A 57,671-nucleotide genomic window follows, 5' to 3' on the forward strand; every position below is an offset into this window, starting at 1 on the left:
TCCGAGGAGCAGTGCCGATGCCCCGATCCCCCGAATCCCCCGACCCCGCTCCGTCCCGCCGCTCGGTGCTCGGCCACGGCGCCGCGGTGCTCGGGGGCACCGCCTTCGGCGGGGCGCTGCTCGGCGCCCCCGCCTACGCCCAGGGCCGCAACCGCCCGCGGCTGACCCACGGCATCCAGCTGGGCGACCCGCGCCCGGACGGCGCCGTGGTCTGGGCCCGCTCCGACCGGCCCGCCCGGATGATGGTGGAGGTGGCGCGCCGGCCCGACTTCTCCGACGCCGAGCTGGTGCGCGGGCCGATGCTCACCCCGGCCACGGACGGCACCGGGCGGGTGCGCATCGACGGGCTGGAGCCCGGCGGCGAGGTGCACGTGCGGGTGCGGGCCGAGCGCGGCAAGTACGGCAGCGAACCGGTGACCGGGTCGTTCCGCACACCGGGCGGGGAGCGCCCGATGCGCCTGCTGTGGGGCGGCGACGTCGCCGGGCAGGGCTACGGCATCAACCCCGACATCGGGGGCATGCCGATCTTCGCGGCGATGGCCGACCGCGACCCGGACGTCTTCATCCACAGCGGCGACGTCTGCTACTCCGACGGGCCCCTGACCGAGCGGGTGGAACTGCCCGGCGGGCGCGTCTGGCGCAACGTCACCACCGAGGCCAAGGCCAAGGTCGCCGAGACCCTGGAGGAGTTCCGGGGCCAGTTCGCCTACAACCTGCTCGACGACAACCTGCGGGCGTTCGCCGCGCGGGTGCCGCAGATCGTGCAGTGGGACGACCACGAGGTCACCAACAACTGGTACCCGGGGGAGGTCCTGGAGGACGACCGCTACACGGTGACCTCCGTCGACCGGCTGGCGGCCCGCGCCCACCGCGCGTTCCACGAGTGGCAGCCCGTCATGCGCCGGGAGGCGGTGGACGGGCGGATCTACCGCCGCCTCTCGCTCGGACCGGACGTGGACGTGTTCGTCATCGACATGCGCGTCTACCGCGATGCGAACTCGCCGGGGACCGCCCGGCACGAGGAGATCCTGGGGCGGGCCCAGGCCGACTGGCTGGTGCGGGAGGTGTGCCGGTCCACGGCGGTGTGGAAGGTGATCGCCGCGGACATGCCGCTGGGGCTGGTGGTGCCCGACGGCGAGGACATCGAGGCGGTCGCCAACGGGCGCCCGGGGGCGCCGGCCGGGCGCGAGTCCGAGATCGACCGTGTGCTGCACCGCCTGCACCGCGCGGGGGTGACGGGAACGGTCTGGCTCACCGCCGACGTGCACTACACCGCCGCCCACCACTACTCGCCCGACCGGGGGAGCTCCTCGGACTTCACCCCCTTCTGGGAGTTCGTCTCCGGGCCGCTGCACGCCGGGGGGTTCGGGCCCAACGAGCTCGACCCGACCTTCGGGCCCGAGGCGGTGTTCGTGAACGCGCCGCCGGAGCCGAACACCTCGCCGCTGGACGGCTTCCAGCACTTCGGCGAGGTCGAGGTCGACCCGCGGAGCAAGGAGCTGTCGGTGCACCTGCGCGACGCCAACGGCGACGCCCTGTGGTCGACCGTGCTCGACCCCCAGGCGGCCTGACCCGGGGTTCCGGACATGCCCGTCGCCCGCCTCCGGCCCGCCCCGATGAGGGGTGCGCCGACGGCGGGCGGCGGGGCGCGCAGGGCCCGCACGGGACCGCCGGGTCTCACGCAGTGAGACGTTGCCCAGGTGGCGCCCGGGTCAATCGTTACCCGTTGTAGTGTGACGGAGATCATGCTGGAACCGGTGTCCGGGGTTCGCGGGATACGGCAGGGTTAGGGACGGATCGTAATCAGGAGCCCCCGGGCGCGCGCCCGACGGAGGAGGCCCGGCCTCCCCGCACCCTTTCCTTTTCGGGGCGCGCGCATTTCTGACGGAAGGCCCACTCGTGCTTCTCAACCGCATCTCCCCCCGCCTTGCCGCAGGGATCGGCGCCGCGGGCCTGACCGCGGGCGCCGTGTTCGCCGCCACCGTGTACTTCGGCGGCGCCGACGCCGGCGACGTCACCGGTGCCGCCGTGGAGCAGCCGCCGCAGGCCGGCGGCGAGGACTTCTTCGCCGGTGTCGACGGCCTCTCCGAGGACGAGCGCGACCAGCGCCGCGAGGAGGCCCGGAAGCGCGCCGAGGAGGCCCAGGGGGCCGCCGGGGCGGCGGGCACCGCCCGCCCGGCGGAGAAGGAGGAGGAGCCCGAGGAAGAGGAGGAGTCCTCCGACGAGGGGGCGTCCGGCTCCGCCTCCGGCGGCGACACCAGCGCCGACGCCGACTCCCTCAACTGGCCGGCCCTGGCCCAGTGCGAGTCCGGCGGCGACCCCACCGCGGTCAACTCGGCCGGCGGCTACTACGGGCTGTACCAGTTCTCCATGACGACCTGGGAGTCCGTGGGCGGCAGCGGGAGCCCGGCCGAGGCGCCCGCCAGCGAGCAGACCATGCGCGCCAAGATGCTCTACGACGCGGTCGGCGGGAACTGGCAGAGCCAGTGGCCCGAGTGCGGCCGCCACCTGCACGACTGACCGGTCGGCCGCCCGTCCGCGGCGCCGGGAGGTGCCGGTGCGAACGGGGGTGGACATGTCGGGATTTGCTGTTATTGTTCCGTGACGATGCGGGCGGTCCGTCCGGACCCCCGCCCGACAATGAGCCCCCGGAGCCCTGCGCGGCACCGCACCGGCAGATCCGGTGCCCCCCGAGAGGACCGCCGCGCGGACCCCAGAGGCGAGGGCGGACGGCGAAGAACCCCTCCACGCCGCCCTCTCCGATCCGTACCTGATCCCGGGGCACGAGTCGCTCGCGCGCGATCGCCGGCGCGCGACTGGCGGAAGGGCGATTCTTGCTGACGAACCGGATTTCGCTGCGCGTGGCCGCCGCGGTCGGATGCGCCACCGTGGTGGCGGGAGCCGCCTTCGGTGTCTCCGCGTTCGCCGACAGCGGCGCCGACCCCGAGCAGGCGGCGAGCGCGGCCCTGCCCGACAGCCCCGAGGAGCAGTCCCAGGACGGGGACTTCTTCGGGCACATCGAGGAGGTCTCCGACGACCAGCGCGCCGCGGCGCGCGAGGAGACCAGGAAGCGGATCGAGGAGGCCGCCTCCGGGGCGGGCGCCACCGGCACCGCCCAGCAGGAGAAGGAGGAGAAGGAGGAGCCCGAGGACGACGGGTCCGACGGCGACTCCGACTCGGGCGGCTCCCCGCCCTCCGGCGGAGACCCCAAGGCCACCGCCCAGGCCATGATGGGCGACTTCGGGTGGGGCCAGGACCAGTTCAGCGGCTGCCTGGAGCCCCTCTGGGAGAAGGAGAGCAACTGGAACCCGTCGGCGCAGAACCCGAGCTCGGGCGCGTACGGCATCCCGCAGGCGCTCCCCGGCTCCAAGATGGCCAGCGCCGGATCTGACTGGCAGACCAACCCCGCCACCCAGATCAAGTGGGGCCTGGGCTACATCGAGGACCGCTACGGCTCGCCGTGCGAGGCGTGGTCGCACTCCCAGGCCAACGGCTGGTACTGATCCCGGTTCCTGGCCGAGACCTTGAGAGGCCCCTCCGAGCATCCGCTCGGAGGGGCCTCTTCGTCTTTGAGTCTTCTTCCTCTTCGCCGCTCCGGGGGCCGGCCCCTCAGATCGCCAAGAAGAACCAGCTGTCGAACGAGTCCTGCATGACCTGCTCGTACTCCTCGGCGTCCTCTTCGGGGACATTGAGGGAGAGCGTGAAGCCCTTGCCCTCGTGCTGGACCGTGTACTCGGTCAGGTAGCGCTCGGGGACGCCCCAGTCATTGCCGGTGTAGCGGTTGACCACCATAGCCGCGTCGTACTCGGAGTCCCACAGGAAGGGGTACTCGTCGGGCTCCAGCTCGCGGATCTCGTCGGTGCGGTAGTCCTCGTAGTCGCCGGAGGCCTTGAAGGACTCGTCGTTGGCCTGGAGCCGCTCCAGGCTGCCGGCGTCGTCCTCCAGGTCCCAGGCGACCATCATGAAGCGCCGCTCGCCGGTGCCGTCGGTCATGGTGACCGAGCCGGTGCCGTCGGAGCTCATCTCGCTGTCGTCGAGGGTCCAGCCCGAGGGGTAGTCGACGCTGAAGCGGCTGCCGTAGTAGGTCTCGTAGTCCGTGGGAGGGCCGTCCTCCTCCTCGGCCTCCCCTCCCTCGGCGTCACCCGAGTCCGGGGCATCGCCCCGTGCGTCGCCGTCCGCGCCATCGGCGTCACCGGGCCCGGCCTCGTAGCCCCCGGACGGCTGCTCCGATGTCCCGCTGTTGTTCGCGAGGACGATGAACGCGCCGCAGCCGCCCAGAAGGAGCAGGACAAGGCACACGCAGCCGAGGCCCAGGATGAGCGGGGTCTTGCTGGTCTTCTTCGCCGCCTGCGGCGGGGGAGGGGCCGCCGCGAACGCGGCCTGCCCCGGGGCAGGCCCACCCGGCGAATACCCGTACGGCCCCTGCGGAGGCTGCTGCGGTCCCGGCGGCGGCCCTTGCTGCGATCCTGGAGGCGGCCCACCGGGACCACCCATGGGCGCGGGCCATCCCCCTGAGGGCCCCTGGGGCCCGCCGGGTCCACCCGCATGTGCAGGCCACCCCCCAGAAGGCCCCTGAGGCTGGGCCCCCTGCGGCGGCTGCTGAGGCCCCGAAGGCGCCCCGGGCCCGGGAGTCGAGTAGGAGGCAGAGGGGATCGCCCCCGAGGGGCCCCCGTGCGCCGGCATCCCCCCGGACGGCGTTCCAGCGGCCGGCATCCCCCCGCTCGGAGTTCCATCGGCGGGCATCCCCCCGGACGGAGTTCCAGACCCCATCGCCACTCCGGGCCCGGTCCCGCCCGCTCCGGACGCGGGCTCCCCGCTACCGGACCCTCCAGGGGCGGAACGCAGCAGTTCCAGCGCACTCTCGGCGCCCAGGCGCTGCGCCGGATCGCGCTCCATCAGCCCGGAGATGACGGGCTCCAGCGACCCGGCCCGTGCCATCGGCGGCAGCGGGTCGGAGACCACCGCCGAGATCGCGGCGGTGACCGTGCCCCGTCGGAACGGCGACGTACCCTCCACCGCCTGGTAGAGGGTCACACCGGCGCTCCACAGGTCGCCGGCGGGGGTGGCGGCCTCGCCCATCAGGCGCTCGGGCGGCATGTACTCGGGCGAGCCGATCAGGGCGCCGGTCGCGGTGATTGAGGCGCCGCCCTCCATGGTGGCGATGCCGAAGTCGGTGATGACGACGCGCCCGCTGTTGCACACCATCACGTTGCCGGGCTTGATGTCGCGGTGGACGACGCCGGACTCGTGAGCCGACTGGAGCCCTTCGAGCAGCGCCGCGGCCAACGCGGACGCTCGCGTGGGCGGAAGGGGGCCGTTCTCTTCGAGCTCCTGGTCCAGAGAGTGCCCCGGGATGAGCTCCATGACGACCCACGGGTTGTCCTCGAAGTCGAAGACGTCGTGGACGGTGACGATGGAAGGATGCGGCACCCGGGCGGCACTCTGCGCCTCCCGGAGCACACGCGCGCGAGCCTCGGCGCGCTCGTCGTCGGACAGATGAGCGGGAAGGAGGATCTCCTTGACGGCGACGGCGCGCTGGAGCTGGGTGTCCCAAGCCTTCCAGACGATGCCCATGCCGCCGCGGCCCAGCTCCTTGTCCAACCGGTAACGCCCGAGCACGACACGGGCGCCCTCATCCGTGGACATAGTGCGGCCTCTCAAGGGGGAGGAACGTATGCGATCGTGTGCAAGCAGGCTACTAAGCACACACCCTCCCCGAGCCCACAGGCCCACATCCCACATGTCCGGATCGGGCCTTGTGGGCATGAGACCCCGCAGGCCCGCATCAGCCCCGGAGCCGCTCCGCCCGACGAACCAGGACGTCGGTGACGCGCGGATCGTTCATCCCAGCACGTCACACCTCTCCGAGCCAGGCCAGCGACATCGGAGGTGGCCTTCAGCGGCTCCTCGTGCTCCCAGAAGCGGACGAAGCTCCTCTACCGTGTCACTTCGCAGAGCTCGAGGCAGACCATCGGTCTTGCGCTCACCAGCAACATCTCTGACTAGGGGTGTTGCTGCGGCGCTGTGGTACCACCAGACTGTTAGGCACTGACCCTTGCCAGTTTGGAAGACTCCTCCTCGGTAGTCGGACTTTAATCGGCCCTGATTAATTAGAGATTCGTCAGTGCCGAGCCAGTCTGGCCAGAGTATGCGTAGCTATGGGTACGTCACTATCGTGGTGTTGGGCGCCTTATTTATTAGGTAGACATTGCTAGTCGAAAGGAATGTCTGTGACTGGTTTCGATCCGAACAAAAGTCCGGTTGAAGGCCTGTATGAGCAACTCATTACGTCGAAGTTGCAGAGTGAACTAGCGAGGATCGACGGTACAGAATGGGGCATCCAAAGCGAGACTCTCGATGAAGTGATGGCGTCCCATGTCCTCGCTGATCACTTGTTTCAGCGTGTGCGGAGCCTCCTGACTGAAGTTCCAAAAGAGCGGCAAGTTGAGGTAGCGAACCGCTTGTTGGCTGCTATCGACGACCAGGACGCACCGGAAGACCCAGTTGAAGTTGTCAGGGTTGGCCATGACGACAATGGGCGCCCAGCTCGATTGCTCGCCCTGCACCCGGGGGACGATCCTGGCGTATATAAGATTCGACCTTCGACTCCGATTACGGAGTCCGCCTTGTTGACTAATCTTCCCGAGGAGCCCGGGATTGGGCACGAGATCCGCCAGGAATTGGTCACGGCGGATAGAGTCGATTTGTTGTGTGCATTCGTCAAGTGGTCGGGAATGCGCACCTTGCGTGATGCGCTTAAGGTTGCGCACGAGCGAGGTATTCCGATCCGGGTTCTGACAACCACATACATGGGTGCGACTGAGCAAAGGGCCCTCGATGCATTGGTGCGGGATTACGGTGCCCAGGTTAAGGTTTCGTATGAAGTAAAGAGTACGAGGCTACATGCCAAGGCGTGGCTGTTTCGTCGTAATACTGGATATGACACCGCGTACGTCGGGAGCTCTAATCTGTCTCGGCCAGCACTCGTTGATGGCCTAGAGTGGAACGTGCGGCTATCTTCTCACTCCACTCCTCATATTATTGAAAAATTTGAGGTGACTTTCGAAAGTTATTGGGGAAGTGGCACCTTTGAGCCCTACGATCCAGATCGGGATGCAGAGCGGTTTCAGCAAGCGATCGCCGAGGCCGGTGGAGCCTCGGAGCGTGGGGGAACTGTCACGCTCTCGAACCTTGAAGTTCGGCCACTACCGTTCCAAAAGGACATGCTCGAACGTCTAAATGCGGCACGACATGAGAAAGGCATTCACAGAAACCTGCTCGTTTCAGCCACGGGAACGGGAAAGACTGTCATGGCTGCCCTTGACTATCGCCAACTGTGTGAGAGTAGTCGACGCCGGCCAAATCTACTTTTTATCGCTCATAGAGAAGAGATTCTCGATCAGTCTCTTCGCTGCTACCGAGAAGTTCTCGGCGACGCCAACTTCGGAGACAAACTCAACGGAAAAGAACGGCCATATAATTCAGATTATGTGTTCGCGAGCGTGCAGACACTGAGTAAAGATCGTCATCTCGATCAGTATACTCCTGACGCTTATGACGTGATCGTAATTGATGAATTTCATCACAGTGCGGCCAAAACGTATCGGAAGGTTATCGACCACTTTCGCCCCAAAGAACTGTTGGGTCTGACGGCCACCCCTGAGCGAGGGGACGGAGTCAGGATCCAGGATCTATATTTCAATGGTGAAATTACAGCTGAACTGAGGCTTTGGGAAGCTCTGGAGAATGAGCTACTTAGTCCATTTCACTATTTCGGAATTAGTGATAACACAGATCTTCGCGCGGTTTCCTGGCGTCGCGGAGGGTATGACCATACGGAACTGAAGAACCTTCTATCGGCGGACCATGCACGTGCGCGAACGGTGATCAGGGCAGTTCGTGACACCGTAACCGATCCTCACCTCATGAAGGCGCTTGGTTTTTGCGTATCTGTCGCGCATGCGGAGTTCATGAAGGAACGATTCAATGACGTAGGGATCCGTGCCGAGTATTTGCATGGCGACGTGGATGATGCTCGGCGCGTTCAAGTTCTGCAGGATCTTAAGGCCGGGATGGTCAACATTGTATTTTCTGTTGACCTATTGAATGAGGGGGTTGATATCCCGGATGTCGATACACTGCTGTTGTTGAGGCCGACGGAGAGTGCCACCGTGTTTCTTCAGCAACTTGGTCGAGGTCTCCGCCGGACGCCGAGCAAGGACGTCTTGACTGTCCTTGATTTTATCGGTCTGCATAGAAAAGAATTCCGGTTTGAGGAGACCCTTGGGGTTCTGGCTAACGCCAAACGCAGAACTCTGGAGAGTGCTGTCGAACAAGATTTTCCGAAGCTCCCATCTGGCTGCCAGGTTATCCTGGAGCGGAAGGCCAAGGAGCGAGTTCTCTCGAACATTCGGACGCAATTGCAGGTGAATGTTAATGTACTTGCGAATGAAGTTCGTGATTACGGAACAACAGACCTTGTGAAATACCTTCATGAGAGCAACCGTACAGCGGATGAGGTGTATCGAAAAGGGTCTTGGACTAGTCTTCTTCGGCGTGCATCGTTACTTCCCACAAGGGGTCCTGACGGAGAAGACAAGATCCTGACCAGGGTTCGCGGTTTGCGTTATGTTGATGATGCCCAGCGCTATCACTATTACAAGATGATGTTGGGGAATGATGCGCCGCGATACCAAGATCTGGATGCTCAAGGGAAAGCCTATGCGCGCATGTTGTTCTTCTCGATCTGGGATGGCAAGTGGGCAGGGTTCAAGGATTACCAGGAGGGCTTCGAAGCACTCCGGCGTTATCCTGACGTAGTCAATGAGATGCGTCAGGTCCTTGATTATGGAATTGGTTGCGCTGAGCATACTGCCATTCCACTCGTGAATGGCCTGTCTGCCCTGCCTCTGCAGGTGCATGCGAAGTACAGTCGATCTGAGTACTTGGCCGCTCTAGGGTGGGCGAATCTATCCAGTGGGGACTACCCTCTGACCTTCAATGAAGGAGTCTTGTGGCGAGAGGAAATCAAGACAGACGCCTTCTTTGTCACTCTAAGGAAAGATAGCAGGGGCTTCTCTCCGAAAACAATGTACAAGGATGCTGCTCTCAATGAACACGAGATTCGTTGGCAGACGCAGCACAAGATGTCCAGCGAGAGTCCTAGCGTTCAACGCTACAGGGACCATGTGCGCGAGGGAAGTCAAATTCTACTTTTTATTCGCTCGCACACCACGGATGATGCTGGGGGTGCCGTTCCGATGACATTCTTGGGGCCGGCTACGTATGTGGCGGACGAAGGAAGCAATCCGGTCAGTTTCACCTGGCGCCTTAAGTACCCAATGCCCGTAGATGTGCTCAACTATGCGGAAGTTGCGCACGTTGGCTAGCTAGTGTATGTGACGAACTGCCGGACTACTAGCCAAATGAGGTTTGTCTCCAACCCCGGATACAGTGTTTTAGTGGCGGCTGCCCGGTGAGCAGAGAATTCTCGGTAATAGGGCGTTCTTAGAGGCGACGCGGGCCGGTACTCCTCAAGGAATACCGGCCCGGAGTCTTTTTCGCTATTTCTGGAGGCCTACTGCGCGTTCGTCATCTTCAGGACGTTGAGGGCCTCGTCCAGCTGCGCCTCGGTCAGGTTGCCCGCCTCAATGTAGCCGCGCTCCAGGACCACCTGGCGGATGGTCTTGCGCTCGGCCAGGGCCTGCTTGGCGACCTTGGCGGCCTCCTCGTAGCCGATGTAGCGGTTGAGGGGCGTCACGATCGACGGGGACGACTCGGCGTACTCGCGGCAGCGCTCCTCGTCGGCCTCGATGCCGGCGACGCAGCGGTCGGCGAAGACGCGGGAGACGTTGGCCAGCAGGCGGACCGACTCCAGGATGTTGCGGGCGATCATCGGCAGCTGCACGTTGAGCTCGAAGTTGCCGCTGGCGCCGCCGAAGGCCACCGCTGCGTCGTTGCCCACGACCTGCGAGGAGACCTGGAGCATCGCCTCGCACAGCACCGGGTTGACCTTGCCCGGCATGATCGAGGAGCCCGGCTGCAGGTCCGGCAGGCGGATCTCGCTGAGGCCGGTGCGCGGCCCCGAGCCCATCCAGCGGATGTCGTTGGCGATCTTGGCGTAGCCCACCGCGATCGTCCGCAGCTGCCCGGACAGCTCGACCAGCCCGTCGCGCGCCCCCTGGGCCTCGAAGTGGTCCCGCGCCTCGCTCACCGGGAGCCCCGTGGTCTGGGCGATCTCGGCGATGACCCGCGGGGCGAAGCCCTCGGGGGTGTTGATGCCGGTGCCCACCGCCGTGCCGCCCAGCGGCAGCTCGGCGACGCGCGGCAGCACCGCCTTGAGGCGCTCGATCCCGTGGCCCACCTGGGCGGCGTAGCCGGAGAACTCCTGGCCGAGGGTGACCGGGGTGGCGTCCATCAGGTGGGTGCGCCCGCTCTTGACGACCCCCGCGAACTCCACGGCCTTGCGGTTGAGCTCGCCCTGCAGGTGCTCAAGCGCCGGAACGAGGTCGTTCACGACCGCCGACGTCGCCGCGATGTGGATCGAGGACGGGTACACGTCGTTGGACGACTGCGAGGCGTTGACGTGGTCGTTCGGGTGCACGTCCAGCCCGGTGGCGTCCTTGGCGAGCGTCGCGATGACCTCGTTGCTGTTCATGTTGCTCGACGTGCCCGAGCCGGTCTGGAACACGTCGATGGGGAACTCGTCGTTCCACTTGCCCTCGGCGACCTCCAGGGCCGCCTGGCGGATCGCCTTGCCGAGCTCGTCGGAGATGACCCCCAGCTCGGCGTTGACCTTGGCGGCGGCGGCCTTGATGTGGCCGAGCGCCTCGATGTTCGCGGCCTCCAGCCCCTGGCCGGAGATCGGGAAGTTCTCCACCGCGCGCTGGGTCTGGGCCCGCCACTTGGCCTTAGCGGGGACCTGAACCTCGCCCATCGAGTCGTGCTCGATGCGGAACTCACTCATCGTTGAAAGACACCTCCAGGGAAACCTGTCCCCAAGATTGCCAGAAGCAGGGGTGGCGGGTGGGCCTGCCCCCGCCGGAGCGCAGGGGTGACCTCGTGCGACGTGGCGGGGGTCACTCCCTCCGCCGGAGGCGTGGTCCGGCCCCCGGAAAAACCAGTGGGGCAGACCACGCTATTTCCCTACCGTGGCCATATGCCGTCATCAACGCGAGGAGAACCCTCAGCCCTGTCCCTGCGCGGCGTGGTCAAGTCCTACGGTTCGATCCGTGCCGTGGACGGGCTCGACCTGGAAGTGCCGTCGGGGATCGTCTTAGGCCTCCTCGGCCCGAACGGGGCCGGGAAGTCCACGACCATGCGCATGCTCACCGCCCAGAGTCGAGCGGACGGCGGGGAGATCACCATCCTCGGGCACTCCGTCCCGCGCGAGTCCAAGCGCGCGCGTGCACTCATGGGCGTGGTGCCCCAGCACGACAACCTCGACGAGGAACTGACCGCCGCAGAGAACCTCCAGGTGTTCGCCCACCTCTACCGCGTCCCCCGGGCCGAGAGGGAGGCCGCGGTGGAGCGCGCGCTGCGCATCGCCCACCTTGAGGACCGACGGCACACCCGCGCCGACAAACTCTCCGGCGGCATGAGGCGCCGACTGCTCATCGCCCGGGGGCTGGTCCACCGTCCCCGCCTCGTCCTGCTGGACGAGCCCACCGTGGGCCTGGACCCACAGGTGCGCCAAGAGCTGTGGGGGCTGGTCTCCTCTCTGCGGGACGAAGGCGTCACGGTCCTGATGTCCACGCACTACATCGAAGAGGCCGAGCGCCTCTCCGACGAGGTCGCGCTGATGGCGAAGGGGAAGGTGGTCACCCGGGGCGCCCCCGCCGATCTCATCGCCCGGTACGCGGGCAAGACCGTCGAGGAGTTCCGCGCCGGCACCGATGGCCACGAGGCCATGGAGCGCCGCGCCGAGGCGGCCGGCCTCCCCACCCGCCGCACCGGCGCCGAACTGGCCGTCATGCGCGCTGAAGAGATCTCCGAGGAGCTCCGCGGCGAGCTGGGCCGCGGCGAGGTGCGCGCCAGCAATCTGGAGGACGTGTTCGTCACCCTGACCGGGGAGCGTGTGGAATGAGCCTGCAGGAGACCGCTGAGCGCGCTGAACGGCCCCTCTCGGCCGCAGGGGCGTCCGCGCCCCCGCCCGGCCGCTTCGAGCTCGCGCCGGTGCGGGGCGTGCTGGCCCGCGAGTGGGCGCTGTACCGCCGCAGCTGGAAGCCGACCACCTTCGCCGCCGTGGTGGAGCCGATCATCTTCCTGCTGGCGTTCGGTTTCGGCCTGGGCTCCCTGGTCGGGGTGGTCGCCGGCTACAGCTACCTGGACTTCATCGGCACCGGCATCGTCGCCACCTCGGTGCTGTTCACCTCCATCTACCCCGGCCTGATCGACACCTACGTGCGCCGCGTCTTCCAGCACAGCTACGACGGCATGCTGGCCGCCCCGGTCGACGTGCGGGAGCTGGTGACCGCCGAGGCCGGGTGGATCGCCCTGCGCGCCTCGGTCTACGGCTGCGCCCCGCTGCTGGTGGCGATCGGCTTCGGCCTGCCGCCCGCACCGGGGATGTTCGCCGTTCCGCTGATCGCGCTGGTCACCGGTTTCGGCTTCGGGCTGATGGGGATCTGGATGTCGGCCCTGGTGCCCTCGATCAAGACCATCGACTACATCATCTCGGGGCTCATCACCCCGATCTTCCTGGTGGCGGGGACCTTCTTTCCGCTCGACGAGCTGCCCGGGTGGGCGCAGGGCATCGCCCAGGTCAACCCGCTGTACCACTGCGTGGAACTGGTGCGCGGGGCCGCGTTCGGCATCGACGCGGGGGCCGCGGCCCTCCACTGGGCGGCGCTGTTCGCCTTCGTCGTGGTCGTCTGGGGCCTGGCGGTCTTCCAGATGCGGCGCCGCCTGATCGACTGATAGCCCGATCTGGGTTTGTTCGTGAGAGCGGACAGCGTTTGTCGATGAGTTCCGGCAGCGCCTCCATCCGTCGCAGGGTCGTGTCGATGACTCCTGGCAGCACTGCGTGCGACGGGGCGCACCGTGCCCTTCCTCGATAGTCGCCCCCACCGCCGCCTGCGAAGCCGCAGGTCAAGGTGGAGCGCCCGCAGCGAAGCGAGGACGAACGACCTTGAGGTGCGGCGAGCGGCGGCCACACTCGGCGGCGAGGAAGGCGCTGGCGTTGTCGGAACTCATCGACACGACCACGCCGCAGAGGGTCTTGAGCGCCTCCAGAACTCATCGATAAGTGCTGCTACTTCTCATCGACATAGCCACCCGATCGCTTTCAGAGCGCCCCGACCGCGCCCCGAGAGTTGCCTGAGAGCCGTCCTTGCAAGCGCGTCCCTGAACGCGCAAGAGGCCGCGCCCTGGAATCCGGTTGGTTTCCGGTTCCAGGGCGCGGCCTCTTGCGCGTCTCCGGAGGGTGCGGACCAGTGCTGTGCGGGTCCGCACCGGGATCACTCCGGGCTGGGCGCCCAGCGCATTTGGGAGGTCACCCGATCGCCGTCTATGGCCGTGGAGAGGCCGAACGCCCCCCACTGGTCGGCGTCGGACTGGCCGCCGGACTCGGCGAACGGTCGCAGGTCCATGTACATCCCGTAGAAGGCGCTCTCGCTGCCCTCCATGACCTGCTGGTACACAGGGTCATCGCCGAGGCGGCCCTGACCCGTGGACCCAGAGGACACCACCACGGTGTCCCCGTCCGATTTCACCCCGGGCGGCGAAGAGTAGGACCCCTCCGAGAACAGGTCTACCAGCTCCTCAATCATCCCGGCGTCGGCGCCCGCGGCCCTGAACTGGACCGAGGCGCCGTCGAAGTCCGAGAACGGATCGTTCAGGCCGCTCCGCAGGTCGCTCAGGCCTACGGCGGTCTGGTTGCCCACCAGGTCCTGGAACCCGTCGGGGACCGAGAGGCCGATCTCCTCCTCCAGGCCAGCCTCCACTTCGGCCGTATCGTCGGGAAGAAAGTCGTCCAGGTCGTTCCAGGCCATCTCGCCCAGTTCGTCCACACCGCTGCCGGCGAGAGCGATCGCGGTGTCGTCGGGCAGCTCGGCCATCTCGGTCAGGCCGGTCTGCGAGGTCTCGTAGTCGGCGGGGGTGAAGTCGCCCATGGCGAAGTCGATCATGTCGACGTGAATGTCGAGGCGGTCGGACTCGATCGACAGCGCGGCCGCGACCCGGCCGTCGATGGACACGTCCTCGAAATCAGGCCCGCTGGAGCCGTACCCGCCCGTGCCGTAATCCCCGGCGCCGTAGTCCTCGTCCCAGGGGTCGCCGCCGCCGTATCCGCTGCTGTTCGACAGCTGCTCCTGGATGGCGTCGGAACTGGCCCCCATGTCGTACCAGAACGCCGCGAGGCTGTCGTCGGCCACGCCCGCCATGTCCTCCGCGTACGTCTTGTCGTCGGCGAGTGAACCCTCCTCCTCGACCCGCTCGTACAGCTCGTCGAGGACCTCGTCGGACTCGGCGAAGAAGGCGAACCCGTCGCGGACCTCACCCGCGCTGTCGTCCTCCTCGCGGGTGAGCTCCTCGACGGCCTCCTCGGCCGCGGCCTCGTCGGTCACCGCCACGGCGGCCGCGCCGGCGAGACCGGGCCCCTTGCTCACGACCTCGGACTTCCACCCGGCGACGCCGAACCGGCCCCCCAGCCAGGGCTTGATGTCCTCCTCGTAGTCCAGGTCGGCCTCGGCCTGCTCGATGACCTCCTCGAAGATCGCGGCGCCGGGGTCCTCCTCGTCGTCGCCGATCTTCTCCTTGACGGAATCGGGCAGCTTGTCCATGAAGGCCGCGTAGTCCGTCAACTTGGCGCCCGAAGGCTTGAGGTCGAGGCGCAGGAAGCCGACGGAGTCGGCGGGCAGCACAGTCTCCGGCTGCGGCCCGCCGAACACACGGTTGACCACCGTATTGGCGGCCCACACCCCGGAGGCCATCAGCAGCACGCCCAGTCCGGCCGCGACGGGGATCATCCACACGCGGTTGCGGCGCGGAGCCGGGCCCTGCGGCGGCCCGTACGGGGGTCCGGGCGGCGGCCCCTGCGGGGGCCCCGGCGGCGGGAACCCGTGGCCCGCCGGGGGAGGCGCGGAGGCGCCGGGCGGGTACTGCGGCCCGGACGGCTGCCAATGCGGCTGGCCGGGGGGATCGGGGTAGGACATCGGACCTCCGGAGTGCGCTTTTGCCTGTAAGACCGTACCAATGCGCACAGGTCCGAAAGCCCCGGAGCAGGGGCCATACGCCCCTTGAGGCCGGATCAGGCCGAATTGCGGCGAACCCGGCCCCAAGGAGGCGGACCGGGAGGGGTCAGGAGGAGGCCGACGCGAAGTCGACCCCGCTGTAGGTGTCGAGCTTGGAGATCCGGTGCTCGCTGTGCACCTGGCGCACCGTGCCGCTGCGGCCGCGCATCACCAGCGAGTCCGTCATGGCGCCGCCGGCCTCGTAGCGCACCCCGCCCACCAGCTCGCCGTCGGTGATGCCGGTGGCGGCGAAGAACACGTCGTCGGAGGAGACCAGGTCGTCGGTGGTCAGCACCCGGTCCAGGTCGTGTCCGGCGTCCAGGGCCGCGCGCCGCTCCTCCTCGTCCTTGGGCCACAGCCGCCCCTGGATGGTGCCGCCCAGGCACTTCATCGCGCAGGCGGTGATGATGCCCTCAGGGGTGCCGCCGATGCCCAGAAGCAGGTCGGCGCCGGTGCCCGGGCGGGCCGCCATGATGGCGCCGGCCACGTCGCCGTCGGTGATGAACTTGATGCGCGCCCCGGACTCGCGGACCTCCCGGACCAGGCCCTCGTGGCGGGGGCGGTCCAGGATGACCACGGTGACGTCCTGAGGGCTGCCGCCCTTCGCGCGCGCGACCGCGCGGATGTTCTCGGACACGGGCGCGGTGATGTCCACCACGTCGGCCGCCTCAGGGCCCGCGGCCAGCTTCTCCATGTAGAACACGGCCGACGGGTCGAACATGGACCCGCGCGGGCTCACCGCGATCACCGAGATCGCGTTGGGCATGCCCATCGCGGTCAGACGGGTGCCGTCGATCGGGTCGACGGCGACGTCGCACTCGGCCCCGCTGCCGTCCCCGACCTGCTCACCGTTGTAGAGCATGGGGGCGTTGTCCTTCTCGCCCTCACCGATCACCACCGTGCCCTTCATGGACACGCTGCTGATCAGGTGGCGCATCCCGTGCACGGCCACGCCGTCGGCGCCGTTCTTGTCGCCCCGCCCGACCCACCGCGCGGCGGCCAGCGCCGCCGCCTCGGTGACGCGCACCAGTTCGAGGGCGAGGTTGCGGTCGGGGACGGAGTCATTGCGGGGAGTAGGCGGCGTCGGCTCGCTCATGGGTGGCCTCTCACAAGGGGCGTGAACTGGTGAAGGTGGTGCCCACCGTGGATGTGGGCCCGGGGCAACTCTATTGAACTGGCTTGACGTCCTCTCTAGGGGTGGGCCCCGGGGGGTTCCTCGCGGTTGAAGGAGCGGAGCACGCCGTGGCCCCCGCCGGTTGGTCGGGCCGACCGGTGTGTCCTGCGTGTCCCGTCAGTACATCAAAGGACCGGGACGACCCCTCCTGAGGCGCGGACGGGTGTCCCGAATCTGATGCGCCCCGGCCCGAAGAAACGGGGCACCTCTGGAGCAGACCGGTAGCCTCGTCCTGAGGCGCGCAAGGAGATTAAGGACGGGACACTGACGTGACAGTCGACAAGGCCGAGACCGAGGGCAGGGCGGAGCGCGGCTCCGCGCGTGGCGCGGCGACCCGGAGCGCCCTGCTGGAGGCCGCTGCGCACGTCTTCCGGACGGTCGGGTTCTCCAAGGCGGGCGTCAGTGAGGTCGTCCAGCAGGCCGGGGCGAGCGTCGGCAGCCTCTACCACCACTTCGGCGGCAAGGCCGACCTGTTCCTCGCCCTGTACGAGGAGTTCCAGCAGCGCCAGCAGGAGCGCACCCACGCCGCGGTCAGCAAGGCGCGCGCGGAGGGCGAGACCGACCCGACCCGGCTGATGTACGCGTCGGCCCGCGCCTACCTCGACGGCTGCATCGAGGAGCGGGAGACCACCCGGCTCTTCTTCAGCGGCGACGGGCCGCCCGGCTTCGACTCCCAGCTGCGGGTGCGCCTGCGCGAGTGGACCGACCGCAACGTGGCGCTGTTCCGCAAGGCCGACGAGCCGGTCGACGAGGCGCTGCTCATGGTCGTCAGCGGCGCGATGCTGCTCGCGGTCTCGGAGGTCGTGCACCGCACCGACGACGACGCCCGGCGCCTGGCCGACGACGTCACCGAGCTGCTGTCGGAGCTGCGCCCGCGCCGCCGCGGGCAGGGCGGCACCGAGGCCTGAGCCGGAGGCCGGGCCGCGGCCTGAAGCGGTCTGAAGGGGGCGGAGGGCCACACCGGACCCGGTGCGGGCCACCGCCCGGGGTGCGGCAAGCTGGAACCATCATGAGTACGTACAACCGCGCCGACGCCTCCCTGGGCCCCATGGTGGTGGCGATGGGCGTCATCCTCGCGATCCTGATCCCCATGGCGCTGGTGGTGAAGTGGCGCAGCGGGGAGAACATCCCCAGCGTCGACTACGCCCCCCACGCCGCGGCCATGGAGCAGGAGGCCGACTTCCCCGTCCCCGCGCCGGCGGACCTGCCCGAGGGGTGGGTGCCCACCAGCACGGACATGACCGCAGACGGCGGGGCCTCCTGGACGGTCGGGTTCGCCACCCCGCAGGACCGCCACGCGGAGTACCTGGTCACCGGGGACGAGGAGGAGGCCATGGCGGCCGCCTCGGGGGAGTCCGACGGGACCGCGGAGGCCGGCGGGCGCGATTGGGAGCGCCGCGGCGCGGATTCCGAAGGCGACCGGGCCCTGCTCCACCGGGGCGAGGACGGCGCGTTCCTCGTGGTCAGCGGCGGAAGCGGATACGGCGAACTCGAGGAGCTGGCCGGGAGCCTGGCAGAGGGCTGATCGCCCTTGACTCTGTGCTTATACCGGGCGGGTAGCGTTTCGGTGACAGCCACATACCAGGGCGCGAACACGCCCGGCACGGAGCGGACACCATGATGGACGGCATACTCGACTGGCTTAAGGGACTCTTCGGCGATTCCGCCCAGGAGGCGGCCGACACTCTGCAGGGAACGGCCCAAGAGCAGGGGCAGCAGGTCACCGAAGAGGCACAGGGCTACGCCGAGCAGGCCCAGGACGCTGCGGGAGGCCTGGGGGACCAGGCGCAGGACGCCTACGGGGAGGCCGCGGGCGGCCTGCAGGACCAGGCGCAGGAGTACACGGACCAGGCCCAGAGCGCTGGGGAGTCCGTTCAGGACGTCGCCCAGGACCCGACGGCCGCCGCAGAGGACGCGTTCCGGAACGGGACCGAAGGCGAACGCTGACCTCAACGCCCGATGCGCATGACGGGCTCACCGTACGGGCCTTCACACACGTGATGGGGCCGCTCCCCCAGGGAGCGGCCCCATCGTCGTGTCGTGCCTGGCCTCTCGGGCCGTGCCGAGCGGCGCGGGGTCTCGGCCCCGCCGTCAGACGGTCTCTGCGCGCAGGTCGCGCCGCAGCTCCTTGGGCAGGGAGAAGGTCAGGCTCTCTTCGGCGGTCGTGACCGTCTCCACGTTGTCGAACCCGTGGCCGGAGAGCTGGTCGAGCAGCTCGCGCACCAGGATGTCGGGGACCGACGCGCCGCTGGTGACGCCGACGGTCGAGACGCCCTCCAGCCAGGACTCGTCCATCATGGAGGCGTTGTCGATCAGGTGGGCGGAGGTGGCGCCGGCCTCGAGGGCGACCTCCACCAGGCGGACCGAGTTGGAGGAGTTGTCCGAGCCGACCACGATCACCAGGTCGCACTCGGGCGCCATCGACTTGACGGCGTCCTGCCGGTTGGACGTGGCGTAGCAGATGTCGTCGCTGGGCGGGTCCAGCAGGTTGGGGAACCGCTCGCGCAGGGCGTCCACGGTCTGGTTGGTCTCGTCCACCGAGAGGGTGGTCTGGGACAGCCAGGAGACGTTGTCGGGGTTGCGCACCTCGACCTGGTCGACCTGGTCAGGGCTCTCGACGATCTGGATGTGGTCGGGGGCCTCGCCGCTGGTGCCTTCGACCTCCTCGTGGCCGATGTGGCCGATGAGGACGATGTCGCGGTCCTGGGAGGCGAAACGCTGCGCCTCCTTGTGCACCTTGGTCACCAGGGGGCAGGTCGCGTCGATGGTCTTGAGGCTGCGCTTCTCCGCCTCCTCGTGGACCATGGGCGAGACGCCGTGCGCGGAGAAGACGACGATCGCGCCCTCGGGGACCTCGTCGGTCTCCTCGACGAAGATGGCGCCGCGCTTCTCCAGCGTGCTGACCACGTGGGTGTTGTGCACGATCTGCTTGCGCACATAGATCGGCGCGCCGTACTGCTCAAGGGCCTTCTCGACCGTGACGACAGCGCGGTCCACCCCGGCGCAGTAGCCGCGGGGGTTGGCGAGCAGGACACGGCGGCGATTCGTCGCAGTCATGCCCCCATCCTAGGGGGCGTGGGCCGCCTGGGCGTCCTGATGTCGTCATCGCCACAAGACGGTCGGCGGCCCGCAGCGCGCGGGCCGCGGACGGGAAGCGCTGTGCAGCACCGGCGGAGGTGGGATAACGGTCAGCGATCGGTTCCGTCCCGAGATGGCGAATTCGTTCCCATTACGGGCCGGTTCAGGGGAGCCTGACTCCCCTATCCTGGTTGACTTGCGTACCCCCGTACGCCTATACCCCCGATAGCAGCCCATCCCCCGTACAGCACGGCGACAGCGGCAGGAGCCCCAGACCAATGTCGAACGCCTCGACCGTCAGCAAGCTCGTGACCATGGTGAAGGGCATCTTCGGGCGCAAGGAGAAGGCGGAGCCGGCGGCCCCGGCCGCCGCTCCCTCGGAGAAGCCCGCGGCCCCCGAGCAGCCGACGGAGCCGACCGCCGCCGAGACGGCGGAGACGAAGGCCGAGGCGGCCGAGCAGACGGCGACCGCGAAGGCCGCCCCTTCCGAGGAGGAGGCCCGCACCGAGGAGGGGCCGGGCGCGCAGGAGACCCCGGAGAAGGCCTCGGATGAGAAGGCCCCGGACCCCTCGGAGAGCGGCCAGGAGTCCGAGCAGGCGTCGAAGCCCGAGAAGCTGGTCGAGCCGGAGGAGCGCGAGGCGGTCGCCGAGGAGCTGTCCACCAACGAGGACGACACCCAGGTCGCCAGCGACGAGGTCCTGCAGAAGGTCCGCAAGGAGTCCGCGCCGACCGCCGAGGACCTCCCCGTCCCCGGCTACGACGAGTTGACCCTGCCCTCCATCCGCGCGCGCCTGCGCAAGCTCACCATCGACGAGGTGCGCCAGCTGCGCGCCTACGAGGTCGCCCACCAGGAGCGCCCGGAGTTCGTGAAGATGTACGACAACCGGATCACCAAGCTCCAGAACGCCGAGTAGCGCGGACCCCTCCCCGAACGGGGGCATGAGCAGGAGCGTGTGGCGGGCCGCAAGGCCCGGTTCGTCCCGTCAGCGCTTCACCAGCGCGTTGCGCAGGCCGAGGTCGGCAGGGAACGGGGCGAGGTAGGTCTGTTCCCGAGCCCAGGCGACCCCCTCCGCGGCGCAGTGGTGGCGCACCAGCGCCACGGGAAGCGTCAACGGGACGAGTCCTTGGCGGTAGGACTCGATCGCGTCGAGGATGTCGTGCCTGCGCTCGTCGTCCAGGTGGTCGCTCACCATCCCGAAGACGTGCTGCAGGACGTTGACGTGCCGTCCGGGCGTGGCCTTGTGCGTCAGAGCCTTCTGGAATCCCTCCCGGTACTCCCGGGCCAGCTCGGTCCGCTCGCGGGCGCCCGCCTGCGCGACCGTTCTGCCGAGCGAACGGTAGGCCTCCGGCGAGTGCGCCATGATCTGCAGCTTGTGGCGGGCGTGGAACTCCACGAGGTCCTTCGGTCGCCAGTCCCCGGAGAGCAGGTTCCTCAGCCGGGCGTGGGCGAACACCCTCTCGACGAAATGGTCGCGCAGGTCCGCGTCGGAGAGCCTGCCCTCCTCCTCGGTCGGCAGCCAGGGGACGAGGGTGGTCAGTCGGTCGGCGTAGGCTCCGCGCCCCTTCCCGTCGACACGCTTGCCGTCCTTGAACACCGGCAGACCGAACATGCCGCAGCTGGGCGACTTGTTCTTCAGCACGTATCCGTCGAGGCCTTCCAACTGCTCCCTGCGGCGGTCGGCGATCCCGCGCAGCGCATCGGTGTGGTCGGTCCCGCTCTTGGACGCGACCACGCGCGGACCTGCGTCGGAACGCTCCAAGCGAAGCGTCTCGCGCGGCACCCCCAGACCGATCTCCTCCTCAGGGCAGACGGGGACCCAGTCCACGTGGTCGCCCAGCCGATCGGTGAGGAACCGGTCCCGGCAGTGGCCGCCGTTGTAGCGCACGGGTTCGCCCAGGAGACAGCTTGATACGCCGATCCTGGGGCGATCCGCGGGCTCGTTCAGCTCCGCCTGATTCTGGTCGTCTGTGACCGAACGGTCGCTCATGGTTGTCAGAATACGTCGAGTGGCTGCGCAGGGCGGCTGCTTGACGCTTCGGGGGGACAGTGCGCACGTCGGTCATGCTCTTCACACGCGACCTGAGGGGCGAGGACAATCCCGCGCTCGCCGAGGCGGCCCGGAGCGACCGGGTCCTGCCCCTGTTCGTCGCCGACCCCTGGATCCTGGAGTGCAGCGCCCGCAACCGGGTCGCCTTCTTGGCCGAAGCGCTCGCCGAGCTGGACCTGGAGCTACGCGCGCTCGGTGGCGGGCTGGTCGTGCGCCGGGGGGAAACGGTCGCAGAAGCCTTGCGGGCTGCGAACACGGTGGGTGCCGACCGCATCCACCTGGCCGAGGACGTCGGGGCTTTCGCGGGCCGGCGCGCGCGGCGTCTGACCAAGGAGGCTGCGCAGGTCGGCATCGAGGTCGTCGGCCACCCAGGGGTCACTGTGGTCCCTCCCGGAAGCCTTCTGCCGTCTGGAGGAGGAGACCACTACAAGGTCTTCACTCCGTATTGGAAGGCCTGGGAGGTGGCCGACAGGCGCGCTGAGGCCCCAACGCCTCCCTCTCTCCGCCTGCCCGACGGCGTGGAGGCCGACCGTTCGCCGTACCCGGATCCGACCAGGGAAGGACTCGGTGTCCTGGCGCCGGGGCGGCTGCACGGCGGGGCCGACTCCGCCGAACGCCTCCGGGCTTGGCTAGCGGATGGGATCGCCTTGTACGAGAAGCACAGGGACGACCTCGCCGCCGACGCCACATCGCGCCTGAGTACCGATCTCAGGTTCGGGCGTGTCTCCCCGCTCGTACTGGAACGCGCCGCGCACCGGCAGGGAGAGGCGGGAGGCGCTTTCGTCCGTCAGCTGGCCTGGAGGGACTTCCACCATCAGGTCCTCAAGGCGTTTCCTGCCCTCCCCCGCGCCGACTACCGTCCGCGGAACGCGGAGTGGCACGACGACGAGGAAGCGTTCGCGGCTTGGGCCGAGGGGCGCACCGGTCTGCCCATCGTCGATGCCGGCATGCGGCAGCTGCTCCATGAAGGCTTCATGCACAACCGGGCCCGACTGATCACGGCGGGCTACCTGACCAGGATCCTGCGCGTGCACTGGAAGCGGGGGGCCGACCACTTCCATGCGCTGCTGACCGACGGGGATCTGGCCGACAACTACGGGAACTGGCAGTGGGTCGCCGGGACGGGCAACGACACACGGCCCAACCGCGGATTCAACCCGGTGCGGCAGGCGCTGCGCTATGACCCGCAGGGCGAGTACGTGCGCCGGTACGTCCCCGAACTCGCCCATGTTCCCGGAAGCGACGTCCACGAGCCCTGGAAGCTCCCGGGCGTCGCCTACCACCCGCCCCTTGAGACGCCGGCCTGACCGGGTCCCATCACGTCGCGGCCTTCAGGTGGCGGCCGCGATGTCCTTGGTGAGGATCGAGAGCGCATCGGGGAGGGTGGCCGAACACGCGTCCGACATGCCGCCGACGCCTCCCTGCCAGCCGAGGCCCGCCGTCATGAGCAGGGTGGCCTCCCGGAGGCCGGCCGAGGCCCTGCGGACCGCGCTGAGTGCCTCGGGGTCGGCCGATTCCGGCCGGTGGGACCAGACCACGACGGCCTTGGGGGCTGTGCGCCGGACGGCCGCTTCGATCGCGGCGATGGGCGTCGCCGCGCCGATCATGCGCCAGGCCACGCCGTTCTCGCTGAGCGCTGCGGCCAGTGCTTCCAGCGGCAGGGTGTGCAGCTCCGCGGGTGTGCAGGCCAGGATGATGTGACGCCGGTCGCGGATCCTCGGGCTTCGGTGTACCCGTCTCAGGGACGAGGAGATGCTCCAGGAGAGCATGTGCTCGACCTCCACGAACCGCTGGGTCGCGGCCCAAGCCGAGCCCATTCCGAAGAGGACGGGGCGGGCCACCTCGTCCCAGGTGTCCACGACACCGCGCGTCCTGAGGCGGTCTTCCAGCACGTCCTCCACCGTTGCGGCGTCCATCCGGATGGCGGCGCGGGTCACGCCGTGCAGCGCCGCTGAGGCGCTCCTCCCCGTTCCGGAGGCCGGTCCCCGCTGCGCGGGAACGCCAGGGGCGGCAGCGGGCTCGGAGGCCGGGCCGGACGCGGCCCGGGCGGCGGCATCGGCCGGTGTCATGCCCTCGGCGACCATGCGGCACATGTCGGTGAGCCGCCGCAGGTCCTCAGGGGTGTAGCGGCGGTGGCCCCCGGGCGAGCGGCCGGTGGCGCCGATTCCGTACCGGCGGTCCCAGCTGCGCAGCGTGGGCGGTGCGACGCCCAGCAGGTGCGCGACGGCGGAAGGGGGGAGGAGCGGTTCCATGGCGGTCCCCGAGTCGATGCGGAATCGATGCGCCTTGCCCCGCAACTCTAGGGCGCACAAGGCTGGGGGGCATCCGGTTCGGGGAGTCCGGAGCGGCACCCCCGTTGCGCCGCTTCGGGCCGGAGTGCCGCCGGAGAGCCGCCGCAGTGCGCCGCGAGAGCTGGAGGGGAGCGGCGTGGTGGCGGCTCGGGCCCCGCTCGCCCGACGGCAGGCCGTGCCGGTGCGGTCGGCGCTGGGATGCGCCCCGTCTCGACCGCACCGGCGCGGAACCCGTACACCAGGCCCGGTCAGATCCCTGGGGCAGAGACGCTCGCCGCCCCGTCGTCCACCCCGAGGAAGCGGACGAGGTGGTGGCGGGAGCAGATGGTCTCGGGGAAGTGGGGGCCGCTCTGGCCGCACTGCTCAGAGCCGTTTCGGCAGGGGCGTCGGTGCCCGGTGCGGCCATTGATGGCGCTTAGGGGAGGAGCTCGGCCCTGCCTGGACTGCTCACCCGGGATCAGCCCTCGACGATGGCCCTGAGGGCGGCGACGTGCGCGCGGTAGGCGGCGCGACCCTCCTTGGTGAGCGACAGCCAGACCCGCTGCCTGCTGTTCCGCTTGGCGCGGGTCTGCTGCACGTAGCCCTCGTCCATGAGGGCGCTGACCTGTTTGCTCAGAACCGAGGCGCTGACGCCGAGCCGCTCCTGGACGGTCGCGAACTCCACCTGCCCGGCCGCCCCGGCGGCGTCGAGCGCGGCGCAGATCTTCAGCCGGTTCGGCGGGTGAATGGTCGGGTTGAAGCCGTCGATCGGGGATTCAGCGGCGGACCCTGTCGCGGACTCGGCGCTCACGACGACTCGGCCCGGCGGTAGAAGGGGCTGGTCCGGCGGTGGTAGGGCCCGAAGGCGGCGATGAGCACGCCGACCGCGAGGCTCAGGGCGACCCAGACCCACGCCGAGTCGACCACGAGGTAGACGGCCGAGGCCGCGACCAGCAGCACCCCCGCGGGGACGAAGACCGGCCAGGTCTCGCGCCAGGTGAGCCAGCGCAGGACGCCCATCTGCTTGACCCCGTAGTGCGCGATGAGGGCGATGGCGATGAGGAAGGCGGCCACCCCGCCGAACGTGGCGCCCACGCCCACGGCGGTGTCGGGCAGCAGGGTGATCAGGCCGTAGGGGGCGACGACGGCGCCGAGCGCAGGGAAGTACCAGGCGGGCACCTTGACGGCCGCGACGTCGGACGTGAGCTGCTCGGCCTCGCGGAGGACCGCGGCGGCCTCGTCGGCGGAGGGGCGGGGCCTGTGCGGATCGTCGGTTTCCATGCTAGAAAGTGAAGCGTTGATTTTCCGGATCGTCAAGTGACGGAAACGGGCCGCCCGCGTCTGGCCGGCGTTCGTCTTCGAACGCCGAGGCCTGGACGGGGCGCGGTGCGGCCCGGCAACGCCCCCTTGCCCCCCGTCCGAACGTCAGGAGAGCACCGTGTCTGCGAACGCCCCCACCGCGAACAAGACGTCCCCTGCCCCTGCCACCGGTTCCGCGCTCTTGATCACGGCCGTTGCCGCCCTGTTCTCGTCCTCCCTGTTCGATGGGGGCCTGCAGATCGTGCTCATCGTCTCCGCCATCGCCGCGGTCTTCACCGCCAGCGTGATCTTCGGACGCAACGCCCGCACTGCCGGGAAGAAGTGACCCTGCCGCCGGTCGGACCGAAGCGCGGCGTCGCGTGCGGCCCGGTGCCTGCATCAGTGCTCGGCGTTCCGGACGAGAGGGACGCACACAGTGAACGCGTAGCGGAGTGACGCTGAGCGCGCCGCGCTTCAGTCATGCGCGGTGATGCGTCGGTCGAGCCCTCGTGAACGCCCTCGGCCGCAGAAGGAAATCCCGAGGGTGTCCCGTTCCGGAGCCCGCTCCGGCGACAGGGCGTCGGCGTGCCAGGAAGGGGCGGCGTAGCCGGTGCTCCGCCCCAGGCTGCCTGCCGGGGGGCGAGGCCCGCAGGTCAGGGGAGTAGGCGGCGACGAGAGGGCGGGGCGGTTCCGCTGGGCCGCTGGTCGGCCGTCGGGCCGGTGGTGGTGCGGGCAAGTGCCCGGGGCGAGTCGAGGTTTCGCCCTAAGGGCGCCTCGGGTGCATCGAGAGTGGTGAAATCGCCACCTGATGTGCGATTTCGTGGTGAATCCACCACTCTCGATGAGCCACCATGTTCCGTGCGCGGCAGGGTCCCGTACGGCGGCTCCGGCCGGTCGTCACCGGTGCCCGACGATCCTCTTCGTCTCGATGGCCTCCGCTGGAGTGGTGTCATCTCCGGCCGACCGGTTCAGCGCCATCGTCACGGCTCTGAGCCGGGCCCGAGCCGCCTTCGGAGGCTTGACCGGCGCCCCGCCCGCCGACGTCGGGCACGGCCGCCGACAGTTGCACCACGCCAGCGGATGCCCTCCTCGTCTCCTCCGCGACGGCCGACTCCGGCCACCACCTCTCGCCTCCCTCGTCCCCACCTGCGCAGTCGCGCGGCTCGCCCCCGCAGTCCGTGGCGGCCGTCACGGACCGGCATATTCTGGCCCGGGACGACCCCGTCGTGCCCGGCCCGTCCGGGCGGAGAGCGAGGAGGCTCGGCATGCGCAAGGCCCTGGTGCTCGGTGGCGGAGGGATCACCGGGATCGCCTGGGAGATCGGCATCCTGTCCTGGCTCCAGGAGGCCGGGCTGGACCTCGCCGACGCGGACCTCGTCGTCGGCACCTCCGCAGGTTCGGTGGTCGGCGCGCAGATCACCTCCGGCATGCCGCTCGCCAAGCTCTATGAACGCCAGCTGGCGCCCCCGAACGGGGAACGGTCCGCACACTTCTCCCGGGCCCGGCTGCTCCGCTTCGCCTGGTACTACCTGGCCGAGCGCGACCCCGACCGGGCCCGGGCGCGCATCGGCCGCGCCGCCCACCACCGGTCCAGCGCCTCCATCGCCGACCGCCGCGCCGTCATCGCGGGCCGCCTGGTCTCCCACGCCTGGCCCGACAGCGACCTGCGCATCACCGCCGTCGACGCCCACACCGGCCGCCGCAAGGTGTTCGACCGCCACAGCGGGGTGCCCATCGTGGACGCGGTCGCGGCCAGCTGCGCCGTGCCCGGGGTATGGCCGCCGGTGCCCGTCGGTGCCTCGGTCTACATGGACGGCGGCGTGCATTCGGCCGCCAACGCCGACGTCGCCGCCGGGTACGACCGCGTGGTCGTCCTCGCCCCGATCGCCGGCGGCGCGGGCCCCGTGCGGGGACCCGCCGACCAACTGGCCGAACTCCCCGGACAGCCCCGCACCGCGCTGATCACTCCGGACCGGGAGGCGGTGGCGGCCTTCGGCGGCAACCTCCTGGACCCCCGCTACCGAGCGCCGGCAGCGCGCGCGGGGCGGACCCAGGCCCCGGACGTCCTGCGCGCGGTCGGCGAGGTCTGGGACAGCTGACCACGCCAGGAAGGGGAAAGCGCGTCGGAGGGCCACGGCCCGCCGGACGGGGAACGGTCGTCGGGCTCCTCTAGGCTCTGACGCATGGGTATGGAGAGCACCCCCGAAGCGCCGCAGCCGGTGCGCGTGGTGATGCAGGCCGTCGGCGGGTGGATCGGGCGCCTCGGCCGGATCTGGGTCGAAGGGCAGATCGCCGAGCTGAACCGCCGAGGCGGCACCGCGTTCATCACCCTGCGCGACCCGGTCGCGAACGTGTCGGCGCGCGTGGTGTGCCCGATGCGGGTCCTGCAGGCGACGACGCCGGTGCCGGAGCCGGGGGCCCGTGTGGTCATCCACGCCAAGCCCGACTTCTACGTGGCGCGCGGGACGTTCTCCCTGCTGGCGCTGGAGATCAGGCACGTGGGGCTGGGAGAGCTGCTGGCCCGTCTGGAGCAGCTGCGCAAGACCCTGGCCGCCGAGGGCGTCTTCGACGAGGCGCGCAAGCGCGCGCTGCCGTTCCTGCCGGGCACGGTGGGGCTGATCTGCGGACGGGACTCGGCCGCCGAGCGCGATGTGCTGGAGAACGGGCGCCGCCGCTGGCCGGCGGTCCGCTTCGAGGTGCGCGAGGTGGCGGTGCAGGGCGACCGTGCGGTGGGCGAGGTGACCGAGGCGCTGAAGGAGCTGGACGGGCATCCCGGCGTCGACGTCATCATCATCGCGCGCGGCGGAGGGAGCCTGGAGGACCTCCTGCCGTTCTCTGACGAGGCGATGGTGCGCGCCGTGGCGGCGGCGGGCACGCCGGTGGTGAGCGCCATCGGGCACGAGCAGGACACGCCGCTGCTGGACTTCGTGGCCGACGTCCGGGCCTCGACGCCGACCGACGCGGCGAAGAAGACCATCCCGGATGTGGGGGAGCAGCTGGAGCTCATCCGGGGGCTGCGCCACCGCGCGCGCAGGGTGATCGAAGGCGGCATCGCCCGGGAGCTGTCGTGGCTGGAGGGGATGCGGTCGCGTCCGGTGCTGGCCAACCCGGTGCAGGAGATGGACCGGCTGACCGAGCAGGTGACGGGGCTGCGGGATCGCGCGCGCAGGTGCGTGACGGTGTCGCTGGACCGGGCGGGCGACGACTTGAGGCACACCCGCGCGCGCTTGCACGCGCTGTCGCCTGCGACCACGCTTGCACGGGGCTACGCGATCGTTCAGGGGCCTGACGGGGGAGTGGTCCGCTCGGCAGACGAGGTGAGCCAGGGCGACGAGCTGCGGCTTCGGTTCGCGGAGGACAGCCTGACGGCCGTCGCGGGCGAGAAGACGGACGATACCGGGGACGAGTGAGGGACATGCCGAAGAAGAGCACCGCCGAGGCTGAGGCGCCGGAGAAGCCGGACGAGAAGACGACGGGTGAGGAGCCCGAACTCAGCTACGAGGAAGCGCGCGAGGAACTGGACTCGGTCGTCCGCCGACTGGAGTCGGGCGGCCTGACCCTCAAGGAGTCGCTGGCCCTGTGGGAACGCGGGGAGCAGTTGGCGAAGACGTGCGAGCAGTGGCTCGAGGGGGCGAGGGCGAAGCTGGCGGTCGCCATGGAGGAGAACACCCCGGAGAACGGGGCCGAGAACGAGGGCGACGCCCCGTTCTAGATTGAGCAGGCGCACAACTCAACAGCGGCACGTTCGAGGATGAGGCCGGAATCAGTCCGCGTTCGATCGCGAATGCATAACGCCCTGCAGCGTTGCAGGCGGCGAAGGGAGAGCCCCGCGCCAGCGGGGATGGACCGCCGCGAACATCGGAACCCCCGCCCCGAGGAACGAGAGCCCCGCGCCAGCGGGGATGGACCGACCACACGACAGGGGCGGACACTTCCCCAGGCTTGCCTGCCGGGCGGCGGGCCGTTTGGGGTCGGGGTGGCCGGCGGCGACGACGGCCCGGCAGGTCCCCCGCTCCGGCCCGCCTGCCGGGCGGCGGGGTCGCAGGGGCGCTGGGTCGTGTCCGTGTCCGGCGCCGTGGTGCGGCTTGCGCCCGCTCACGTGCCGGTCCCGGGAGAAGCGGCCCTGGAACCGCGCCTGCAGGGCCGTCCCCCCCTTCCGTTGTTGATCTCGGGGAAGTCGACCTTATACCGGCCGGTACAAGGTCGACTTCCCCGAGATCAACGCGGCCCGCCCGCGGGGCCCGCGGGCGGCCCGGACGGCGCTGCGCGCGGTCCGGTACCGGACCACCCCGGCCCCAGGCGGCCTGCCGCCCGGCAGGAGCGCGCGAGCGGGGTACCTGCCGGGCCGTCGTCGCCGCCGACCACCCGGACCGCCAGGAGCCCGCCGCCCGGCAAGCAGGCCCGGGCCAGCACCCGCCTCTCCTCGCCGCCGCCGGCCACCCCGGCCCCGAACGGCCCGCCGCCCGGCCGGAGCCCGGGAGCGGGGCACCCGCCGGGCCGTCGGACGGCGTCCATTCGCGTCCGTTGCCGGTGTCGGCGGATGCCCTGATAGGACCTGGACGTCCGTGGGCTCCTCGATCGACCTGTCGTTGCAGTACTACCTCTGCCAGGCGTAGACCGCCGACAGCGGGATGTTCTTGAACTTCTCCCACTTCGGCTTCAGCTGCAGCCAGCGGTCGTCGATGATGCCCTCGTGCATCTCGGCCAGCCGCCATCCTGCGGCCACGCCCGCGCGTACGTGGTCGCTGACCAGGTGCACGTGGGTCTGGATCGCGAACGACCGGCCCTCATCGTCCGTGTAGTGGGTCGGCATCCCCGCCGTGATCATGAACTGCGGGTGGTAGGTCACGATCACCATCCACCCGCCGGGCCGCGTCAGCCGCGCCGCCTCCTCGTACAGCGGACCCACTTCCGGCAGGTGCTCGTCGATCAGCGAAGAGATGACCAGGTCGTAGGCGCCGCTCTCCAAACCGCTCTCGGTCGCGTCGGCGACGCCGAGGCTCTCGTGAGCCCCCTTCTGCTTCGCGATCTCCAGCATCTCGGGCGTCAGGTCGACCCCGTCGATCCGTTGCGCGCCCTTGCCGTGCAGCCACTCGCCGGTCCGACCCGTCCCGCACCCAAGGTCGGCCGCGCGCCGCACCGACGCCCACTCCGGCCCGCTCAGGCGCTCCAGAAGGTCGATGTCCATCAGGTCCTCGACCGTGCGCTCGTACGTCTGCGCCCAGGCGCCGTACCCGGCGGCGACGTCGACGGTCTCGTACCCACGGGTGTCGAATTCGGAGAAGGGGATCATGCCGGGCAGTCTGCCAGCGCATTTCGGGAGCCGAAACCGGTTTTCCGTGCGCCCCCTGCTCTCCCGGCTGCTCCCGTCGGCCCATTCGGCCTCGGTGCTTCAATGGGGGCAGCGCTCGGCCCCCAGACTCCCCCCCCGGGGGGCCGCTGACCTCACTCAGGTGCGCGGCCGACGCCCGTTGAGTTCGTCGCTGAAGTCCCGCACGTTGGACGGCAGTCCGCGGAACACCGCGATGATCAGCACCAGCGCCGTGCCGAGGAACAGCCACGGGGCGATGTCGGCCAGCCGTGTCCCCATGCCGAGCGCCAGCCCGCGCACGAAGCCGTTGCTTCCCAGCGTCAGGACGCACTCCGCCGCCACCGCGGCCGTGAAGTAGGCCAGCGGAGGGCTCACCGTCAGGCCGAGCAGGTCCGACGGCCGCACCAGCAGCGCCGCCGCCACGCACGCGACCACGAACGCCCCGCCGTTGAGGAAGGTCCACCCGGTGGCCTCCGCCGTCAGCGCGGCCGACAGGCTCGCGGCCATGATCACCAGGACGCCGCCGCGCCCGGTCAGCCGGACGCCGCCGCTCTGCTGCGCCTTGGTCTGTACCTTGCTCTGCGTCTTCTTCGGGCGGGCCGGCGCCGCGGCCGGATTCGGCTTGGCGCCCTTCCCGCCCCTCCCGGTCGCCCCGGGCTTCGTGGTCGTCGTCGCAGCCACCTGCCGCCCCCTCTTCGGCGTGCCCTTCGCGCCTGCGGCCGCCCTCTTGCCTCCGTGCCGGCGGGGCGGCGGAGGCACGAAGAAGGGAGCCCGAGGGTCCTCGGGCGTCTCCGTGTTCCGCGTGGCCATACCCGCACGCTCCCTTGTATGACTCACAGTGTTCAGTGTGTCACTCGTGGTGAGTATTCTTGCTCTTTCTCGGAACTCGTGTCGTCCCCGTCTTCCGGATCCGATGGCCCGAAAGCGCCTCCGTACAGTTCGACGCGGGTCGTGTCCGAGCGGTCGTCCGTCTCCTCGTGCCCGTTTCCGGCCTGCACAACCGTGGCTTCCGGCCCTGGCCGATCCAGGCCGGACGCGTGCTCCGCGCCTCCTTCGGCCACGTTCTCCGCACCCTTGACGCCCCCGGCTGCTCCGGCGCCCCCGGCGCCCTCCGCGGCCCGCGCCGCAGCGTCCGTCAGCTCGGCCGACGCCAGCGGCCGTGCCTGCTCCTCGATCCCCCGCGGGGCGTCCAGCTCGTCCTCGACCAGCCCCAGCTCCTCGAAGCGCCGCGCCGTCACCAGCACCCGGCTCTCCAGCGAGCCCACCGTCTGGTTGTAGGAGGCCACCGCCCGCGAGAGCGCCCGGCCCAGCCCGTCCACGTGGCCGCCCAGCGTCGCCAGCCGCGCGTGCAGCTGCTTGCCCAGCTCGAACACCGCGCGCGCGTTCTCGCTCAGCGCCTCCTGCTGCCAGGCGTACTGGGCCGTCCGCAGCAGCGACACCAGCGTCGTCGGCGTCGCGATGTGCACACGCCGCCCCATCGCGTACTCCAGCAGTCCCGCGTCCTCCTCCAGGGCCGGGGCCAGGAACGCCTCCCCGGGGATGAACAGCACGACGAACTCGGGCGCCGGGTCGAACGCCTTCCAGTACGCCTTGCCCGAGAGCTGGTCGACGTGCGCCCGAAGGTGCCGGGCGTGGGCGCGCAGCCGCTCGGCCCGTACGTCCTCCTCGTCGGTCTCTGCCGCTTCCAGGTAGGCCGCCAGTGACACCTTCGAGTCCACGACGATGTTCTTGCCGCCGGCCAGGCGCACCACCATGTCCGGCCGCTGGAGCCCGTCGTCGGTGCGGACGCTCGCCTGCTCGTCGAAGTCGCAGTAGGAGCTCATCCCGGCCATCTCGGCCACGCGCCGCAGCTGCATCTCTCCCCAGCGCCCGCGCGCTTCGGGGCGCCGCAGGGCCGTCACCAGCGCGCGCGTCTGGTCGCGCAGCCGGTCCGACCCCTCCCGCACGAACTCGACCTGCTTGGCCAGCTCGGCGTGGGCGGCCTTGCGCCCTGCGTCCGCCTCCCGCAGCTGTCCCTCGACCTTGGCCAGCGCCTGCTGCAGGGGCTCGACGAGCTTCTCCACGGCCTGGCGCCGCTGCTCCATGTCCTGGCCGGCCTCGGCGCCCACGGCCCGCATCCGGCCCTCCGCCAGTTCCAGGAAGCGCTGACTGGTGGTGTCCAAGGCCTCCGCCGACAACGCCCGGAACCGGTCGCCCAGCTGCTCCTCGATGTAGGCGGCGCGCTCCTCGGCGGCCCGTGCCCGGGCGTGCGTCTCGGCGGTGCGGCCGCGGGCCAGCATCCACCCCAAGGCCGCCCCGATGGCCAGTCCCACCAGAAGCACCAGGATCATCTCAAGGCCGTTCATGGCGGCCTATGCTCTCAATCCTCGGCGTCCCGGGCCTTTCCGCCACGCGCGGGACCGGTCAGGACATCCATCAGGGTGCGCACGAGACGGGGCATGTCGACCGCGCCGGGGTCGTGCAGCCACTGTGTCTGCAGCCCGTCCATGGCGGCGATGAGCAGGGCGGCCGCCTCGTCGGGACCGACCCCGGACGGCAGCCGGTCGCCGTGCTCCTTGCGGATCCGCCCTTCCACCTCCCCGCGCAGCCGCTCGAAGCGGTCGCGGAAGTACTCCTGCGCCGGGTGGCCCTCGGTGACGGACTCGGCGCTGAGCACCGTGTACACCTGCACGATGCCGGGTCGCTCCACGTTGCGGCGCACGACCTCGGCCAGGTCGACGCGCCCGTCCTCCTCCGCTGCCGCGTCCGCGTCCACCTCGTCGCGGCGGTTGAGCAGGGCGACCAGCAGCGCCTGCTTGCTGGGGAAGTAGTGCAGCAGGCCCTGCTGCGTCAGGCCCGCCCGCTCGGCGACCTTGGCCAGCGAGGTGCCGTTGTAGCCGCCGGCGGCGAACTCCTCCAGTGCGGCGTCGAGGATCGCGTCCCGCCGCCCGCCCGGTGCGTACCCGGGACGACGCCGCCCCCGCTCTGCTGCCATCGCGCCTGTCCCTTCGCTCGGTGCCGTGAGAGTACCCGGACCCCTCTGCTGCCCGCATTCGCGGTGCACCGCCCCAGGGGGCTGGCACGCCGCCGGGACGCGGCCTAGACTCGGCGAAGCAGGCACCTACCGAGTACTCGGTAAGTGAACTGTGCCACCCGCGCCAGGCGGCGCGCCGACCCCGAGGGGGAACCGCCATGCCCGCACCCGCACCGCACGGATCCGCAGCAGACGAGCGGCGGGAGCGCCGCGTCGACGAGGCGCTCGCCCGGCTCGACCTGGAGGGCAAGGTCCGCCTGCTCTCCGGTGCCACGGCGTGGGCGCTCGCCCCCGCCCCCGAGATCGGCCTGGGGCGGCTGGTCATGTCCGACGGCCCGGTCGGCGTCCGCGGGGAGCGCTGGACGCCGGACGACCCGTCCGTCCAGCTGCCCAGCCCGACCGCGCTCGCCGCCACCTGGGACCCGGAACTGATCCGGCGCGCAGGCCGACTGCTCGCCCAAGAGGCCCGCCGCAAGGGGGTGCACGTGCTCCTCGCCCCCACCGTCAACATGCACCGCAGCCCGCTCGGCGGCCGCCACTTCGAGTGCTATTCCGAGGACCCCCGCCTGACCGGGGTGATCGGCGCGGCCTACGTGGGCGGCGTTCAGGAAGGCGGCGTGGGGACCACCGTCAAGCACTTCGTCGCCAACGACGCCGAGACCGACCGCTTCACGGTCGACAACCGCGTCGGCGAGCGCGCGCTGCGCGAGATCTACCTGGCGCCCTTCGAGCACATCGTCGCCGAGGCCCGCCCCTGGGGTGTGATGGCCGCCTACAACAAGGTCAACGGCACCACCATGACCGAGCACACGGAGCTCAACTCCGTCCTGCGCGACGAGTTCGGCTTCGACGGGTTCATCGTCTCGGACTGGACGGCCGCCCGGGACACGGTGCGCGATGCGCTCGCCGGTATGGACGCGGCGATGCCCGGCCCCCGCACCGTCTACGGTGAGCACCTGGTGGCCGCCGTCCGCGACGGCCGTGTGCCCGAATCCGCCGTAGACGCCATGGCGCGCCGCATGCTCACGCTCGCCGCGCGCGTTGGCCTGCTGGAGGGCGCCGACCCGGTCGTTCCGCGATCCGAACTGCCCGAGCCCCTGGACGGCCGGTCCGTCGCCCGGGAGGTCGCTGCGCGCTCCTTCGTCCTTCTCCGCAATGAAGACCGCACCCTCCCGCTCGATGTCCGGGGCGGCGTCCGCAAGGTGGCACTGATCGGGCTCGCGGCCTCGGAGGCGCGCACGAGCGGGGGCGGAAGCGCAACCGTGTTCTCCGAGCGCACCATCACGCCCCTTGAAGGGCTGCGCGATGCCCTGCCCGACGGTGTGGAGCTCACCTACAGCGTGGGCGCCGACCCTCGCGAGCACCATCCGCCGATGCCCGGTCCCCTGACGGCCTCCTTCTACGATGCCGAGGAGAGGTGTGTGGCGTCCGAAGCCCTCACCGACGGCACGGCGCGCTGGATCGGCGAGCTTCCGGAAGGCGCGGTCCCCGGGACCCTGGCGAAGGTCGTCGCCTCGGGGACCTTCACCCCGGGCACCTCAGGGGCGCACACCTTCGCCGTTGCGGGGGTCGGCCGGTTCGTCCTGAAGGTCGGCGGCGCCACGCTCTTCGACGGCACGATCGACCCCGAGGGCGGCGACCCCGCAACCGCCTTCCTCCACCCGCCCCGGAGGGAGGTCACCGTGGACCTCTCTGAAGGCGAGGAGGTCGAGGTCGAACTCTCCCATGCCACCACGGGCGCGCCGATGGGCGACTTCGCCTTCGTCGGGTTCAGCCTCGAACACGGCGACCCGATGGCGGACGGCGACACGCTGATCAACGAGGCGGTCGCCGCCGCGGCCGACGCCGACGTGGCGGTGGTCATCGCCGCCACCACCGAGGACGTGGAGTCCGAAGGGTTCGACCGCACCACGCTCGCGCTGCCCGGCCGCCAGGACGAGCTGGTGGCGCGCGTGGCCGGGGCCGCCCCGCGCACGGTCGCGGTGGTCAACGCGGGCTCGCCGGTGCTCATGCCCTGGCGCGACCGGGTCGACGCGGCGCTGCTCACCTGGTTCGGCGGGCAGGAGCTGGGGGCGGCCCTGGCCGACGTGCTGCTGGGGGAGCAGGAGCCCGGCGGTCGCCTGCCCACCACTTGGCCGGCCGAGGAGAAGGACGTGCCGGTCTGGGACGTCGCGCCGACCGACGGGAACCTGGACTACGACGAGGGCGTGTTCATCGGCTACCGCGCCTGGGAGCGTGCCGAGGCGGGCCCGGCGTTCTGGTTCGGCCACGGCCTGACCTACACCGACTGGTCCTACGACGGTGTCGAGGCCGATCCCGGGGGCGCCCCCGAGGCCACGGGCGGCGGTGCCGGTCTGGCCCGGGTCCGCGTGAGCGTCACCAACACCGGGGAGCGCACCGGCCGCGAGGTCGTCCAGGTCTATCTGGCCCCGAAGGACCCCGGGGACCGCCCGGTCCGCTGGCTGGCCGGGTTCGCGACGGTCCAAGCGGGCCCGGGGGAGACCACCGAGGCCCTGCTGGACATCCCCCGGCGCGCCGCGGAGACGTGGGACGAGCAGGCCCGCGCGTGGACTCTGGTCCCCGGCGCCTACGACGTCCTCGTCGGGCGCTCCTACGCGGACCTGAGGCTGTCGTCGGAAATCACGGTCGAAACGGTCGAAGGGAAGGGGAAGCGGTAACGCGGGGCCGGCCCGTGATCGCTGTTTCAGGACGGGCGGGGCGACCGGGACGACTGGGACTGGGACTGCGACGACGAGGACGAGGACGACTCGCGGATGCGCAGCTCCGGCGTCCACAGGTTAAGGTCCTGTTCGGCCCCGTCCGCCCCCGCTATGAGGGAGACGAGGCGCTCAGCGGCCTCGGCGGGGGCGCATTCGGCCCTCAGAGCCACCGAGGTCAGCCGCGGTCTGAGCATCCCGCACAGGGGAAGGTCGTCGCCCCCTACCAGCCGGAGTCGGCCGGGCACGTCCACACCGGCGTCGATCAGCGCCGAGAGCAGGAGCCCCGCATGCTCGTCGTTGTAGCCGAACACCCCGTCGGGCAGGCCGTCCCGGAGCCACTCCTGCACGATGCGGGAGGCGTCCTCGGGCGTCTCCCGCATCTCCGCGCGGCGCAGGGCCGCTCCGGAGCCGGTCACGGCCTCCGCAACGCCCTCGGCACGCGCCTCGCCCATCTCCTTGAGGGCGGGCTCGGCAGGCACCACGGCCACGACGTCGCGGCACCCCTGCTCCGTCAGATGCCGACCGGCCACCGTGCCCATCCCCCGATGGTCCAGGACCAGCGTGGGAAGGTCGGGGTCGGCCTTCCCCCCGGAGGCCACCAGCACCGTCCCCGAGCGCCGCATCAGGTCCTTGGCCGCCCGCGTGAGGCGGTGTCCCTCGGTGATCACGGCCGCGGGGCGGAGCCGCGCCCACCGGCGGGCGGCCTTCACCCCTCGGGAGGCCCCGTCTCCGTGCAGGACCAGCGTGAAACCGCGGTCCCGCAGCTCGTCGGCCAGCCCGGCCAGGAAGCGCGCCGCCAGGGGGCCGAGCGTGACCGCCGGCATCGCATAGACGACCAGGTCGCTCCGGCCCGTGCGCAGCGAGCGCGCGCTTGCGTGCGGGACGTACCCCATCTCCTCGGCGGCCTCGGAGACCCGGCGGCGGGTGGCCTCGGGGATCCGCGCGCCCGGGGTGTCGTTGAGGACGTACGACACCGTGGCCGTGGACACCCCGGCGTGCCGGGCGATGTCGGTGATGGTCGGTGGTCGGGGGCGGGTCGCGCTCATCGCGTCCATTCTGCCGTGCCGAACCGCGCCCGGAGCGCGGACGGCCGTTCGACGGGCGCGCGGTCGGCTCGCGGTCGGCGTGCGGGGGCGAGCGAGAGGGGCATGCGGGGCGAACAACAATCCGCCGAACACCCGTTGACGCCCGGGCTGCGCTCGCCTAGGTTAAACGTGTAATCAGCGCACGACCTGGGGGGATGTGCCGATCCATCGCCGTGTCCGCCGTGCGAAGGAGACCCCCTGTGTCCCTGCCCAGCCCCTCCAGCACCCCGGCCCCCGCACGCCGCCCCTGGGGCCGCCGCGGCCTCTCCCGGTTCCTCGCCCTCTACGCCACCGCCAACCTCGCCCTGTACGCCATGTACCTCGGCGTGGTCGGCATCCTGCTACCGGTCCAGGTGGAGGCCTTCGACCCGGCCGCCAAAGAGGTCAACCTCGCCGTTGTCACCGGCGTCAGCGCCGTCTTCGCCACCCTGTTCAACCCCATCGGGGGCATGCTCTCGGACCGCACCCGCACCCGCTGGGGGCGCCGCAACCCCTGGCTGATCGGGGGCTCCCTCGGCGCCGTGGCCTTCCTCGCCGTCATGGGGCTGTCCCCGGCGCTGTGGCTCCTGGCGGTGGGCTGGTGCGCCGCCCAGGCCATGGGCAACGTCTACCAGGCCGCCATAACCGCGACCGTCCCCGACCGGGTCCCCGCCGAGCGGCGCGGCAGCGCCTCGGCCGTCATGGGCATCGCCCAGTCGGTGGGCATGGTGGCCGGCAGCGTGGTCGCCGCCCGCTTCGTCGGCCGGCTCGAACTGGGCTACATCCTGCTGGGCGCGGCCATCGTGGTGGTCGCGGTGCTGTTCACCGCCCTGACCCACGACCCGCGCGGCGCCGAGCTCCCGCCCCGCGCGGCCGCCGGCCCCAACCCGCTGCTCGCCCAGGTCAGGGGCTTCGGCACCGCCCTGCGCAGCCCCGACTTCACCTGGGCGTTCACCAGCCGCGCACTCATGATGATGGGCTTCTTCGCGATCCTGGGCTACCAGGTCTACATCCTGTCCGACTACATCGAGCTGCCCGGCGGCCTGGCCCCTACCGACGCGGTCCCCCTGCTCACCCTGGCCAACACCGCGCTGACCGTGGCCTGCACGGCGGTCATCGGCCCGCTGTCGGACCGGATGGGCCGGCGCAAGCCGTTCGTGCTCATCGCCGGCCTGATCGCGGCGGCGGGCACCCTGGTGCCGGTCTTCGTCCCCACCTTCGCGGGGATCCTCGTCTGGGCGACCATCGCCGGGGCCGCGTTCGGGGTCTTCATGGCCGCCGACCACGCCATCGTCACCCTGGTGCTGCCCGCCGGCTCCGACGCCGCCCGCGACCTGGGCGTGCTCAACATCGCCAACGCCGGCCCCCAGATCATCGCCCCGTTCGTGGCGGGCGGGATCGTCGTGCTCTTCGGCGGCTACCTGTACCTGTTCATCGTCGGCGCGGTCCTGTCCCTGCTCGGGGCGCTGGCCATCACCCGCGTCAAGGCCGTCGCCTGACCGGCGGCGCCGCCCACCACCGGAACGGAAGGGGTCCACCACCATGCGGCTCAACGTGCACACCAGCGGCGAGGGCGACCGGACCGCGCTGCTCGTCCACGGCGCCATGTCCGACCACCGGACCTGGCACGCGGTCGAGGACGCGCTCCTGGCCCGCGGGTACCGCGTCGTCGCCCCCGACATGCGCGGGCACGGCCGGAGCCCGCGCGGTGCCTACACCCCCGAGCTGCTCGCCCGGGACCTGGCCGAGAACCTGCCCCAGGGTGCCGAGGTGGCGATCGGCCACTCGATGGGCGGGCTGGCGCTATCGCTGGCCGTGGAGCGCCTGAGGCCGCGGCGCGCCGTCTACTACGACCCGGGGTGGCTGTTCACCGCGGTCCGCGACGGCGACATCGCGGCGATGCGGAAGATGGTCGCCACCGCCGACGCCGAGGCGATCGCCGCGGCCAACCCCCGTTGGAGCCCGGACGACGTGAAGGCCGAGGCGGCGGGCTTCGCCCTGTTCGACCCCGACTTCTTCACCATGATCACCGACTGCGCGGGGCAGGACCTCTTCCCCGCCCGTCCGGTGGTGCCGTCGCTGGTGCAGCTGGCCGACCCCAGCTTCACCATCTCCCCTGAGGCGGCCGCGGAGCTGAAGGAACGGGGCTTCGAGGTGCGCGTGGTCGCGGGGACCGGGCACTGCAGTCACCGCGATGATTTCGACGCCTACATGGCGAGCCTCGACGGCTGGATCTGACCCCCTGAGAGCCGATCCCACCGGGCCGCCGTCGACACCGTCACCCGCACTCGTCGATGGCGGCCCGCCACGCCTGGGCGCTGCGCCACAGCCCCTCAGGGGCGGGCGTGGGGGCGAACAGCCACATCCCGCCGCGTTTGGAGGCGCCGCTCTCAGAGATCGACGGCCGCGGTTCGTAGGGAGGTCTGCCGGAGATCCGGTACCAGTGGTAGTCCAGCGGCTCCAGGAGGGCCGTGAGGCGGTGGCCGATACCGTGCCCGGGGCGCACCTCGCACAGCACCCAGGGGCGGAAGCGCCGCAGGACCTCCAGCCCGCCGGAGATGACGTCGGGCTCGGACGCGCACGCGGAGATCTTCACGACCGACGGCAGGACCCCGGCCTCCTCCCGCCAGTGCGACAGCGGCCGCACCGGCACGACCACCCTGCCTCTCGCATGGCCCGCGGCGGGCAGCAGCGAGTTGGACGCGTCGTCGGGGGAGAGGCGCAGCAGGCCGGTTCCGCTGTGGTTGCTCAGCGCCAGGTCCACGACCTCCACGCCCAGCCCGTTGTCGGCGGCGATGGCGCGCGCCGCGCGCGCGGCCCGCGGGGCGGGTTCGAAGGCGATCACCCTGCGCCGGGTGCGCGCCGCTGCCAGGGCCGCGTACACGCCCACGTTGGCGCCCACATCGAGCACGGCGCCGGGGCGGGCATGCTCCAGGACCGCGAGGAAGCAGGCCAGGGCCTCGGGCCGGTAGCCGGGCAACCCGCGCGCGTGCAGGCGCCCGGGGGTCCACAGGTCGCCCGGCGCGCGCACCGACAGGGCGTCGGGGCCGGTGCGGGGTGCCCCGGCGCGTCGCGGCAGCCGCAGCTCGAACCGGCGCACCCGGGGCGGGACGTGCTCGGGATCGATGCCGCCGAGGCTGACCGGGAGCCGGATCCGGATCCTGCGGGTGGCGTGGCGCACCACGGGATGGCGTTGAACGAACGCTCGAACCTGTCCGGCAACCATGGTCGATCCCCCCAGTCGATGTGGTCGGCGCACAGCGCGCAGCCGAGACGCACCCCTGCCCGGGATGCGTGCGGCTGAACACGAACGTACTGCGCGGCGTTCCTGCGTGCAGGGCATTTCATCCGAAGATCGGTGTCCTGTAACCGAAAAGTCCCCCATCGCCGCCAGAGGGCGCGGCGGGACCCGGAGGGGGCGTTCCGGGTGGTCGAACGGCGAGTCCACGCTCGCGGCGCAACTAGACTCGGTGTCCGTGAGTCTGTCTATCGGGATCGTCGGGCTGCCCAACGTCGGCAAGTCCACCCTCTTCAACGCGCTGACCAAGAACGATGCTCTGGCCGCGAACTACCCGTTCGCGACCATCGAGCCCAACGTCGGTGTCGTGGGTGTGCCCGACCCACGGCTCGTCAAGCTCGCCGAGATCTTCGACTCCGCGAAGACGATCCCGGCCACGGTCGACTTCGTCGACATCGCCGGCATCGTGCGCGGGGCCTCGGAGGGGGAGGGGCTGGGCAACCAGTTCCTCGCCAACATCCGGGAGAGCGACGCCATCTGCCAGGTGATCCGTGCCTTCGACGACCCGGACGTCACCCATGTCGACGGCGGCATCGAACCCTCGCGGGACATCGAGACGATCAACACCGAGCTGATCCTCGCCGACATGCAGACGCTGGAGAAGGCGCTGCCGCGCTTGGAGAAGGACGCCAAGCGCAACGCCAAGGACAAGGGCGCCCAGGCGGCCCTGGAGGCGGCGCGCGCGGCGCAGACGGTGCTGGACTCGGGCAAGGGCCTGTCGGTGGGCGCCGCCGAGGGCGGCGTGGACCTGGCGGCCATCCGCGAGCTGAACCTGCTGACGGTCAAGCCGTTCCTCTACGTGTTCAACCTCGACAGCGACGAGCTCGCCGACGAGACCCTGCGCGCCAAGCTCTCGGAGCTGGTCGCCCCGGCCGAGGCCATCTTCCTCGACGCCAAGATCGAGGCGGAGCTGGCCGAGCTCGACGACGACGAGGCCGCCGAACTGCTGGAGTCCATGGGCCAGTCCGAGGCCGGCCTCTCCCAGCTGGCGCGGGTGGGCTTCTCCACCCTCGGTCTGCAGACCTACCTGACCGCGGGCCCGAAGGAGGCCCGCGCCTGGACCATCAAGAAGGGCGCCACGGCCCCTGAGGCGGCCGGTGTCATCCACACCGACTTCCAGCGCGGCTTCATCAAGGCCGAGGTGGTCTCCTACGACGACCTCGTCGAGGCCGGCACCATGCAGGCCGCCCGCTCGGCCGGCAAGGTCCGCATGGAGGGCAAGGACTACGTGATGTCCGACGGAGACGTCGTGGAGTTCCGCTTCAACGTGTAGCCGGTTCCGCTTGAGCGCCGTCCGTCCGCTCAGGACGACGGCCGCCCGCTCGAAGGGGGCGCGCTGCTGGGATGCGTGCGCGCCCCCTTAAGTCATGCCCTAGTCCCGGGACCGGTCGGCGAATCGGGCCCGGGCCTCCTCGCCGGTCGGTGTGAAGAAGTTGACCAGGTTGCCGTCCGGGTCCCTGACGAGGAGTGAGCGGTTCCCCCACGGCATGTCCGTCGGCTCCTTGACGACGACGTCGACGACGCTCCTCAGCGCCTCGTAGGTCCCGTCGACGTCATCGACCAGGAAGTCCAGGACGACGCTGCGGTTGGCATGCGCCTCGGCGACGTCGTCCCCGAGCAGCGGCACCGTCGCGGAGTCGGCGATCGCGAGGGCGCCGGACGGGGTGCGCAGTTCGGCGAACATCGGGTGCAGGCGCGCGGCGCTGATCCCCGTGGCCTTCTCATAGAACGTGACCAGCGTGTCCACGTCGTCGGTGATGATCCGGGTGGCTGCCAGCTGCATTGCTGATGCTCCATTTCTCCTCGTGGTGAGTGGGCCGGGGTGTGCGCGCGGCTCGCGGCCGCGGATCGGACCGGCGGATCGGACCGTACGCGCCCTACCGGGCGGAAACCGCCCGGTTTCAAAGAAAGGATGGTCGTCGTGGCTGATCCGACCGCGCGTACATTGCAGCTGCTGGAATTGCTGCAGTCCTCATACCAGCGCACCGTCGCCGAGCTGGCCGAGCGCCTCGCCGTCGACGAACGGACGGTTCGCCGGGACGTGGCGCGACTGATCGAGGCCGGGGTGCACGTAGAGTCCCTGCGGGGCAGGTACGGCGGCTACCGGCTCGCGCCCGGTCGGCGCGTCCTTCCGGTCGTGTTCAGCGGTGAGGAAGTGGTGGCGGTCTTCCTCGGGCTCGCTCACGCGCAGGCGGCGTCGGGGGAGCCGGAGCTCGCCGTGCAGACCGCCCTGTCCAAGATCAAGCGAGCGATGCGGCCCGATGATGCGGAGCGGATCGACGCCGTACTCGGGACGGTCACGCGCGGTGCACGGCACGGGGACGTCGTTCCCGACCCTGCCGTTATGCTCGCCCTTTCTGAGGCGGTGCGCCTTCGGAGCGTCGTCGACCTGCGGTATCGCAACCGTGAGGGCGTTCCGTCACGGCGGAGGGTCCACCCGTACGGCCTTGTCGCGTACGCGGGCCGCTGGTACCTCGTGGCGCTCGACGCGGAGAAGTCGGAGGAGCGCGCGTTCCGTGTCGACCGGGTCCGTGCCGCTCGCCCGCTCTCGGAGACCTTCGAAGCACGGCGCCCCGACGCGGCGGCCTGGCTCGTCGAGCACTTCGCCGACGCCGACTACCGCTGGCGGGTCCTGCTTCGTATCCGAGCGACCGAGGAGCACATCCGCGCGCATCTCCCGCCCAGCGTCGCCCGGATCGAGCGGCTGGACCGTACGGCGGAAGGGGCGGGCGAATCCGGCCCGCCCCTGCATCGGGCCGAGATCCATGCCGAGAGCCTCGACTGGATCCCCGCCGTCATTGCGGCCCTTGATCGCGAGGTGGTGATCGACCGCCCCGACGAGCTTCGTGATCTGGTGAGAGGCGCAGCGGCGAGGATGCTCCATGCGGCATCCGGTTCGCCGTCCGACCGCTGATGCCCGGGAGCGCGGCCCGGTTCCGCCCGTGAGGCCGTCCCATGGCCCGGGGCGCCCGTCGAGCGCGGCGCGGGCAAGACCGCCGAACGTCACATTCCTGTTGCCGAACAGGCACCTCGTCGTTTCCGGTCGGACCGCAATTACCCCATTGACCTCGGCATCCTTCGTGGTTCGATGTGATTCGACCAGGTACGGGGGTATTGGCGGTTCGACATGCCGGGTACATCGTGCGGTTGGTGAAGAAACACGGACGGGTAATGGCGACCGAGATCCTGAACAATGCATCACCATAGGTATGGGGTAGACAGGGCTCGGCAGGAGCCGGGGTGCCGCTGTGCCCGGGGACGGTCCGTGTCCGGTGGAGCGGAGTCCGCCGAAGGAGAGTTGGGGGAGGCGTGATGGCTCGCAGGTCGACCGCACGGAGCGGCGGTGCCCCCGAAGCCGCCGATGCGGCCGACGACGTGCGCGGGGGCGCGGGGCGCCTGAGGCGGCCCAGGGCCGGCTCGGGCGGCCGCTGGTGGGTCTGGGTCGGCCGCGCCGTCCTGTGGGCCTTCATCATCGTCGTGCTCTTCAACGGCGTCTGGCACCCCCTGCGGGAGGGCATCGCCACGCCCTCCTCCGAGGACGCCGAACCGCAGCCGGAGGAGCCCGAGTACCCCGAGGCCGCCGCCGCGGCCTTCGCCGCCCGCTTCGCCGAGCACTACCTGAACGCCGCCGATGACGGCGGCGAGACCGCGCGCGCCGAGGCGATCGCCGAGTTCGTCCCCGAAGGCGACGCGGACTCCTTCAACGTCCCCGCCGGATCGCTCTCCGGCTCCGAGATCCAGGTCGTCACCGTCACCCCGGAGGACGACGCCAACGCGGTCGTCACCCTCAGCGCCCAGGTCAACGGCGCTCCCATGAGCCTCGACGTCCCCGTCTACGCCGAAGACCCCTCCTCGCTCGTGGTCTCCGGCCCCCCGGCCCTGCTGGCCGCCCCCGACAAGGCCGAACTGCCCGAGGCGTCCGGAAGCGAGTCCGACCCCCGGGCCGAGGAAGAGCTGCAGCCGGTGCTGACCTCGTTCTTCGAGGCCTATGCCGAGACCCCGGAGCACCTGTCGCGCTACCTGGAGGACGGCGCGTCCGTGGCCCAGCTCCCGCAGGGATCCCTGGAGTTCGGGCAACTCGAGGACGTGGCGGTACCCGTCCGCTCCGAGGTGGGGGAGGATGATGTACGCCAGGCCACGGCGACCGTGGAGTGGCGGATCCCCGGAGCGGGCGACGAGTCCGCGTCCCTCACGCAGAGCTACCGGATCACCGTCGTCCGCTCGGACGGCGAGTGGTACGTGCGCGACATCCAGGGGGCTCCCCAGTCCTTCGGCCGCTGAGGCGGCACCACGGGGTTCCGAGACAAGGAGATCGAAGGCCATGCAGTTCAGACGTGAGGCACGGGAGGACGGCGACTGACATGCTCCCCCTGTTTTCCAGTGTCGTGCACGCGGTGTCGGACACGGCCGGGGCGATCGTGCTCGCGGCGGCCGACGCCCCGCCTGAGGACTCCCTGGACACCCAGGGCCTCGCGGAATGGCTCCGGGGATTCTTCGGGCCGCTGTTCCTGGTGATCGTGTCGGTCGTCGCGATCTTCTTCCTCTTCACGCGAGAGATCACCCGATTTGTCCAATTTGTTCTACTTGCGATCTTTATTGGGATCGTTTTCTACGTCCCCCAGATCATCGAGGTGACGGCGACCGCCCTTGCGCGCGCCGTGGGCGTTCCCGTCGAGTAGGAGGCCCAGCGGATGGACCTGCCCACGTACACCAACATCTGGCGCATCGAGAAGCGGCTGTACAAGCTGTACGACTTCCGGCTCCCGCAGCCGCTCTCGGTCGTCACACTCGGTGTGTTCCTGGGCGTCCTGGCCATCTGGGCCCTCCTGCTGAGCCTGCTGAACGTCCCGCTGAAGACGCCGTGGCACGTGCTGTGGATCGTGCCGCCTTTCTGCATCACATTCCTGGCCACCCGGCCGGTCATCGAGGGCAAGCGGCTGACCGAGCTGCTGCTGTCGCAGATCCGGTTCCTGGCCGAGGCGCGTGTGTACACGCGGCTGGCCCCCGAGCACGAGCCCGCCGAGGTCCGGGTCGAGGTGCGGGTGTGGCACCGCGACCCGGACCTCCCGCTGCCGAGCGTGAGCAAGGCCCGCTCTAAGAGCCTCGCCAAGCGCGCGTCCAAGAGGTCTACGAGCGCGGTGGCCGGCAAGGCCGCACCGGAGCCGCTGGGCCTGGCCCCCGCTTCTGAGGGCGCCGGGGTTCCCGCCCAAGGCGAGCTCGTCTCCGAGTCGGTCGCTCTCCTTCCGGAACGGGAGGAGACGGCGGGGCGGCCGAACGAGAACGAGGAGAAGGCGGCTGCGGGAACCGTCCGTGCAAAGCGCGGGCCGGAGCCGCTCAAGCTCGGTCGGGGCAAGCCCGCCGCCGAACCCCCCGAGCCCGAAAGGCAGCCTTTCGAGGAGCCTGAAGAGGCCGAAGAGACCTACGAGGAGGCTCGCGACGAGAGCGGAGCGTTCGCAGAAGCATCGGTCGACGCGGCGCCGAAGCCCGAAGCGCCCGCCGTTCCCGTCGCAGGCGATGCCGCCGAGCCGACCGTCGACAGCGGCGTAGGGCGCGTCGTTGAGCGCGTCGAGCGAATTGAGCCAGTCGAGCGAAGCATCCCCCAGGACGCCCCCGAGCCCGAGCCGCTCCCCGAGGAGCCGGAGCCCCTGCCGGTCGAGCGGGCGCGCGCCGAGGCCCCGAAGGCCGCGGTGTCCGAACCGCTCTTCGACAAGCCTGCCCGAGGGACGGCGAACGCTGCGAACGCAGTAGGGACTGAAAAGGCGAGGGAAGCCCGGTCGGCCCCGAGCGCGCCCAAGCGCGGCCTCGGCATCAAGGTCCTCAACTACTTCGGTTTCGCGCTCGACAAGGCCCAGCCCCGGACGCCTGAGGCCTCTGCAGGGGGCAAGGGGAGTGCGGCCTCCTCCGACGACACCGTCGGCGTCAACGGGGTCAACGGTGTGAACGGCACCGAAGGCTTCGACGGGGTCGACGGTTTCGACGAGTCGGTCTCGGTCACCCGCCCGACGTCCCTGGAGCGTGCGCAGAGCACCGACCGTGCACGCGAACGGGATCGACTTCGGCGGGAGAACGAGGAGTGGCTCAAGGCGTACCGCTCCTCCGACGAGGGCGCTTCGGCTTCGGAACTCGAAGACGACGCCGAGTCGGGCGTCGTAGAGGCCGCCTCTTTCGCTGAAGAGGACACCCGCAGGCCCGACCCTGAGGCCCGCCGTCGCGCCGAGGAGATGATGGCGGCCCCGGCCCCTGCGGAACCGCATGCGGGCTCTGATCCCCTTCTCGAGGCCGCCGACGATGGCGAAGGCGATGACGAGGTCGCCGAGGCCGTCGCGACGGCAGGGGAGCCTGAGCGGGACGAGAGCGCCCACCGCCGCCTGCGGGGCCGCATCCAGGGCAAGCAGGTGGAGCGCCGCTTGGCGCGGGAGCGGGAGCGCGTGGCGCCCCCGCCCGCCCGGGAGCAGGGGCAGGCGACCGGCGCCCCGGCGACCCCGGAGGAGGCCGCCGAACAGGCGGCGGACACGAACGCCCGGCGCCCGCACGCCGCTCCGTGGGAGCTTCCGGAACACGGGGGCGCACAGCAGCGCACCGAACCCGCCGAGCACACCGAGAACGCCGAGCAAACTCAGCAAACGGAGCAAACCGAGCACGTCGATCGCGCCGCTCGGACCGAACGCGGCGCTGCCGAGTCGGGAGATGCTCCCCGCAAGAGCGCGCAGGAAGAGCAGATCGAGGTCCTCGATCGCCACCTGGAGCGCCTGGAGGAGCAGGAGCGGTCCGCCGACCCCGTCCCGCCGCAGCCGGCGTTCGCCGAGTCCGAAGCGGCCGAGGGCCGTCGGCGCCGCCGCGAGGGCTGGTTCTCCGAAGACGCAGAGGCCTCCAGGGATACTCAGGGCGCCACGGCTCGGGCGCAGGGCGCGGCCCTCGGCGCCGGCGTCGACGCCGGCACCGATGCCGAAGCCCGGACCGAGCCGGTCCCCGCTGAGCCCGCTCCGTCGAAGGACGCCAAGCCGGGCCTTCAGCTGGACCACGGCACGGGCGATCACGAGAGCTTCGCCGCGACGGCCGGTGCGTCCTCCGCTAAGGCGAGCCGCCCGGACGGCTCGGGCAGCCCCGACAGCTTCGACAGCGCTGACAGCTCGGACGACGCGCCCGGGGCGGACAAGGGCACGGAAGCCGCGACGTTCAAGGAGCCGTCCAGCGCACACCCTCGAAGCCAGAGCGTCTCCCCCAAGCCTGCGACCGAGCTGGACCACGGAACCGGCGACCACGAGAGCTTCGCCGCCACCGTTGCGCCCGCCGGGACGGAGAGCGAGGCGAAGGAGGCCGGGAAGGCGGAGAAGACCTCGCCGGCCGCGGCCTCCACCCCGGCTGCTGGCGCCGCCAAGCCGGCCACTGAGCTGGACCACGGCACGGGCGATCACGAAAGCTTCGCTGCCACGACAGCTTCAGGCGGGGCCGGCGAAGGCGTCGAGCGGTCCGCCGCCCCCGGCTCCGGTGGGGCCACCGAGAAGGCGGCGCGAGGTACCGGGGAAGCCGAGCCGGTTCGCGCGTCCCAGGAGGCCTGGCCCGAGCAGGCCGACGAGCCCGCCCCGGCTCGGCCCGCCCCCGCCAAGCCGGTGTCGGAGCTGGACCACGGGACCGGTGACCATGAGAGCTTCGTCGCCGCCGTTGCTCCTGCAGAAGAGACGTCCTCGCAGGAGCGTTCGGAGGAGGCCGCCGGTCGAGCAGCGGCATCCGGTCAGACCGCTTCTGTGAAGGACGGGTCCGGCTCGCAAGCGGCCGACCGCACCGCGGACAACGAAGTCGCCGCCGGGAAGCGCACTGCTGTTTCTGAGGAAACGGCCGACCCGGACGCCGCGTCGGACAGTGTTCCGTCCCAAAAGGACGGTGGCCGCCGCGCAGAGCAGCCTTTCGCCGAGGAGGCACCGCAGGGCGTCGCTCACCGTTCCGCCGCCACCGGAAAGCCGGTCGGTCCTGCGCACACGGATACGCCCGGTGACGCCGACCGGGCCCGGCCGGAGACCCCGGAGACCCCGGAGACCGAGGCGTCGAGGACTCCGGCCCGAACCGAAGCCGAGACGCCCACGCCCGCACCGGTCAAGCCCGTCACCGAGCTGGACCACGGTACCGGCGAGCACGAGAGCTTCTCCGCCACCGTCCCCGGGGGAGAGGACCACCGCGCCACCGAAGACGAGCTGAGCGCCGCGGAAGAGGCCGCGCTGCGCGCGCGCCAGGCCGGCGCCACCACCGGCCGCGCCGTGCCCTCTGAGCGTCCGGTGCGCCCGGTGCGGCGCACAGAGCAGCGGCCGGAGCGCCCGACACAGCCCGACCAGGCAGACCAGGCAGACCAGACCGACGAGCCCGTGGCCTCTGAGTCCCCGGAGCGGTCGAAGCGGCTGTCCCGGTCGATGAGGAGCAGCCCGACGGACGCCCAGCGCGCGCTGCGCCGTCCGCCGAAGCACTCCACCCCGCACGACCCCGCCGCGAGCGGCACCGACAAGGCCGGGAAGAGCGACAAGCCCGAGAAAGTCGAGGGCGCCGGCGCGCCCGAGAAGGGCCCGGAGGAGACCGCGAGCCCCAAGGCCGCCAAGGCTGCGCAGACCGGGACCGGCAGCTCCGGCAACACGTCCGACAACACATCCGGCAAGACCACCGCCACCCGCAGCGCACCGTCCGAGCGCCCTTCGGAACAGCGGCCCGAAAGCCAGCCCGCCGGCTCCGGCGCCGCGCCGTCCGACGACAACGGGGTCTTCAGCAAGGTCGCGGAGAACGCCCGGCGCCTCAACAGCCTCTTCGGCCAGGAGGGACGCCAGGGCGGGACGTCCTCCTCGCGGTCCGACGGCGAGGTCGTCGAGCTCACGCCCGACGGGTCCGGGGCCGCGAACGGTTCCGCCGGCTCCGGGGACGACCCCGAGGACAAGCCCGAGCTCCAGCTCGACCACGGCACCGGCGAGCAGCGGCGCCTGACCGCGGCGGACCGCGCCCGTGCCGCCGCAGAGGCGTCCGGGGCCGACACCGGCGCCACCCGCGGCTGGCGCCGGCTGGCCCGGGTCGTCACCGGCGGCTCCACCGCTCCCAAGCACGAACTGCCCGCGGGGGACGTCGCCCGCCTGCGCATGGACCTCAGCGGGCCGCGCAGCGTGGTCGTCCTCGGCTGCACCGGCGGCGCGGGGCAGACCATCACCGCGCTCATGCTCGGCCACACCCTGGCCTCCTACCGCGACGAGCGGGTCGTCGCCGTCGACGTCAACCCGGGCGTCAACGGCATGTCCCGAAGAATCCGCAGCCGGACACCGGAGACGCTCACCTCTCTGCTCGCCAACGCCGAATCGGTCGACGGGTACACGGCCATGCGCCGCTACACCTCCCAGACCGACACCGGCCTCGAGGTGGTCTCCACCCTCGACGACCCCTACGTCCAGACGCTCGACGACCGCGACTACGCCGGTCTGACCGAGCTCCTGGCCTCCCACTACGAGGTGGCGCTCCTGGACCCGGCGGCCACGGGCGTCGCACGCGCGCTGCCCACCGCCGACGGTCTGGTCCTCGTGGCGCCGGCCAGCGCCGACGCCGCGCGCTCGGTCGCCATGACCTTCGAGTGGCTGGACGGCCACGGGTACGCCGCCCTGCGTTCCCGCTCGGTCGTGGTCATCAACGGTGTCAGCAAGCGCAGCCTCAGCGACGTCGACGAGGCCGAGCAGGTGGCCCGCGGGCGCTGCCGCGCCATCGTCCGCGTGCCCTGGGACGACCACGTGGCCCAGGGGAAGCTCGGGGACACCGGCAGCCTCCGCTCCAGCACCCGCCGCGCCCACTCCGCGCTCGGCGGCGTGCTCATGCACGCCATGTCCCCGGCGGGGCAGCAGCCGTCGAACCGCGCCCCTTCGGAGGCGCGCCGATGACCCGCCTCCCCGCCATCGCCGCCCCCCTCTTCGTTGATCTCGGGAAAAACGCCCCTAAAACCGCGCTTGTAGGGTCTAATTTCCCGAGATCAACGAGGGGGTGTTTGGTAGGTGTAGGGGAGTCGGCGCTGCGGGGGATGATGCGACGGGGAGTCGCGTTCGGCCGCCTCTCGAGCGAGGCGCAAGCGTTCGGCCGTCTCGCGCTGTACGCGTGCCGCCTGTCGCGGGTGGTAGTCGCCTACCACGACTCCCTGTCGCCGCAGGCGCGCCTTCACATCGGCCATCGCCGAAGGCAGGACGGTGTCGCGGGTCTTCGAGGTCACGACGTAGAACCGGACGCCTTGGTCCCGGATGAGCTGCCAGCGTTCAACGTCCTCATGCCTGCGGTCCTTGTGTACCTCGCCGTCGTATTCGATGGCGACGAGTGTCTCCCCCTGGTCGAACACATAGCACAGGTCGAGCCGTGCGCGCCGTCTCCCGCCCGTGCCGATGCCGATCTCGTACTGCAGCTCCGGCACGGGGAGCCCGGCTCCGACCAGATCCATCAGCAGGCGCGACTCTTCGGGCGATTCCGCCTCTGGGTGAGCGAACTCGGCGACGGCGGCCGCCCTCCTGACGCCACGCCAGCGGTAGAAACGTTCGCGGGCGACATAGGACCGAAACTGCTCGGGGGTGAACAGGGGACCATGGGCCTGTGCCTGGTCCCGCCCGACCGAGAGCAGGGCGTTCAGTGCCGCCACGTTCTCGCGCAGGTCTCCGGAGCTGGGCGTCCTCCGGGCGGGGGCGGTCGATCGCGTCAGGTCGAAGGCGGTCCGCAATGGAGCGGTGACCGGGATGCCGAACATCCTGGTCACGTCCTCTGTGAGCAGTTCGGCGTGGGTGACCTTGACAGGAAGGTTGCGGATCCGGATCGGGTGTACCTCGATGTCGCGCGGGACGATGACGGGTACGGGATCGGTGTCGCGCCGATAGTCGGCGCCGTGCAGCAGTGCGGCTGCGGATCCTCCGACCACAGCGCCGGAAGGCAGCACAAGCGTGAGCGCGTGCAGCAGCGTGTGGAGGGAATCCGGTCGAGTGGACACGTGGGTGTAAACACCGCTTCCCAGCCACGTCCAGGATGTGCCGCGAAGCTGACGTGGGGTGAGGAGCCCTCGGCCGACTGCTTCCCGACCGAGGAACGGGCCGTTGAGCAGCGACGGAGGTACGTCAGGGTGTCTGGGCATGAGGACACTGTCCGCCGTCCACGCTCCGAACGGGCGCTTTCCACAGCCCTGTGCCCACCCCTCCGCGTTGATCTCGGGAAAAGTGACCCTACAAGCACGGATTTAGGGGCGTTTCTCCCGAGATCAACACGGGAGGAAGCACGCGCAACGACCACCACCCGGGAGGGGCACCGATGAACGGCAGCAAGGGCGGCAGCCGCCTCGCGGTCCGCTACTTCGACGACCGCGTCCTGCTCAGCGACTCCGAGGCGTGGGCGTACTTCAGGCTGCCGACCGTCTCCTACGAGTTCTCCACCCCGGAGGAGCGCGAGGCGCTCGCCAACAACATCACCATCGCGCTGGCCGCCATCCGGATGGACGACGCGGAGGTCCACCTGCGCATCGCCCACCGCACCTACCCGGCGGCCCAGTGGGCGACCCGCCTGGACGACACCTCCGACTCGGGGCCGGGCTGGTACGACTACCTCGACGAGATGTACCGCCACGTGTGGGCCAAGGACTTCTGGACCAAGGAGGTCTACCTGGGCGTGCGCCTGGGCATGCGGGGCGGCGTCCGCGGCCAGTTCACCCAGGGGGTGTTCGCCCAGCTGCTCGGCGCCTACCAGCGCTCGGAGCAGGCGCTGGGCATCGAGGACGCGGCCATCGACGCCAAGGAGATCGCGCGCTGGACCGACCAGTCCGAGCGCCTCGGCCGCGCGCTGGCGGCCAGCTCCCTGCACGCCAAGCACGCCACCGCCAACCAGATCGCCTGGCTCCTCAGGCACGCGGTCACCGGCACGGTAGAGGAGCCCCGGCCCTCGGCCGCGGGGCGGCGCACGTGGGGGCGCGGCGAGATCGAGCAGCTGGTGGAGGGCGTCATCCACAACGGGCGCTCCATGCTGCGCCTGGAGCAGCCCATGGGCGACACCTATGTCGCCTACCTGTCCTTCTCCCGGTTCCCCGACCTGATGCCCTTCCCGGAGGGCGAACCGTGGATGCACTATTCGGACGCCCTCCCGTTCCCGGTGGAGATCAGCGCCCGGATGAAGCTGATCCCGCCAGCCAAGGCGAGCAAGGACGTCAGCCGCAAGCTCGCCCACGCGCGCGACATGGACGCCCACATCCGCGAGGCGGGGGCGGACATGCCGATCGCCCTGGCCGAGCAGATCGACGCCGCCAGGATGCTGGAGCACGGCATCACCAAGGAGCGGCTGCCGTTCGTCTACGGGTGGCACCGGCTGATGGTGTCGGCGCCGACCGAGGAGCTGCTGGCGCAGCGGGTCGAGGCGGTCGTCGAGCACTACCGGGACATCGGCATCGACATCGTGAACTCCACCGGCGACCAGCTGTCGCTGTTCAACGAGTCGCTGCCGGGCGACCGCATCCGGCTCAGCGCCTACGCCCAGCGGCAGCCGCTGCGCACCATCGCCGGCGGCATGCCGACCGCCACCGTCGACCTGGGGGACCGGCGCGACCCGAGCCAGGGCGGCGGCGGGTGGACCGGGCCCTACATCGGGGAGACCCTCGGGCGCGCGCGCTCCATCGTGCACTTCGACCCGCTGGTGGCGGCGGCCCGCAACCGGCCCACCGCCATCGCCATCACCGGTGAGCCCGGCGGCGGCAAGACCACGCTGGCGCTGCTGCTCATCTACCAGCTGGCGCTGCGCGGCGTCACGGTCGCGGCCATCGACCCCAAGGGCGACGCCGAATCGCTGGTGCGGCTGCTCCAGCGGCGGGGGCGCAAGGCCCGCATCATGTCCCTGGAGTCGGCGCAGCCCGGCCTGCTCGACCCGTTCGCGTTCGGGGACGACCTGCCGTCCAAGAAGACCATGGCCACGGAGACGCTGCGGCTGCTGCTGCCCCGCATGAGCGAGGAGCGCGAGTCGGCGATGATCCAGGCCGTGGCGGCGGTCGCCAACCAGCCCGAGCCCAGCCTGGCCAAGGTCGTGCAGTACCTGGACAGGTCCCACGACCCGGCGTCGCGGAACCTGGGCGCGGTGCTGCAGTCCATGTCGGAGATGCGCCTGGCGAACCTGTGCTTCTCTCCCCAAGGCGACGCACAGGTGGACTCCGAGGGGTGGACGACGGTCTTCACCCTGGGCGGCCTGACGCTCCCGGACTCGACCATCCAGCGCGAGGACTACTCCTACGAACAGCGACTCAGCGTCGCCCTGCTGTACCTGGTGAGCCAGTTCGCCCGTGAGCTGATGAACGGGCTGGACCGGCACCTCCCCAAGGCGATCTTCCTGGACGAGGCGTGGGCGGTGACCTCCACCCCGGAGGGCGCGAAGCTGGTGCCCGAAGTGAGCCGCATGGGCCGCTCGCGCAACACGGCGCTCATCCTCGTCAGCCAGAACGCCGGCGACCTCCTCAATGAACAGGTGACCAACTGTCTGTCCAGTGTGTTCGCGTTCCGCTCCAGTGAGCGGTTCGAGGTGGAGAGCGTCATGTCGCTCCTAGGGGTGGAAACCGAGGAGGACCATATGGCGATGCTCAGGAACCTCGGCAACGGCGAATGCATCTTCCGCGATCTGGACGGACGGGCGGGGCGGATCTCCGTCGATCTGGTGTCGGAGGAGCTTCTGAGGTGGCTGGACACCAACCCGACACGGCATCACCCGGATGAGGAGGACACCGAGGTCTTCGAGGGTGCGGAGGCCTTGGTGAGCACCGGCAGGGGCAACGGGCAGGAACGGTGATCATGCGGCTGGGGCGCGGACGAGTGGGTGCGGGACGGCGCAAGCGGCGAGCTGCGGTGGCGGGCCCGGAGGCGGGTCCGGAGGCGAGCCTGTCACCGACAGCGGGCGAGGGCGGAGCCGAGCCGCCTCCGGAGAGGGCGGCGGGGCAGGGGGCGCAGAGGCCGGGGCTCCGCCGGTCGCTGTCGATGGCGCTCTTGGTGATGGCGTTCCTGCTGGTGCCATTGGGGCCGGCACAGGCGAACCCGCTATGCCCAGGAGAGCCGGCGCCGCAGCCGGAGACTGCGGGGAGTGGTTCGGACGGCCTTCTCGTACCGCCGCAGTCCCAGTCGTCGATCGTCGGCTCCGAGGACGGGCTGCCGCCGGACGCGAGCATCTATGGCCAGTACGGGACGGCGGGCCAGCAGTGGCACGTCATCCGCGAGTCCTGCGTCGACAAGATGTCGTCCAGTGCGACCGCGACGCTCACCAACTCGGCGTGGGACCTGTCGAAGACCATCAACCAGTCCACGATCACCGTCTACCAGGCGGCGACCTCGGACGGTCTGCTGGACGACTTCAACTCGATGGTCGAGAGCGTCATCACCCAGCTCCGCGAGGGGATCTGGCGCCCCCTGCTTCCGACCGTCATCATTCTCGGCGCGATCTGGCTCGGTTGGTACGGGCTCATCCGCAAGCGCGTGACGCTGACGATCGAGAGCACGATCTGGATGGTCCTTGCGACCGCGCTGGGCATCTGGATCCTGGTGCAGCCCGGACAGATCCTGAACATGGCCAGTGGGTTGGTGAACTCGGGGACCCAACTGGTGAACTCGGCTGTTTCAAGGGTGTCCGTCAGTACCGGGACGACCTCCTGCCCTGCCGGGGCGGAGCCGGTACAGCAGGCCGGATGGGAATCAGACAGCGACTTCGCGGTCCGTCAGAACGCGAACATGCTGTGGAGCAGCCTGGTCTGTCAGCCCTGGGTGGCCGGGACCTTCGGAAACGGCGATGTGGCGGAGAGCGCTACTTCCCGTTACGCCGTCGACCTTCTAGAGGCTCAGGGCATCAACAGGATCGAGCAACAGCAGATTGCCGACGGAGAGGTCGACGCAGCCGAGCTCATCGCAGATAAGCAAGAGCAGTACGAGGATATTGCCTCCGAGATCGAGGAAACCTACCCTGGCGTGCATCCGCTGTTCGCGGGTGACCAGCAAGGGGACCGGCTCGGCGTGGCGGTACTCGCGCTCTTCGCTGCGGTGTTCGCCGGTGGACTGATCCTTGCAGGCTCGGTGGCTCTCATCGTCCTGAAGATCGGGTTCCTGCTGTTGCTCCTGTTGGCTCCGGTGTTTCTGTTGATCGGAGTCCATCCAGGCTACGGCCGGACCGTTCTTCTGAGGTGGCTGGAGATGCTCTTCGGCCTCCTCCTCAAGCAGATCTTCATAGTTATGCTGATCGCGTTGCTCGTGATGTGCTACGGCATCATCATGGGATCCGGGCTTGGGTGGGGGCTGCAGATGATCCTGCTGGCGCTCTTCACCCTGGCCCTCTTCATCTATCGCAAGCCGTTCGCCCACCTGTTCGCATCGGTCAATGCGAACACCTTCACATCGCGCATGGTCAATGACGCCATGCAGAGTCGCACGTTGAGCCAGAGCGCGAACGTCCTTCCGCCGGTGGCCTACATGCGTGCACAGAAGTGGGGGCTCAGGCGAGCGCCTCAGCTTGCCGGTGCCGCAGGTGCGGTGCCTGCCGGAGCCGCAGGGGGTGGGGACCAGCAGGACGCCGGGCGTGCGGCCGCACAAGGGGCTCCCGACCAGGCCGACTCCGAAGGCGGTGCTGTGCGCGGTGAGGGGCGGAGGGTGCGCGGCTCCGCCGGTTACGGCCATGCTCATGGCAAGTCGGGGCCGCCGCCACTCAAGCTCGGCTCCACCGGCGGCAAGGAGGCTCCCAGCACGGCATCCTCTGCCCCTCCCCCGAAGTCCGCCGACCAGGCCCCCAGCCTGGGCGGGGCCGCAGCGCACAGTGGGGGAGCGGGCCCGAGCTCCGGCGGCCAAGGAGGCGGATCCGGTTCGATCCCGCCGCGCCCCGCCGGCGGCTACCGCGGCACCGGGGACACGGGGTGGGCGTCCGTGTTCGGTACCGGGAGTGGAAGCGGCCAGCGCTCAGGCGCAGGCGGTGACTCACGGGCGGCTGATGCACCGTCGAGGAACGACCCGTCGCCGACAAGCGGCGCGGGGATCTTCCAGGGGCGGGAGGCCACTCCTCCGCAGGGCAATGTGAACAAGGGGTCCCGCTGGGGCGGCCCCCGGTCGCGCCGGGAGCGGCCCGCGCCGCCTCGGCAGGCGCCACCGCCTGCCGCGAGCGGCTCGAAGGAGGGGGGGAACTGGTTCAAGTCCGGAGACAAGGACAGGGATCGACCGATTAGTCCCTTCTGGACGGGGACCGGTTCCCAGCGGCGTGCCGACAAGGACGTGCCCTTCTGGCTGAAGGACGGCGACTGATGAGCCGGTGGGGCCGAGAAGCACCCCTTCCGAACGGTGAGCAGAGAAAGCATCAGCCATGCCCCGGACACTGAGCGATCGTCAGCAAAGGTTCGTCTTCGGTGCGCTCGTGGTCGTCCTCGTCGCCTTCGGTATCTATCTGAGCGTCGGTGGTTTCGGGGGCGACGAAGACCAGGCGCAGAGTGGCCAGGAACAGCGGGCGGGCGGCAGTGATACCGACCGTGCCGATCCGGGCGGGCCTGCGACGGCCATGCCCAGCCCAATCCCGACCACAGCTGTGGAGGACATGCAGGTGCTCGACTGGCTGCCCTTCGACGAGGACGAACTGAAGGCGGCAGCGGCGACGGCGCAGGGGTTCGCCGAGGCGTACGGGACCATCGACTACTCCGCGCCTCGTGAGGACTACTTCGCTTCCTTGGAGGAACTCGCCGCCTCTGACTACGCGGATTCGCTCGCCCAGAGTTCAGGCGCGGGAGCGCTCTGGGAGGAGAAGGCAGAGCAGGAGACCGTGGCGCAGGGCCGGGCCGATGTCCGGTCGATCCGGAGCTTCAGTGAAGAATCGATCGTGTTCGTGGTGACGGCGCAGTCCATCGTCCGGGACGACGACGGGGCGGACGAGGACCTCGGCGACTACGCCGTGACCGTGCAGAAGGACGGCGGGCAGTGGGTGGTCTACGACTTTCAGCCTGCCGACGCGGGAAACCTGGGCGGGGGATGACCCCGCCCGGAACGATCTTGTCGTATGAGCTGACCCCCTATCGGCAGGTGCCCGAATGATCTCCCTCTACATCGATCCGTCACGGAAGGACGCCGGCTCCTGCGCAACGCGGCTGGCGATCGGCGCCGGACTCCTGATCACCGGAGTCCTCGTAGTGGTCATCGTCGTGCTCCC

General features: G+C 70.4%; 44 protein-coding genes (1 of these 44 running past the window's edge). 27 read left to right on the forward strand and 17 right to left on the reverse strand.

Annotated elements, in window-relative coordinates; genetic code table 11:
* Nucleotides 1–17: 17 nt before the first annotated feature.
* The 3 genes from C892_RS0106460 to C892_RS0106470 all read left to right on the forward strand — a co-directional run bounded on the left by C892_RS0106460 (nucleotide 18) and on the right by C892_RS0106470 (nucleotide 3,503).
* Nucleotides 18–1,571, forward strand: a complete 1,554-nt coding sequence (locus C892_RS0106460) for an alkaline phosphatase D family protein (RefSeq protein ID WP_017556552.1) — start codon at nucleotides 18–20, stop codon at nucleotides 1,569–1,571.
* A 328-nt stretch (nucleotides 1,572–1,899) separates the two neighbouring features.
* Complete coding sequence (locus C892_RS0106465) at nucleotides 1,900–2,520, forward strand: transglycosylase family protein (RefSeq protein ID WP_017556553.1); 621 nt, start codon at nucleotides 1,900–1,902, stop codon at nucleotides 2,518–2,520.
* A 314-nt stretch (nucleotides 2,521–2,834) separates the two neighbouring features.
* Nucleotides 2,835–3,503, forward strand: coding sequence for an aggregation-promoting factor C-terminal-like domain-containing protein (locus tag C892_RS0106470; protein WP_026124176.1), 669 nt, complete (start codon nucleotides 2,835–2,837; stop codon nucleotides 3,501–3,503).
* Between the two features lie 106 nt (nucleotides 3,504–3,609).
* Here the strand turns inward: C892_RS0106470 and C892_RS32560 are convergent, their stop codons facing one another.
* Entirely contained in the window at nucleotides 3,610–5,646 is a 2,037-nt protein-coding gene (locus C892_RS32560) for a serine/threonine-protein kinase (RefSeq protein ID WP_017556555.1), read from the reverse strand.
* 584 nt (nucleotides 5,647–6,230) lie between these two features.
* On the opposite strand from C892_RS32560, the gene C892_RS30385 reads away from it, so the two are divergent.
* On the forward strand, nucleotides 6,231–9,389 hold the full coding sequence (locus C892_RS30385) for a DEAD/DEAH box helicase (RefSeq protein WP_239647283.1): 3,159 nt from the start codon (nucleotides 6,231–6,233) through the stop codon (nucleotides 9,387–9,389).
* Nucleotides 9,390–9,577: 188 nt separating this feature from the next.
* Here the strand turns inward: C892_RS30385 and C892_RS0106490 are convergent, their stop codons facing one another.
* Nucleotides 9,578–10,966, reverse strand: a complete 1,389-nt coding sequence (locus C892_RS0106490; RefSeq protein WP_017540215.1) for a class II fumarate hydratase — start codon at nucleotides 10,964–10,966, stop codon at nucleotides 9,578–9,580.
* A gap of 192 nt (nucleotides 10,967–11,158) precedes the next feature.
* Between C892_RS0106490 and C892_RS0106495 the strand changes: the two genes are divergently transcribed.
* Together C892_RS0106495 and C892_RS0106500 are read left to right on the forward strand one after the other, a co-directional pair.
* A complete protein-coding gene (locus C892_RS0106495) occupies nucleotides 11,159–12,085 on the forward strand; it encodes an ABC transporter ATP-binding protein (RefSeq protein ID WP_239647284.1) in 927 nt (308 codons plus the stop codon).
* Nucleotides 12,082–12,918, forward strand: coding sequence for an ABC transporter permease (locus tag C892_RS0106500; RefSeq protein ID WP_017556558.1), 837 nt, complete (start codon nucleotides 12,082–12,084; stop codon nucleotides 12,916–12,918). The genes C892_RS0106495 and C892_RS0106500 overlap by 4 nt, the downstream gene beginning before the upstream one ends.
* 539 nt (nucleotides 12,919–13,457) lie before the next feature.
* Here the strand turns inward: C892_RS0106500 and C892_RS0106505 are convergent.
* A complete protein-coding gene (locus tag C892_RS0106505) occupies nucleotides 13,458–14,966 on the reverse strand; it encodes a hypothetical protein (RefSeq protein ID WP_017556559.1) in 1,509 nt (502 codons plus the stop codon).
* Nucleotides 14,967–15,297: 331 nt separating this feature from the next.
* Nucleotides 15,298–16,326: a class II fructose-bisphosphatase gene (glpX, locus tag C892_RS0106510; protein ID WP_017556560.1), complete on the reverse strand. Its 1,029-nt coding sequence runs from the start codon at nucleotides 16,324–16,326 to the stop codon at nucleotides 15,298–15,300.
* 347 nt (nucleotides 16,327–16,673) lie between these two features.
* On the opposite strand from glpX, the gene C892_RS0106515 reads away from it, so the two are divergent.
* The 3 genes from C892_RS0106515 (at nucleotide 16,674) to C892_RS0106525 (ending at nucleotide 18,351) form a co-directional block, all read left to right on the forward strand.
* Nucleotides 16,674–17,312, forward strand: a complete 639-nt coding sequence (locus C892_RS0106515) for a TetR/AcrR family transcriptional regulator (RefSeq protein WP_017556561.1) — start codon at nucleotides 16,674–16,676, stop codon at nucleotides 17,310–17,312.
* A gap of 101 nt (nucleotides 17,313–17,413) precedes the next feature.
* Nucleotides 17,414–17,929, forward strand: coding sequence for a DUF4245 domain-containing protein (locus tag C892_RS0106520; RefSeq protein WP_017556562.1), 516 nt, complete (start codon nucleotides 17,414–17,416; stop codon nucleotides 17,927–17,929).
* Nucleotides 17,930–18,021: 92 nt separating this feature from the next.
* The gene (locus C892_RS0106525; protein WP_017556563.1) at nucleotides 18,022–18,351 is read left to right on the forward strand and encodes a hypothetical protein; all 330 of its coding nucleotides are present in this window, start codon (nucleotides 18,022–18,024) and stop codon (nucleotides 18,349–18,351) included.
* Between the two features lie 144 nt (nucleotides 18,352–18,495).
* Here the strand turns inward: C892_RS0106525 and C892_RS0106530 are convergent, their stop codons facing one another.
* Complete coding sequence (locus C892_RS0106530) at nucleotides 18,496–19,461, reverse strand: 4-hydroxy-3-methylbut-2-enyl diphosphate reductase (RefSeq protein WP_017540208.1); 966 nt, start codon at nucleotides 19,459–19,461, stop codon at nucleotides 18,496–18,498.
* A gap of 299 nt (nucleotides 19,462–19,760) precedes the next feature.
* Between C892_RS0106530 and C892_RS0106535 the strand changes: the two genes are divergently transcribed.
* Entirely contained in the window at nucleotides 19,761–20,396 is a 636-nt protein-coding gene (locus C892_RS0106535) for a DUF8129 domain-containing protein (protein WP_017556564.1), read from the forward strand.
* Between the two features lie 69 nt (nucleotides 20,397–20,465).
* On the opposite strand, the gene C892_RS0106540 is transcribed toward C892_RS0106535, so the two are convergent.
* Entirely contained in the window at nucleotides 20,466–21,470 is a 1,005-nt protein-coding gene (locus tag C892_RS0106540) for a YbgA family protein (protein ID WP_275041812.1), read from the reverse strand.
* 74 nt (nucleotides 21,471–21,544) lie between these two features.
* On the opposite strand from C892_RS0106540, the gene C892_RS0106545 reads away from it, so the two are divergent.
* Nucleotides 21,545–22,837, forward strand: a complete 1,293-nt coding sequence (locus tag C892_RS0106545) for an FAD-binding domain-containing protein (RefSeq protein ID WP_017556566.1) — start codon at nucleotides 21,545–21,547, stop codon at nucleotides 22,835–22,837.
* Between the two features lie 24 nt (nucleotides 22,838–22,861).
* Here C892_RS0106545 and C892_RS0106550 read toward each other — a convergent pair whose 3' ends face one another.
* From C892_RS0106550 to C892_RS0106560, 3 genes are all read right to left on the reverse strand, one after another.
* Nucleotides 22,862–23,782 carry a MerR family transcriptional regulator gene (locus C892_RS0106550; protein ID WP_017556567.1) on the reverse strand — a complete coding sequence of 307 codons (921 nt, stop codon included), beginning with the start codon at nucleotides 23,780–23,782 and terminating at the stop codon, nucleotides 22,862–22,864.
* A gap of 496 nt (nucleotides 23,783–24,278) precedes the next feature.
* Nucleotides 24,279–24,611, reverse strand: a complete 333-nt coding sequence (locus tag C892_RS0106555; RefSeq protein WP_017556568.1) for a transcriptional regulator — start codon at nucleotides 24,609–24,611, stop codon at nucleotides 24,279–24,281.
* Nucleotides 24,608–25,081 (reverse strand): hypothetical protein, encoded by a 474-nt coding sequence (locus tag C892_RS0106560; RefSeq protein WP_017556569.1) that lies wholly within the window; start codon nucleotides 25,079–25,081, stop codon nucleotides 24,608–24,610. The genes C892_RS0106555 and C892_RS0106560 overlap by 4 nt, the downstream gene beginning before the upstream one ends.
* Before the next feature lie 157 nt (nucleotides 25,082–25,238).
* On the opposite strand from C892_RS0106560, the gene C892_RS0106565 reads away from it, so the two are divergent.
* The 4 genes from C892_RS0106565 (at nucleotide 25,239) to C892_RS0106580 (ending at nucleotide 28,811) form a co-directional block, all read left to right on the forward strand.
* Nucleotides 25,239–25,445 (forward strand): hypothetical protein, encoded by a 207-nt coding sequence (locus C892_RS0106565; RefSeq protein WP_017556570.1) that lies wholly within the window; start codon nucleotides 25,239–25,241, stop codon nucleotides 25,443–25,445.
* Between the two features lie 919 nt (nucleotides 25,446–26,364).
* The gene (locus C892_RS0106570; RefSeq protein WP_017556571.1) at nucleotides 26,365–27,198 is read left to right on the forward strand and encodes a patatin-like phospholipase family protein; all 834 of its coding nucleotides are present in this window, start codon (nucleotides 26,365–26,367) and stop codon (nucleotides 27,196–27,198) included.
* Nucleotides 27,199–27,282: 84 nt separating this feature from the next.
* Complete coding sequence (gene xseA, locus C892_RS0106575; protein ID WP_017556572.1) at nucleotides 27,283–28,509, forward strand: exodeoxyribonuclease VII large subunit; 1,227 nt, start codon at nucleotides 27,283–27,285, stop codon at nucleotides 28,507–28,509.
* 5 nt (nucleotides 28,510–28,514) lie between these two features.
* Nucleotides 28,515–28,811, forward strand: coding sequence for an exodeoxyribonuclease VII small subunit (locus C892_RS0106580; protein WP_017540198.1), 297 nt, complete (start codon nucleotides 28,515–28,517; stop codon nucleotides 28,809–28,811).
* An 885-nt stretch (nucleotides 28,812–29,696) separates the two neighbouring features.
* On the opposite strand, the gene C892_RS0106585 is transcribed toward C892_RS0106580, so the two are convergent.
* The 4 genes from C892_RS0106585 to C892_RS0106600 all read right to left on the reverse strand — a co-directional run bounded on the left by C892_RS0106585 (nucleotide 29,697) and on the right by C892_RS0106600 (nucleotide 33,384).
* The gene (locus C892_RS0106585; protein WP_017556573.1) at nucleotides 29,697–30,392 is read right to left on the reverse strand and encodes a class I SAM-dependent DNA methyltransferase; all 696 of its coding nucleotides are present in this window, start codon (nucleotides 30,390–30,392) and stop codon (nucleotides 29,697–29,699) included.
* A 156-nt stretch (nucleotides 30,393–30,548) separates the two neighbouring features.
* Nucleotides 30,549–31,220 (reverse strand): DUF6542 domain-containing protein, encoded by a 672-nt coding sequence (locus C892_RS0106590; RefSeq protein WP_017556574.1) that lies wholly within the window; start codon nucleotides 31,218–31,220, stop codon nucleotides 30,549–30,551.
* A 32-nt stretch (nucleotides 31,221–31,252) separates the two neighbouring features.
* Nucleotides 31,253–32,755, reverse strand: a complete 1,503-nt coding sequence (locus C892_RS0106595; protein WP_017556575.1) for a DNA recombination protein RmuC — start codon at nucleotides 32,753–32,755, stop codon at nucleotides 31,253–31,255.
* A gap of 14 nt (nucleotides 32,756–32,769) precedes the next feature.
* Complete coding sequence (locus C892_RS0106600) at nucleotides 32,770–33,384, reverse strand: TetR/AcrR family transcriptional regulator (protein ID WP_017556576.1); 615 nt, start codon at nucleotides 33,382–33,384, stop codon at nucleotides 32,770–32,772.
* Between the two features lie 197 nt (nucleotides 33,385–33,581).
* On the opposite strand from C892_RS0106600, the gene C892_RS0106605 reads away from it, so the two are divergent.
* On the forward strand, nucleotides 33,582–36,101 hold the full coding sequence (locus tag C892_RS0106605) for a beta-glucosidase family protein (protein ID WP_017556577.1): 2,520 nt from the start codon (nucleotides 33,582–33,584) through the stop codon (nucleotides 36,099–36,101).
* A gap of 26 nt (nucleotides 36,102–36,127) precedes the next feature.
* Here C892_RS0106605 and C892_RS0106610 read toward each other — a convergent pair whose 3' ends face one another.
* Nucleotides 36,128–37,189 carry a LacI family DNA-binding transcriptional regulator gene (locus C892_RS0106610; protein WP_040685319.1) on the reverse strand — a complete coding sequence of 354 codons (1,062 nt, stop codon included), beginning with the start codon at nucleotides 37,187–37,189 and terminating at the stop codon, nucleotides 36,128–36,130.
* Between the two features lie 239 nt (nucleotides 37,190–37,428).
* Here C892_RS0106610 and C892_RS0106615 point away from each other — a divergent pair, with 239 nt between their 5' ends.
* A complete protein-coding gene (locus C892_RS0106615) occupies nucleotides 37,429–38,706 on the forward strand; it encodes an MFS transporter (RefSeq protein ID WP_017556579.1) in 1,278 nt (425 codons plus the stop codon).
* Between the two features lie 43 nt (nucleotides 38,707–38,749).
* Nucleotides 38,750–39,445 (forward strand): alpha/beta fold hydrolase, encoded by a 696-nt coding sequence (locus tag C892_RS0106620; RefSeq protein WP_017556580.1) that lies wholly within the window; start codon nucleotides 38,750–38,752, stop codon nucleotides 39,443–39,445.
* Nucleotides 39,446–39,485: 40 nt separating this feature from the next.
* Here the strand turns inward: C892_RS0106620 and C892_RS0106625 are convergent, their stop codons facing one another.
* Nucleotides 39,486–40,391 carry an FkbM family methyltransferase gene (locus tag C892_RS0106625; RefSeq protein WP_017540189.1) on the reverse strand — a complete coding sequence of 302 codons (906 nt, stop codon included), beginning with the start codon at nucleotides 40,389–40,391 and terminating at the stop codon, nucleotides 39,486–39,488.
* A 292-nt stretch (nucleotides 40,392–40,683) separates the two neighbouring features.
* Here C892_RS0106625 and ychF point away from each other — a divergent pair, with 292 nt between their 5' ends.
* Nucleotides 40,684–41,778, forward strand: a complete 1,095-nt coding sequence (gene ychF / locus C892_RS0106630) for a redox-regulated ATPase YchF (protein WP_026124180.1) — start codon at nucleotides 40,684–40,686, stop codon at nucleotides 41,776–41,778.
* Nucleotides 41,779–41,877: 99 nt separating this feature from the next.
* Here the strand turns inward: ychF and C892_RS0106635 are convergent, their stop codons facing one another.
* Nucleotides 41,878–42,288, reverse strand: a complete 411-nt coding sequence (locus tag C892_RS0106635; protein ID WP_017556582.1) for a VOC family protein — start codon at nucleotides 42,286–42,288, stop codon at nucleotides 41,878–41,880.
* Between the two features lie 129 nt (nucleotides 42,289–42,417).
* On the opposite strand from C892_RS0106635, the gene C892_RS0106640 reads away from it, so the two are divergent.
* The 4 genes from C892_RS0106640 (at nucleotide 42,418) to C892_RS31575 (ending at nucleotide 50,398) form a co-directional block, all read left to right on the forward strand.
* Nucleotides 42,418–43,419, forward strand: coding sequence for a helix-turn-helix transcriptional regulator (locus C892_RS0106640; protein WP_017556583.1), 1,002 nt, complete (start codon nucleotides 42,418–42,420; stop codon nucleotides 43,417–43,419).
* A 398-nt stretch (nucleotides 43,420–43,817) separates the two neighbouring features.
* Nucleotides 43,818–44,786 carry a conjugal transfer protein gene (locus tag C892_RS0106645; RefSeq protein WP_017556584.1) on the forward strand — a complete coding sequence of 323 codons (969 nt, stop codon included), beginning with the start codon at nucleotides 43,818–43,820 and terminating at the stop codon, nucleotides 44,784–44,786.
* 80 nt (nucleotides 44,787–44,866) lie between these two features.
* Nucleotides 44,867–45,184 (forward strand): hypothetical protein, encoded by a 318-nt coding sequence (locus C892_RS0106650; RefSeq protein ID WP_026124181.1) that lies wholly within the window; start codon nucleotides 44,867–44,869, stop codon nucleotides 45,182–45,184.
* Nucleotides 45,185–45,196: 12 nt separating this feature from the next.
* Nucleotides 45,197–50,398: a conjugal transfer protein gene (locus tag C892_RS31575; RefSeq protein WP_026124182.1), complete on the forward strand. Its 5,202-nt coding sequence runs from the start codon at nucleotides 45,197–45,199 to the stop codon at nucleotides 50,396–50,398.
* Between the two features lie 89 nt (nucleotides 50,399–50,487).
* Here the strand turns inward: C892_RS31575 and C892_RS0106660 are convergent, their stop codons facing one another.
* Nucleotides 50,488–51,480, reverse strand: a complete 993-nt coding sequence (locus tag C892_RS0106660; RefSeq protein WP_017556585.1) for a type IV toxin-antitoxin system AbiEi family antitoxin — start codon at nucleotides 51,478–51,480, stop codon at nucleotides 50,488–50,490.
* A 314-nt stretch (nucleotides 51,481–51,794) separates the two neighbouring features.
* On the opposite strand from C892_RS0106660, the gene C892_RS0106665 reads away from it, so the two are divergent.
* From C892_RS0106665 to C892_RS0106680, 4 genes are all read left to right on the forward strand, one after another.
* Nucleotides 51,795–54,299: an ATP-binding protein gene (locus C892_RS0106665; protein WP_017556586.1), complete on the forward strand. Its 2,505-nt coding sequence runs from the start codon at nucleotides 51,795–51,797 to the stop codon at nucleotides 54,297–54,299.
* Between the two features lie 200 nt (nucleotides 54,300–54,499).
* A complete protein-coding gene (locus C892_RS0106670; protein ID WP_239647285.1) occupies nucleotides 54,500–56,779 on the forward strand; it encodes a type IV secretion system protein in 2,280 nt (759 codons plus the stop codon).
* Between the two features lie 58 nt (nucleotides 56,780–56,837).
* Nucleotides 56,838–57,497: a hypothetical protein gene (locus C892_RS0106675; RefSeq protein ID WP_017556587.1), complete on the forward strand. Its 660-nt coding sequence runs from the start codon at nucleotides 56,838–56,840 to the stop codon at nucleotides 57,495–57,497.
* Nucleotides 57,498–57,552: 55 nt separating this feature from the next.
* Nucleotides 57,553–57,671 carry the start of a C40 family peptidase gene (locus tag C892_RS0106680; RefSeq protein ID WP_017556588.1) on the forward strand. It continues 1,051 nt past the right edge of the window, so the window shows 119 of its 1,170 coding nt (coding positions 1–119); the start codon lies at nucleotides 57,553–57,555; its stop codon lies beyond the right edge, outside the window.

Source organism: Nocardiopsis baichengensis YIM 90130 (genome assembly GCF_000341205.1).
GTDB classification, from domain to species: domain Bacteria; phylum Actinomycetota; class Actinomycetes; order Streptosporangiales; family Streptosporangiaceae; genus Nocardiopsis_A; species Nocardiopsis_A halophila.

What these genes read in the sequence shown, in the direction of transcription:
- C892_RS0106460 (WP_017556552.1), top strand. Translation starts at nt 18, where the DNA reads ATGCCCCGATCCCCCGAATCCCCCGACCCCGCTCCGTCCCGCCGCTCG.
- C892_RS32560 (WP_017556555.1), bottom strand. Translation starts at nt 5,646, where the DNA reads ATGTCCACGGATGAGGGCGCCCGTGTCGTGCTCGGGCGTTACCGGTTG.
- C892_RS0106490 (WP_017540215.1), bottom strand. Translation starts at nt 10,966, where the DNA reads ATGAGTGAGTTCCGCATCGAGCACGACTCGATGGGCGAGGTTCAGGTC.
- C892_RS0106495 (WP_239647284.1), top strand. Translation starts at nt 11,159, where the DNA reads ATGCCGTCATCAACGCGAGGAGAACCCTCAGCCCTGTCCCTGCGCGGC.
- C892_RS0106500 (WP_017556558.1), top strand. Translation starts at nt 12,082, where the DNA reads ATGAGCCTGCAGGAGACCGCTGAGCGCGCTGAACGGCCCCTCTCGGCC.
- C892_RS0106505 (WP_017556559.1), bottom strand. Translation starts at nt 14,966, where the DNA reads ATGATCCCCGTCGCGGCCGGACTGGGCGTGCTGCTGATGGCCTCCGGG.
- glpX (WP_017556560.1), bottom strand. Translation starts at nt 16,326, where the DNA reads ATGAGCGAGCCGACGCCGCCTACTCCCCGCAATGACTCCGTCCCCGAC.
- C892_RS0106520 (WP_017556562.1), top strand. Translation starts at nt 17,414, where the DNA reads ATGAGTACGTACAACCGCGCCGACGCCTCCCTGGGCCCCATGGTGGTG.
- C892_RS0106525 (WP_017556563.1), top strand. Translation starts at nt 18,022, where the DNA reads ATGATGGACGGCATACTCGACTGGCTTAAGGGACTCTTCGGCGATTCC.
- C892_RS0106530 (WP_017540208.1), bottom strand. Translation starts at nt 19,461, where the DNA reads ATGACTGCGACGAATCGCCGCCGTGTCCTGCTCGCCAACCCCCGCGGC.
- C892_RS0106535 (WP_017556564.1), top strand. Translation starts at nt 19,761, where the DNA reads ATGTCGAACGCCTCGACCGTCAGCAAGCTCGTGACCATGGTGAAGGGC.
- C892_RS0106540 (WP_275041812.1), bottom strand. Translation starts at nt 21,470, where the DNA reads ATGAGCGACCGTTCGGTCACAGACGACCAGAATCAGGCGGAGCTGAAC.
- C892_RS0106545 (WP_017556566.1), top strand. Translation starts at nt 21,545, where the DNA reads ATGCTCTTCACACGCGACCTGAGGGGCGAGGACAATCCCGCGCTCGCC.
- C892_RS0106550 (WP_017556567.1), bottom strand. Translation starts at nt 23,782, where the DNA reads ATGGAACCGCTCCTCCCCCCTTCCGCCGTCGCGCACCTGCTGGGCGTC.
- C892_RS0106560 (WP_017556569.1), bottom strand. Translation starts at nt 25,081, where the DNA reads ATGGAAACCGACGATCCGCACAGGCCCCGCCCCTCCGCCGACGAGGCC.
- C892_RS0106570 (WP_017556571.1), top strand. Translation starts at nt 26,365, where the DNA reads ATGCGCAAGGCCCTGGTGCTCGGTGGCGGAGGGATCACCGGGATCGCC.
- xseA (WP_017556572.1), top strand. Translation starts at nt 27,283, where the DNA reads ATGGGTATGGAGAGCACCCCCGAAGCGCCGCAGCCGGTGCGCGTGGTG.
- C892_RS0106580 (WP_017540198.1), top strand. Translation starts at nt 28,515, where the DNA reads ATGCCGAAGAAGAGCACCGCCGAGGCTGAGGCGCCGGAGAAGCCGGAC.
- C892_RS0106585 (WP_017556573.1), bottom strand. Translation starts at nt 30,392, where the DNA reads ATGATCCCCTTCTCCGAATTCGACACCCGTGGGTACGAGACCGTCGAC.
- C892_RS0106590 (WP_017556574.1), bottom strand. Translation starts at nt 31,220, where the DNA reads ATGGCCACGCGGAACACGGAGACGCCCGAGGACCCTCGGGCTCCCTTC.
- C892_RS0106595 (WP_017556575.1), bottom strand. Translation starts at nt 32,755, where the DNA reads ATGAACGGCCTTGAGATGATCCTGGTGCTTCTGGTGGGACTGGCCATC.
- C892_RS0106600 (WP_017556576.1), bottom strand. Translation starts at nt 33,384, where the DNA reads ATGGCAGCAGAGCGGGGGCGGCGTCGTCCCGGGTACGCACCGGGCGGG.
- C892_RS0106605 (WP_017556577.1), top strand. Translation starts at nt 33,582, where the DNA reads ATGCCCGCACCCGCACCGCACGGATCCGCAGCAGACGAGCGGCGGGAG.
- C892_RS0106610 (WP_040685319.1), bottom strand. Translation starts at nt 37,189, where the DNA reads ATGAGCGCGACCCGCCCCCGACCACCGACCATCACCGACATCGCCCGG.
- C892_RS0106620 (WP_017556580.1), top strand. Translation starts at nt 38,750, where the DNA reads ATGCGGCTCAACGTGCACACCAGCGGCGAGGGCGACCGGACCGCGCTG.
- C892_RS0106635 (WP_017556582.1), bottom strand. Translation starts at nt 42,288, where the DNA reads ATGCAGCTGGCAGCCACCCGGATCATCACCGACGACGTGGACACGCTG.
- C892_RS0106640 (WP_017556583.1), top strand. Translation starts at nt 42,418, where the DNA reads ATGGTCGTCGTGGCTGATCCGACCGCGCGTACATTGCAGCTGCTGGAA.
- C892_RS0106645 (WP_017556584.1), top strand. Translation starts at nt 43,818, where the DNA reads ATGGCTCGCAGGTCGACCGCACGGAGCGGCGGTGCCCCCGAAGCCGCC.
- C892_RS0106650 (WP_026124181.1), top strand. Translation starts at nt 44,867, where the DNA reads ATGCTCCCCCTGTTTTCCAGTGTCGTGCACGCGGTGTCGGACACGGCC.
- C892_RS31575 (WP_026124182.1), top strand. Translation starts at nt 45,197, where the DNA reads ATGGACCTGCCCACGTACACCAACATCTGGCGCATCGAGAAGCGGCTG.
- C892_RS0106665 (WP_017556586.1), top strand. Translation starts at nt 51,795, where the DNA reads ATGAACGGCAGCAAGGGCGGCAGCCGCCTCGCGGTCCGCTACTTCGAC.
- C892_RS0106670 (WP_239647285.1), top strand. Translation starts at nt 54,500, where the DNA reads ATGGCGTTCCTGCTGGTGCCATTGGGGCCGGCACAGGCGAACCCGCTA.
- C892_RS0106675 (WP_017556587.1), top strand. Translation starts at nt 56,838, where the DNA reads ATGCCCCGGACACTGAGCGATCGTCAGCAAAGGTTCGTCTTCGGTGCG.